47 protein-coding genes and 2 pseudogenes (1 of these 49 cut by a window edge) are annotated in these 48,420 nt (G+C 40.3%); 31 read left to right on the forward strand and 18 right to left on the reverse strand.

The window, feature by feature from the left end:
- On the reverse strand, positions 1 to 1,037 hold the 5' portion of the coding sequence (locus H4J63_RS02510) for a DUF3413 domain-containing protein (RefSeq protein ID WP_182194355.1). It extends 460 nt beyond the left edge of the window; only the first 1,037 of its 1,497 coding nucleotides appear in the window; its start codon is at positions 1,035 to 1,037; the stop codon falls past the left edge of the window.
- Between the two features lie 5 nt (positions 1,038 to 1,042).
- The gene (locus H4J63_RS02515) at positions 1,043 to 1,255 is read right to left on the reverse strand and encodes a DUF1414 domain-containing protein (RefSeq protein ID WP_007375276.1); all 213 of its coding nucleotides are present in this window, start codon (positions 1,253 to 1,255) and stop codon (positions 1,043 to 1,045) included.
- Positions 1,256 to 1,317: 62 nt separating this feature from the next.
- Here H4J63_RS02515 and yejK point away from each other — a divergent pair, with 62 nt between their 5' ends.
- On the forward strand, positions 1,318 to 2,334 hold the full coding sequence (yejK, locus tag H4J63_RS02520; RefSeq protein WP_101216185.1) for a nucleoid-associated protein YejK: 1,017 nt from the start codon (positions 1,318 to 1,320) through the stop codon (positions 2,332 to 2,334).
- Positions 2,335 to 2,663: 329 nt separating this feature from the next.
- On the opposite strand, the gene rne is transcribed toward yejK, so the two are convergent.
- Entirely contained in the window at positions 2,664 to 5,894 is a 3,231-nt protein-coding gene (gene rne / locus H4J63_RS02525; RefSeq protein ID WP_182194358.1) for a ribonuclease E, read from the reverse strand.
- Positions 5,895 to 6,666: 772 nt separating this feature from the next.
- On the opposite strand from rne, the gene rluC reads away from it, so the two are divergent.
- Positions 6,667 to 7,626: a 23S rRNA pseudouridine(955/2504/2580) synthase RluC gene (gene rluC / locus H4J63_RS02530; RefSeq protein WP_182194361.1), complete on the forward strand. Its 960-nt coding sequence runs from the start codon at positions 6,667 to 6,669 to the stop codon at positions 7,624 to 7,626.
- Positions 7,623 to 8,285, forward strand: a complete 663-nt coding sequence (locus H4J63_RS02535) for an HAD-IA family hydrolase (protein WP_182194362.1) — start codon at positions 7,623 to 7,625, stop codon at positions 8,283 to 8,285. Before rluC ends, H4J63_RS02535 begins: the two co-directional genes overlap by 4 nt.
- Before the next feature lie 9 nt (positions 8,286 to 8,294).
- Here H4J63_RS02535 and H4J63_RS02540 read toward each other — a convergent pair whose 3' ends face one another.
- Positions 8,295 to 8,894, reverse strand: a complete 600-nt coding sequence (locus H4J63_RS02540) for a nucleoside triphosphate pyrophosphatase (protein WP_182194364.1) — start codon at positions 8,892 to 8,894, stop codon at positions 8,295 to 8,297.
- A gap of 131 nt (positions 8,895 to 9,025) precedes the next feature.
- On the opposite strand from H4J63_RS02540, the gene yceD reads away from it, so the two are divergent.
- From yceD to H4J63_RS02610, 14 genes are all read left to right on the forward strand, one after another.
- Entirely contained in the window at positions 9,026 to 9,550 is a 525-nt protein-coding gene (gene yceD, locus H4J63_RS02545; RefSeq protein ID WP_007375269.1) for a 23S rRNA accumulation protein YceD, read from the forward strand.
- Positions 9,551 to 9,559: 9 nt separating this feature from the next.
- The gene (gene rpmF / locus H4J63_RS02550; protein ID WP_002962381.1) at positions 9,560 to 9,730 is read left to right on the forward strand and encodes a 50S ribosomal protein L32; all 171 of its coding nucleotides are present in this window, start codon (positions 9,560 to 9,562) and stop codon (positions 9,728 to 9,730) included.
- A gap of 12 nt (positions 9,731 to 9,742) precedes the next feature.
- On the forward strand, positions 9,743 to 10,783 hold the full coding sequence (plsX, locus tag H4J63_RS02555; RefSeq protein WP_182194365.1) for a phosphate acyltransferase PlsX: 1,041 nt from the start codon (positions 9,743 to 9,745) through the stop codon (positions 10,781 to 10,783).
- A gap of 52 nt (positions 10,784 to 10,835) precedes the next feature.
- The gene (gene fabD / locus H4J63_RS02560; RefSeq protein WP_076923840.1) at positions 10,836 to 11,762 is read left to right on the forward strand and encodes an ACP S-malonyltransferase; all 927 of its coding nucleotides are present in this window, start codon (positions 10,836 to 10,838) and stop codon (positions 11,760 to 11,762) included.
- 11 nt (positions 11,763 to 11,773) lie between these two features.
- Positions 11,774 to 12,520: a 3-oxoacyl-ACP reductase FabG gene (fabG, locus tag H4J63_RS02565; RefSeq protein WP_182194368.1), complete on the forward strand. Its 747-nt coding sequence runs from the start codon at positions 11,774 to 11,776 to the stop codon at positions 12,518 to 12,520.
- 250 nt (positions 12,521 to 12,770) lie between these two features.
- Positions 12,771 to 13,007 (forward strand): acyl carrier protein, encoded by a 237-nt coding sequence (gene acpP / locus H4J63_RS02570; protein WP_002962377.1) that lies wholly within the window; start codon positions 12,771 to 12,773, stop codon positions 13,005 to 13,007.
- Between the two features lie 216 nt (positions 13,008 to 13,223).
- Positions 13,224 to 14,462 carry a beta-ketoacyl-ACP synthase II gene (gene fabF, locus H4J63_RS02575; protein ID WP_007585731.1) on the forward strand — a complete coding sequence of 413 codons (1,239 nt, stop codon included), beginning with the start codon at positions 13,224 to 13,226 and terminating at the stop codon, positions 14,460 to 14,462.
- Between the two features lie 59 nt (positions 14,463 to 14,521).
- Positions 14,522 to 15,337 (forward strand): aminodeoxychorismate lyase, encoded by an 816-nt coding sequence (gene pabC, locus H4J63_RS02580; RefSeq protein ID WP_024604134.1) that lies wholly within the window; start codon positions 14,522 to 14,524, stop codon positions 15,335 to 15,337.
- Positions 15,331 to 16,317, forward strand: coding sequence for an endolytic transglycosylase MltG (gene mltG / locus H4J63_RS02585; RefSeq protein ID WP_182194371.1), 987 nt, complete (start codon positions 15,331 to 15,333; stop codon positions 16,315 to 16,317). The genes pabC and mltG overlap by 7 nt, the downstream gene beginning before the upstream one ends.
- 6 nt (positions 16,318 to 16,323) lie before the next feature.
- The gene (gene tmk / locus H4J63_RS02590; protein ID WP_007585737.1) at positions 16,324 to 16,950 is read left to right on the forward strand and encodes a dTMP kinase; all 627 of its coding nucleotides are present in this window, start codon (positions 16,324 to 16,326) and stop codon (positions 16,948 to 16,950) included.
- Position 16,951: 1 nt separating this feature from the next.
- Positions 16,952 to 17,866, forward strand: coding sequence for a DNA polymerase III subunit delta' (locus H4J63_RS02595; protein WP_182194374.1), 915 nt, complete (start codon positions 16,952 to 16,954; stop codon positions 17,864 to 17,866).
- An 11-nt stretch (positions 17,867 to 17,877) separates the two neighbouring features.
- A complete protein-coding gene (locus H4J63_RS02600; protein ID WP_002962367.1) occupies positions 17,878 to 18,204 on the forward strand; it encodes a PilZ domain-containing protein in 327 nt (108 codons plus the stop codon).
- 114 nt (positions 18,205 to 18,318) lie between these two features.
- Entirely contained in the window at positions 18,319 to 19,098 is a 780-nt protein-coding gene (locus H4J63_RS02605) for a TatD family hydrolase (RefSeq protein WP_024604137.1), read from the forward strand.
- Positions 19,099 to 19,102: 4 nt separating this feature from the next.
- Positions 19,103 to 20,962, forward strand: a complete 1,860-nt coding sequence (locus H4J63_RS02610; RefSeq protein ID WP_182194377.1) for an alkaline phosphatase D family protein — start codon at positions 19,103 to 19,105, stop codon at positions 20,960 to 20,962.
- A 309-nt stretch (positions 20,963 to 21,271) separates the two neighbouring features.
- Here H4J63_RS02610 and rsmF read toward each other — a convergent pair whose 3' ends face one another.
- On the reverse strand, positions 21,272 to 22,723 hold the full coding sequence (gene rsmF / locus H4J63_RS02615; RefSeq protein ID WP_182194380.1) for a 16S rRNA (cytosine(1407)-C(5))-methyltransferase RsmF: 1,452 nt from the start codon (positions 22,721 to 22,723) through the stop codon (positions 21,272 to 21,274).
- A gap of 265 nt (positions 22,724 to 22,988) precedes the next feature.
- Between rsmF and H4J63_RS02620 the strand changes: the two genes are divergently transcribed.
- The 5 genes from H4J63_RS02620 to prpF all read left to right on the forward strand — a co-directional run bounded on the left by H4J63_RS02620 (position 22,989) and on the right by prpF (position 29,730).
- Entirely contained in the window at positions 22,989 to 23,678 is a 690-nt protein-coding gene (locus H4J63_RS02620) for a GntR family transcriptional regulator (RefSeq protein ID WP_024590401.1), read from the forward strand.
- Positions 23,679 to 23,760: 82 nt separating this feature from the next.
- On the forward strand, positions 23,761 to 24,639 hold the full coding sequence (gene prpB, locus H4J63_RS02625; RefSeq protein WP_182194384.1) for a methylisocitrate lyase: 879 nt from the start codon (positions 23,761 to 23,763) through the stop codon (positions 24,637 to 24,639).
- Between the two features lie 48 nt (positions 24,640 to 24,687).
- Complete coding sequence (gene prpC, locus H4J63_RS02630) at positions 24,688 to 25,812, forward strand: 2-methylcitrate synthase (protein ID WP_182194387.1); 1,125 nt, start codon at positions 24,688 to 24,690, stop codon at positions 25,810 to 25,812.
- Positions 25,813 to 25,942: 130 nt separating this feature from the next.
- On the forward strand, positions 25,943 to 28,552 hold the full coding sequence (acnD, locus tag H4J63_RS02635) for a Fe/S-dependent 2-methylisocitrate dehydratase AcnD (RefSeq protein WP_182194389.1): 2,610 nt from the start codon (positions 25,943 to 25,945) through the stop codon (positions 28,550 to 28,552).
- A gap of 11 nt (positions 28,553 to 28,563) precedes the next feature.
- Positions 28,564 to 29,730, forward strand: coding sequence for a 2-methylaconitate cis-trans isomerase PrpF (prpF, locus tag H4J63_RS02640; RefSeq protein ID WP_182194392.1), 1,167 nt, complete (start codon positions 28,564 to 28,566; stop codon positions 29,728 to 29,730).
- A gap of 109 nt (positions 29,731 to 29,839) precedes the next feature.
- On the opposite strand, the gene H4J63_RS02645 is transcribed toward prpF, so the two are convergent.
- Both H4J63_RS02645 and H4J63_RS02650 read right to left on the reverse strand, forming a co-directional pair.
- Positions 29,840 to 30,481, reverse strand: a complete 642-nt coding sequence (locus H4J63_RS02645; protein ID WP_182194394.1) for a CPBP family intramembrane glutamic endopeptidase — start codon at positions 30,479 to 30,481, stop codon at positions 29,840 to 29,842.
- 65 nt (positions 30,482 to 30,546) lie between these two features.
- Positions 30,547 to 31,122 (reverse strand): inner membrane-spanning protein YciB, encoded by a 576-nt coding sequence (locus H4J63_RS02650; protein WP_165742907.1) that lies wholly within the window; start codon positions 31,120 to 31,122, stop codon positions 30,547 to 30,549.
- 191 nt (positions 31,123 to 31,313) lie between these two features.
- On the opposite strand from H4J63_RS02650, the gene H4J63_RS02655 reads away from it, so the two are divergent.
- Both H4J63_RS02655 and H4J63_RS02660 read left to right on the forward strand, forming a co-directional pair.
- A complete protein-coding gene (locus H4J63_RS02655) occupies positions 31,314 to 31,583 on the forward strand; it encodes an HU family DNA-binding protein (RefSeq protein WP_007582488.1) in 270 nt (89 codons plus the stop codon).
- 373 nt (positions 31,584 to 31,956) lie between these two features.
- The gene (locus H4J63_RS02660) at positions 31,957 to 32,535 is read left to right on the forward strand and encodes a type 1 glutamine amidotransferase domain-containing protein (protein WP_007582489.1); all 579 of its coding nucleotides are present in this window, start codon (positions 31,957 to 31,959) and stop codon (positions 32,533 to 32,535) included.
- A 111-nt stretch (positions 32,536 to 32,646) separates the two neighbouring features.
- Here the strand turns inward: H4J63_RS02660 and trpA are convergent, their stop codons facing one another.
- The 6 genes from trpA to H4J63_RS02690 are packed head-to-tail and all read right to left on the reverse strand — an operon-like array spanning position 32,647 to position 39,235.
- On the reverse strand, positions 32,647 to 33,468 hold the full coding sequence (gene trpA, locus H4J63_RS02665; RefSeq protein WP_182194396.1) for a tryptophan synthase subunit alpha: 822 nt from the start codon (positions 33,466 to 33,468) through the stop codon (positions 32,647 to 32,649).
- Complete coding sequence (gene trpB, locus H4J63_RS02670; protein ID WP_182194399.1) at positions 33,465 to 34,649, reverse strand: tryptophan synthase subunit beta; 1,185 nt, start codon at positions 34,647 to 34,649, stop codon at positions 33,465 to 33,467. The genes trpA and trpB overlap by 4 nt, the downstream gene beginning before the upstream one ends.
- Before the next feature lie 7 nt (positions 34,650 to 34,656).
- Positions 34,657 to 36,021, reverse strand: coding sequence for a bifunctional indole-3-glycerol-phosphate synthase TrpC/phosphoribosylanthranilate isomerase TrpF (trpCF, locus tag H4J63_RS02675; RefSeq protein ID WP_182194402.1), 1,365 nt, complete (start codon positions 36,019 to 36,021; stop codon positions 34,657 to 34,659).
- On the reverse strand, positions 36,014 to 37,051 hold the full coding sequence (gene trpD / locus H4J63_RS02680; protein ID WP_182194405.1) for an anthranilate phosphoribosyltransferase: 1,038 nt from the start codon (positions 37,049 to 37,051) through the stop codon (positions 36,014 to 36,016). Before trpD ends, trpCF begins: the two co-directional genes overlap by 8 nt.
- Positions 37,052 to 37,062: 11 nt before the next feature.
- Positions 37,063 to 37,665 carry an aminodeoxychorismate/anthranilate synthase component II gene (locus H4J63_RS02685; RefSeq protein ID WP_182194407.1) on the reverse strand — a complete coding sequence of 201 codons (603 nt, stop codon included), beginning with the start codon at positions 37,663 to 37,665 and terminating at the stop codon, positions 37,063 to 37,065.
- A 1-nt stretch (position 37,666) separates the two neighbouring features.
- Positions 37,667 to 39,235, reverse strand: coding sequence for an anthranilate synthase component 1 (locus H4J63_RS02690; protein ID WP_182194410.1), 1,569 nt, complete (start codon positions 39,233 to 39,235; stop codon positions 37,667 to 37,669).
- Between the two features lie 464 nt (positions 39,236 to 39,699).
- On the opposite strand from H4J63_RS02690, the gene rnm reads away from it, so the two are divergent.
- The 5 genes from rnm to H4J63_RS02715 all read left to right on the forward strand — a co-directional run bounded on the left by rnm (position 39,700) and on the right by H4J63_RS02715 (position 43,294).
- Complete coding sequence (gene rnm / locus H4J63_RS02695; protein ID WP_024604151.1) at positions 39,700 to 40,554, forward strand: RNase RNM; 855 nt, start codon at positions 39,700 to 39,702, stop codon at positions 40,552 to 40,554.
- Positions 40,551 to 41,171, forward strand: coding sequence for an L-threonylcarbamoyladenylate synthase (locus H4J63_RS02700; protein WP_002961576.1), 621 nt, complete (start codon positions 40,551 to 40,553; stop codon positions 41,169 to 41,171). The genes rnm and H4J63_RS02700 overlap by 4 nt, the downstream gene beginning before the upstream one ends.
- Positions 41,172 to 41,177: 6 nt before the next feature.
- Positions 41,178 to 42,014, forward strand: coding sequence for a ScpA family protein (locus tag H4J63_RS02705; RefSeq protein ID WP_182194413.1), 837 nt, complete (start codon positions 41,178 to 41,180; stop codon positions 42,012 to 42,014).
- A gap of 145 nt (positions 42,015 to 42,159) precedes the next feature.
- Positions 42,160 to 42,711 (forward strand): cytochrome b, encoded by a 552-nt coding sequence (locus tag H4J63_RS02710; RefSeq protein ID WP_024594560.1) that lies wholly within the window; start codon positions 42,160 to 42,162, stop codon positions 42,709 to 42,711.
- A gap of 1 nt (position 42,712) precedes the next feature.
- Complete coding sequence (locus H4J63_RS02715; RefSeq protein ID WP_182194416.1) at positions 42,713 to 43,294, forward strand: YceI family protein; 582 nt, start codon at positions 42,713 to 42,715, stop codon at positions 43,292 to 43,294.
- 84 nt (positions 43,295 to 43,378) lie between these two features.
- Here the strand turns inward: H4J63_RS02715 and H4J63_RS02720 are convergent, their stop codons facing one another.
- Entirely contained in the window at positions 43,379 to 44,221 is an 843-nt protein-coding gene (locus H4J63_RS02720; RefSeq protein WP_182194420.1) for a transporter substrate-binding domain-containing protein, read from the reverse strand.
- Between the two features lie 139 nt (positions 44,222 to 44,360).
- On the reverse strand, positions 44,361 to 44,528 hold the full coding sequence (locus H4J63_RS02725) for a hypothetical protein (RefSeq protein WP_002961566.1): 168 nt from the start codon (positions 44,526 to 44,528) through the stop codon (positions 44,361 to 44,363).
- Positions 44,529 to 44,898: 370 nt separating this feature from the next.
- Here H4J63_RS02725 and H4J63_RS02730 point away from each other — a divergent pair, with 370 nt between their 5' ends.
- The gene (locus H4J63_RS02730; RefSeq protein WP_024604154.1) at positions 44,899 to 45,450 is read left to right on the forward strand and encodes a hypothetical protein; all 552 of its coding nucleotides are present in this window, start codon (positions 44,899 to 44,901) and stop codon (positions 45,448 to 45,450) included.
- Here the strand turns inward: H4J63_RS02730 and H4J63_RS20505 are convergent.
- A pseudogene (locus H4J63_RS20505) lies at positions 45,447 to 46,249 on the reverse strand (hypothetical protein). The gene H4J63_RS02730 and the pseudogene H4J63_RS20505 overlap by 4 nt on opposite strands.
- Before the next feature lie 187 nt (positions 46,250 to 46,436).
- Here H4J63_RS20505 and icd point away from each other — a divergent pair.
- Positions 46,437 to 47,705, forward strand: coding sequence for an NADP-dependent isocitrate dehydrogenase (gene icd, locus H4J63_RS02740; protein WP_024604155.1), 1,269 nt, complete (start codon positions 46,437 to 46,439; stop codon positions 47,703 to 47,705).
- A 12-nt stretch (positions 47,706 to 47,717) separates the two neighbouring features.
- Here icd and H4J63_RS02745 read toward each other — a convergent pair whose 3' ends face one another.
- Positions 47,718 to 48,149 carry a hypothetical protein gene (locus tag H4J63_RS02745; protein ID WP_010554222.1) on the reverse strand — a complete coding sequence of 144 codons (432 nt, stop codon included), beginning with the start codon at positions 48,147 to 48,149 and terminating at the stop codon, positions 47,718 to 47,720.
- Between the two features lie 177 nt (positions 48,150 to 48,326).
- Positions 48,327 to 48,420, reverse strand: a pseudogene (locus tag H4J63_RS02750) (IS5/IS1182 family transposase); the annotation flags it as partial.

A 48,420-nucleotide genomic window follows, 5' to 3' on the forward strand; every position in this document is an offset into this window, starting at 1 on the left:
TCATTTATAAAACTAAGTTCTTCCACGCCCGTTACTTCAATGCTGCGGCGCTGACTTTGCCAAGCAGGAAGAGTTTGCTCTCTTAAAATTGCTGCTTTATAAAAAGCTGGCAAACCATACACTAAGCTAAATAGCATATCGTCATGATTAGTTGGCTGTAAAAACTGCTCTGTTTTGTGCAAGTTTTTATTATCGGCAACAAATTTAGCGAGTTGTTGCTGGGTTTCAAATACAAAAATATCTACATTGGCTTGTGTGTAGTCCTCACACTTATCAAGCGGGCTTGGCATTTGATAACTAATATTTTGGTTATTAATTTTTACGTTATGTGCCTGCTTATAGCTTTCTATATCAAGTAAGTCATTTTTAGCTAATAAACTTTTAGCGGTAGTAGGGTATGAAAGTGGTAATACATTATCTTGCTTCGTTACATCAAAGTTTAAATTTGCGTCAGCCCAGATATGAATGCTGTGGCTAAGTGAAAAACACACTATTAAAAATGAAATTGCGTAACGTGCAAATTTATATTGTTTTAAGCGCTCAAGGTGTTGCCATGTGTAATTACTCACAAGTAGCTGAAAGCCTAAAATAAGTAATACAATCCCACTGGCTAAAATGGTTGTTAAAGCAGGTGAACTGGTTAAACGATGCCACAGTAGAGAAATAATCTCAGGTAAGGCAGATATACTTAGGTGATAACCCAAATTAACGTAAACATAAGCATCAAGGGTAAGCAGTGACGCGCCTAGTGTGGCTATTACAGCCGCCATGCCTCGTATATGTCGTGGGTAGGGGAATATTAAACTAAGCGGAAATACCGTCAGCACAAACGCTAAAAAGGCGATAAAACTAGTGTGGCTTAACCACGTTACTAGCATATAAGTAATGCCCATAAAGCTTGTTGGTGGCGAGTCGGCAAATAAGTAGCTTAAGCTAATAAATAGCGCCAAGCCAATATTGGCAAAAGTAAACCAATGGCCCCAGCTTAATAGCTGACTCGCTTTTGATGAAAACTGATTGTGCTGCGATAAATTCATAGAGTTTATTTAACCGACTGTGATAGAGCTTTTGCAAAGTTCTCAGTTACGGCTTGTCTTTTCCCTGTTGGTACATGCTCTTTTAAGATATGCGTGATAGAATTTCCTAAACACATAAGGCTTAAATCTACTGGCGCATTGTGTTTAGTTAGCACATCAATAAGCTGATCGACGATTTGTTCTACTTCTTCATTAGAGTATTTTGATAAGATTGGCATCAGTTGGTTCAATAAAATAGTTATATTCTCGTATTTTAACACTAGAGGCGTGAAAAACAAAGATGACAACAGACGTTAAAAAATTAGTCGTTCATTATGTAGACAAAAAAGACGACGATACGCAAATTCACCTTCGAAATGATGAGATGGTAATTAACGATAAAGTAGCCGTTTTTATCGAACAATTACATCATGCATATAATGGTAAACCTGGTAAAGGTTACTGTGCTTTCAGTGGTGATAAAAACAGTGTTGTAGCCTCTGCAATGCAAAGCTACCGAAACGATGAGCTAGGCTTTTGGCATATGACCGAGCAAGCCTCAACGGTTTTAAAAGAAGAACTTGATAAGTATGCATTTAGCGAAACAGGCTATTTAGTATTTTGTCATTATCAATATGTTGCTACCGATTACATGTTAATTGCGATGATTAACATTAAAGAGCATTACTCTATGACCTCAGAGCTTGATTTAGCGGCTTCTCGCCATTTAGACATATCTCGCATGCAACTCGCTGCTCGTATCGATTTAACAGCGTGGGATACGCAAGCAGAAGATAATCGTTATATTTCATTTATTAAAGGACGTGCGGGTCGTAAAGTTGCTGACTTTTTCTTAGACTTTTTAGGCTGTGAAGAAGGTATTGATTCAAAACAGCAAAGCCAAGTAATGCTTAGCGCAGTAGAGGATTATTTATCAGAGCAACAGTTTGATAAATCAGAAAAAGACGATTTACGTAAACAAGTATTTGATTACTGTAATGATTGCGTAACCACAGGCGAAGATGCAAGTGTGAGCGATCTATCTGCAACGCTTACAAAAGGCGATGACAGCCCGTTTGATAGTTTTTGCAAAGAGCAAAGTTATGACTTGGAAGAAACTTTCCCCGTTGATAAAAAAACAGTAACCAGTATGGTTAAGTTTTCAGGCCTTGGCGGTGGAGTTAGTGTAAGCTTTGAACGTAAGCATTTAGGTGAGCGTGTTACCTATAACGAAGCAACCGATACGTTAGTTATTAAAGGTATTCCGCCAAACTTAAAAGATCAGCTTCAACGCTTTATGGAAAGTGAAAGCGAGTAAATTTCACAAGTTGAAAAGCTGATTTAAGAGCGCGGTATTTATATCGCGTTTTTTTGTATCGGTATATAAATTAGTTGCATCGGAACAAAACCACTAAATGATTTATTTCACAAAGAGAAGTGAAAGAGGAGTAAATGAGAAAACACAAGCCATGCTTTATTGGCAGGCTTAGCCTTTTTACTACCTCTAAAAGCGCAGAGCCTCTTAACCTCTTTGTACATAAATTACGTATTATGGGCGTGAAGCCATTTTTCTGATTATTCAACTCATTAAAACAAAAAAGCCCCGCTATTTATTAAATAGCGGGGCTTTTTAATAAATGTTAGTTACTAATCAACACTCATTGTTTTAGTCATAGCAGAACTTGCACGACCAGCAGGTTTGATAGAACCCGCACGTAAACCACTGTCTGGCACTAGTTCACGTTTATCGTGAGCCATTGCAACAGATGTATGCTTTACTTCGCTATCAGCTACAGGAGTAGGCTGTGCCATTGGCGCACTTGCAGACCCTTGAGTTACCGATGTTTTAACATGCGGTGCTGATTTCTCTGCTTTTGCTGGAGCTTCAGTTACTACTGGAGATTCAACTTTAGCTGGCTCTTCAGTTACTACTGGCGTTTCAACTTTAGTCGGCTCTTCAGTTACTACTGGCGTTTCAACTTTAGTCGGCTCTTCAGTTACTACCGTAGTTTCAACCTTAGCTGGTGCTTCAGTTACTACTGGCGCTTCAACTTTAGCCGGCTCTTCACTTACTACTGGCGCTTCAACTTTAGCTGGCTCTTCAGTTACTACTGGCGCTTCAACTTTAGCTGGCTCTTCAGTTACTACTGGAGTTTCAACTTTAGCAGGTTCTTCAGTTACTACTGGAGTTTCAACTTTAGCAGGCTCTTCAGTTGCTACTGGAGTTTCAACTTTAGCAGGCTCTTCAGTTGCTACTGGAGTTTCAACTTTAGCAGGCTCTTCTACAGCTTCAACTTTTGCTAAGTCTTCAACCGCGACGGCTTGTTCAATTTGCTGCGCTGCATCCACAGGTGTTTCTTCAGATTTAGCTTTAAGCTCTGCTTCATATTCTGCAGCAGCTTGATCAGCAACTGGAACAAATGCAGGGGCTTCGTCAGATTTAACTTCTGCTTCACCTTCAGGACGTCGACGACGTTGACCTGATGCACGAAGATGACGAGGAGAACGGCGTGAACGTGTACGTGTTTGCTCTTGCTCGTCTTCAGTAGTTGCTGTTTCATCGTTAGAATCAACAGTGTCAACTTTCTCTTCTTTAATGTGCGCTGTTTTTTCTGCCGGAGCTTGTGTTTGCTTTTCTGCAACAGGTGCTTGCTCTTGAACTTGTGGCGTGTCAGTCACTACCGCTTGTTCAGGTGTTTGCTCTGTTGAGTTAGCTTGCTCAGCGTTTTCATCTTGCAGACGTACTTTTTTACGTATGTTACGACGTTGACGGCGAACTTTAGGCTTTTGCTCTTTAGGCTCTGCAGCTTGAGCTGGCTTAGAATCAGTTTCTACTTCTACTGCTGCTTTTGCAGGAGCTTCAGTTTTAACTTGATCTTTTTCTTGGCTTTTATGCTCTGGGCGCTTACGAGAGTTAGGGTTTCGACGACGCTTATTACGGTTCTCGTTTCTCTCTTGAGTCTCGGTGCTTGCTGCTGGTGAGTCTGTTTTAACTTCCTCTTCAGCTGCAGGGCGCTCGTTGCGTGGTTTATTAGTGCGCGGGTTATTATTACGACGACGTTGATTGTTATTACGACGACGATTATCGTTACCACGACGAGCGTTATTACGCGCTTCTTGCTGCTCTTTTTCTACAGCTTCTTTTTTATCTTCTTCAGATTCACTTGCAAATAACGACTTAAACCAATTACCAATAGCAGCTAGTAAGCCACCTTCAGTTTTAGTTTGTACAACAGCCGCTGGTGCTACTGCTTTAGCTGGAGCTGATTGTGGAGCTGGAGTAGAAGGCATTACCACGCCTTTTAACATTGGCTCTTCACGTACTGGAGTACTTGGTGATTTTGACATCTCAAATACTTCAGGCTCTGGTGCAACAACTTGTCCGTAGCTTACTGTTTCAAGTGTTTCGTCTTTACGTAAACGCATAACTTCGTAATGTGGTGTTTCCATATGTTGATTTGGAATAATCACTACGTCACATTTGTGATGCTTTTCAATGCGGTGAACACTACGACGTTGCTCATTTAACAAATAAGCGGCAACGGCAACAGGCACTTGTGCATTTACTTGTGCTGTGTTGTCTTTAATTGCTTCTTCTTCAATTAAACGAAGAATAGAAAGCGCAATTGATTCGTTTGAACGAATAGTACCTTGGCCACTACAACGTGGACATGGACCTTGGCTTGCTTCACCTAATGAAGGACGCAAACGCTGACGCGACATTTCAAGTAAACCAAAGCGTGAAATTTTACCAATTTGAACACGAGCACGATCTGGGCGAGCAGCATCTTTTAAACGATTTTCTACTTCACGCTGATGGCGTGGAGGCGTCATATCGATAAAGTCGATTACAATTAAACCGCCTAAGTCACGCAGACGTAATTGACGTGCAATCTCATCGGCCGCTTCTAAGTTAGTATTAAGTGCAGTCTCTTCAATATCGCCGCCTTTAGTTGCTTTAGACGAGTTGATATCGATAGATGTAAGTGCTTCAGTTGGGTCAATTACAATTGAACCACCAGAAGGAAGACGTACTTCACGCTGGAACGCAGACTCAATTTGGCTTTCAATTTGGTAATGCGTGAATAAAGGAGTGTCGCCTTGATAAAGCTTAACACGGCTCATAAAGTCAGGACGAAAACGCTCAATGTGCGCTTTAGCTTCTTCAAAAACACGTGGTTTATCAATTAAAATTTCGCCAATATCACGACGTAAATAATCGCGTATTGCACGGAAAATCACGTTGCTTTCTTGGTGAATTAAAAACGGTGCTTTAGCACTGTCAGCTGCTTGTTTAATTGCATCCCAATGTACTAATAATGCTTTTAAATCGTAGTTAAGTTCTTCAAATGACTTACCAACACCCGCTGTACGAACAATTAAGCCCATACCTTTAGGAAGTTCTAAACGACCTAATGCTTCTTTAAGTTCAGTACGCTCATCACCTTCAATACGACGAGAAATACCGCCAGCACGAGGATTGTTAGGCATAAGAACTAAATAGCTACCAGCAACACTGATAAAAGTAGTTAACGCTGCGCCTTTTTGGCCGCGTTCTTCTTTATCAACTTGTACTATTACTTCTTGACCTTCTTTTATTACGTCGCGGATGTTTGGGCGACCATGAAAAGTGTAACCTGCAGGGAAGTAAGTACGTGCAATTTCTTTTAAAGGAAGGAAACCATGACGGTCAGCACCGTAATCAACAAATGCTGCTTCAAGAGATGGTTCAATGCGAGTGATTTTGCCTTTATAAATATTGGCTTTTTTCTGTTCGTGACCTGGGCTTTCGATATCTAAATCATAAAGGCGCTGGCCATCAACCAGTGCTACGCGCATTTCTTCTTGCTGCGTTGCATTGATTAGCATACGTTTCATATTGTTACTCTACTTATTTATGTCGCTGACATGACGATGTTTTTCTCGCCTGTTCAGTTGTCCCTATTTTTAGAATGTGCAGCCTCACGACTGGGTCTTTAACGGAACGGCTCTGTTTCCCGTATGCAGTATTTTAAATGCTGGCAAACAATAGCGATTATTATCGCTATTAAATTCTTAATGGTGCTAAAACTGTCGGCTTTTCAGCTACGTTTACAAGTTTTACCCAGAAGTCGGCCTGTCATATTAATCTTACTAAATATCATTCATATTAGGCGCGTAGGGCTCATTAAGTTGGTGAGCAATACATACTGATGTATCGCTAATATCCGTTTTAAGAGCAAAAATCGCTGCCGATGTTAATGAACGCTTATTTATTAGATTTTTTTAGTTCTAAATAAGCTGCTATACGGTACTACAATAATTGAGCTAGTGCTGAACGACGTTTTTTACGTCGTCACTATCAGACAAATTATCTGTTCATTGCTTTTTCTAGCACGTTAAAAATCGCTTCATGTTCAAACTTAACCAGCAATATATTACGCGCATTGCCGTTAATTGATCGCACGTGTTAACTGAGGAGGCATAAAAGCTTTGGAAAACTTAACTCGGATCTGTATGATCGGCTACCCAGAATGTGCATCACGAATGTTTTAATGTGTTAAAAAGCACCGTTGTTATTTGCAAATACTAAATATTTGCGCTGCTGATTATCCCACTATTATTACAGTGTTAGCAACTAAATTATTTTACTTAAATTAGTGATTAGGCAATGTCAGAAAAAAACGACTTACAAGTAACTTATGTCACGATCAACGAAGACCATTTAGGTCAGCGTATTGATAACTTTCTTATTACCCATTTAAAAGGGGTGCCTAAAAGCGCTATTTATAAACTTTTGCGCAAAGGTGAGGTACGCGTTAATAAAAAGCGTATTAAGCCTGTATATAAACTACAGCTTGACGATGTACTGCGTATTGCACCTATCAGAGTTGCTGAGCGTGAAGAGTTTGTACCATCAAAGTTAGACAAAGTAACTCGCCTAGAAAACGATATTTTATTTGAAGATAAATACCTTATCGTCATAAATAAACCTTCAGGTATGGCTGTTCATGGTGGCAGTGGTTTAAGTTATGGTTTAATTGAAGCACTACGCGCACTTCGCCCAGAAGAGCGCAGCCTTGAGCTAGTTCATAGGCTTGACCGTGATACATCGGGTTGTTTACTTATAGCGAAGCGCCGTTCGGTGTTAACGGCATTGCATGAACAACTTCGTGAAAAAACAATGGAAAAAAATTACTGGGCACTTGTAGAAGGGCAGTGGGACTCTAAAACTAAAAACGTAACCGAAGGGCTACGTAAAAATACACTTAAGTCGGGCGAGCGTGTAGTACGTGTAGATAACACTGAGGGAAAACCTTCACATACTCGTTTTAAAGTACTTGAACGTTTTAACGATTGCTCACTTGTACAAGCATCGCCTGTTACAGGGCGCACGCACCAAATTCGTGTACATACGCAATGTAAAGGTCACCCAATAGCATGCGATGATAAATACGGCGATCAGGGTTTTGATGAATCTATGCGTAAAGTTGGGTTAAACCGATTATTTTTACACGCACACGATTTAACTTTTTATCATCCTAAAAACGAAACAACGATGCGAGTAGAAGCACCGCTAGATAAAACGCTTAAAAATACACTACTAAAACTACGAGATGCGAAACTGTGATAAAAGTAGCCCCAATAAAAAAATATAAGCTCGTCATTTTTGATTGGGACGGCACTGTTGTGGATTCAGTAACTAAAATAGTTAACTGTATTCGTAGTAGCGCCGAGTCACTTAATTTAGTGTCGCCAAGTAATTTAGCAATTAAAAATATTATTGGTATGTCGCTTGAAAAAGCAATTGACGTTTTATTTCCTGATAATGTAGTGCAGCATCAAGCGCTAATTAAAGGATATAAACACCAATATAGTGTTGATACCACGCCAACTCCTGTATTTGCTGATGTTGTCGGCGTTTTAAATGCATTAAAAGAGCAGGGCATTGTTTTAGCGGTTGCAACAGGTAAAGGTAGAGGTGGGTTAGAGCGTTTGCTTGATCAAAGCCAACTTAGACATTTCTTTAGTGCAACGCGTACAAGCGACGAAGCGCAATCAAAGCCCTCTGCAGATATGTTGTATCAATTGCTTGAAGAACTTGGCATAAGCGCTCAAGACGCTGTAATGATTGGCGACACTCAAATAGACATGACCATGGCAAAAGCTGCTGGCATGGATAGAATCGGCGTAACAATGGGTGTACATAACGCACAGCAGCTAAATAAGCTTAGCCCTGTTGCAACAGTAGATAACTATCTGCAGCTGCAACAGGTTTTGCTTGGCTAATTTATTTAACTAAAACTTGTTTTGAGCAGTAAGTATATCAATACCAAACTCAGTCAGTAGCTGGCTGAGTTTAATTAATGGTAATCCAATTAAGCTATTAGGGTCGTCTCCGCTTAGTTTTTCAAATAAACAGATGCCTAACCCTTCACTTTTAAAGCTGCCAGCACAGTTATAAGGCTGCTCAGCATCGCAATAAGCACTAATTTGTACATCACTAAGGATTTTAAAAGTAACATCAAAGGGTTCAACACACGTTTTTTTAGTGCCAGTTACAATATCGTAAACACAAAGCCCAGTTAAAAATGTTACAGTATTACCGCTAAATAAATTTAGTTGTTTTACGGCATTTTGTTTATTATGTGGTTTACCTAAAATTTGATTATTAAACACAGCGACTTGGTCTGATCCAATAGCTAACCCTTTGTTAAAGTGTTTATTAGCCGCTGAGGCTTTTAATTCACTTAAACGCTTAACCAGTTCGGTAGGTGTTTCGCATTCAAGTGCTGATTCGTCAACGTCTGGTGAAAACGTATCAAATGGTAAATTAAATTTTTGTAATAAAGACTGCCTAAAAGGCGAGCTTGACGCTAAAATAAGTGGATGCTTCACGGACTGTTTTCCTACGATAATTCAGATTGAGTTAGGATAAATCAGATCCGAGAGTAAAACACGTTAAAAACCAAGTAAAAATGGTTTTTTACTTTGACTAACAAACTAACTATCTATATGATGCAGCCCCTATGCAAAAGGTGAAAATTCCCATCACTCTTCATCCAGGCAAAGCAGCACAGCACCGTTTAAAGTATGACGGAATTGTACCGCTTGAAAAACTTACTCGTTTAGAGAAAGTTGTGCAGGAAGAAGTAGGTGAAATAGCGGTAAAAATACATTGCAAAAACGATGATCAAGGTTTCGCTGTGATTAGAGGCAATTTGTCCACACACGTTACTGTCATTTGTCAACGTTGTAATGGTGATTTAGGGTTGGATTTGGTTCAAGACTTTGCATACTCACCAGTAGGTGAAGATACAGAGTTAGATATTTTTCCAGAAGACTACGATGAAGTAGCGCTTGATGAAAATGGTGAAGTTAACGTTTTTGATTTAATTGAAGACGAGCTAATTTTAGCAATTCCATTAGTGGCTACCCACAACGAAGCTTCATGCAGTTATTCAGCAAAGCCTGCCAGCTTTGGTGTATTAAAGGCGGAAGATGATAAACCTAATCCATTTGATATTTTGAAACAACTTAAGAAAGATTCTTAGGAGAAGACTATGGCTGTACAAAAAAGCAAAAAGTCTCGTGCAAGACGCGGCATGCGCCGTTCACACGATGCGATCAGTGGTCCAACTTTAACTGTAGATCAAACATCTGGTGAGACTCATCGTCGTCACCATGTGACTGCAGATGGTTACTACAAAGGCGTTCAAGTAATTTCTAAATAAGAGATTACTTATATGCTGAAAGATCTAACCATAGCGTTAGATATGATGGGGGGCGATTACGGCCCCCGTTCATCTATTCCTGCTGCCGTTTGTGCGGTAAATGCTCATGCCAATTTAAGTCTCATTTTATGTGGCAATGAAGACGTTATATCTAAAGAACTCGAATCCCTCGATTCTTTATCTCATCCAAGACTCATAATTCGTCATTGTAGTGAAATAGTCACTAACGCCTGCGAACCCGCAATTGCTGTACGTTCAAAAAAAGATTCATCTATGCGTGTTGCCCTTGATTTAGTTAAGTCGGGCGAAGCTCAAGCGTGTGTTAGCTCAGGTAATACCGGCGCTTTATTTTTTATGGCTCACTACGTATTAAAAATGCTGCCAGGTGTTAAACGTGCCGCACTCATTTCATCTGTTCCTACAGAAAGCCAAAACCCAGTATATTTACTCGACTTAGGTGCTAATGTGCATTGTGATGCGCAAATGCTGTATCAGTTTGGGATTATGGGCTCTGTAGTTGCTGGCCAAGCACTTGGCTGCGATAACCCTCGCGTTAGTTTATTAAACATTGGTGCTGAGGACATTAAAGGCCACGACGACATTAAACAAGCCGCACAACTAATGCAGCAAAGCCCACATATAAATTATATTGGTTACAGCGAAGGAAGTGATATTTTTTCGGGTAAGGCTGATGTCATTGTATGCGAAGGGTTTGTTGGCAACGTAGCACTTAAAACATGCGAAGGCATTGCCAAGCTTATTATGAATAAGTTTACAACCGCACTCGAAAAGCATCTTTTATATAAATGTATGGCGTTTATGTTGCGTCCAATAATAAAAAAACTCTATAAAAGGGTGAACCCCGACCAGTATAACGGTGCTTCTCTGGTAGGATTGCGCGGTATTGTCGTTAAAAGTCATGGAAATGCGTCAGCTAAAGCATTTCAAGCAGCTATTGATGAAGCGGTAAAAGAGGTTGAACGTCAACTTCCTGATAAAATAGCCGCTATTTTCGAAAACACACATTCTAAAGACACGGCGGTTAATCAATAATTGATGTGCCGTGTATTTCATTATTTATTTGTTTAATTAAAAAGAGCAAAGTATGGCACAAAAAATTGCACTTCTATTCCCAGGTCAAGGTTCGCAAAGCGTTGGTATGTTACAAGAACTACTAGAGAGTTCTGACATTGTTAAAGCAACATTTGCAGAAGCGTCAAATGCACTGGGTTACGACTTAGCAGAGCTAGTTCTTAATGGCCCAGAAGAAAAATTAAATCAAACCCACCGCACACAACCTGCATTACTAACTGCAAGTGTTGCTATTTACCGTGATTGGTTAGCAGCTAACCCAGATGCCGACGTTGTTATGGCGGGTCACAGCTTAGGTGAATACTCAGCGCTAGTATGTAGCGACGTATTAAGCTTGAGCGAAGCCGTAAAGCTTGTTGAAAACCGTGGTTTATACATGCAAGAAGCCGTGCCAGCAGGCGTAGGTTCAATGGCCGCTATTATTGGCCTAGGCGATGAAGAAATTAAAGCGGCTTGTGCTGCCTCAGCGCAAGGTGAGGTTGTATCGCCAGTTAACTACAACTCTCCTGGTCAAGTTGTTATTGCAGGGCATAAAGCGGCAGTAGATAGAGCATCGCAAGCATGTAAAGATGCCGGTGCTAAACGTGCATTACCACTTTCGGTTAGCGTACCTTCACATTGTGAGTTAATGAAGCCAGCAGCTGAAAAGCTTGCAGCAGATTTAGCCGCTTTAACATTTAATACACCTAAATGTGATGTAATTAATAATGTTGATGTAAAAGCTGAAACGTCAGCTGATGCAATTAAAGATGCATTAGTGCGCCAGCTTTACAGCCCAGTTCGCTGGACAGAAACAGTACAAGCCCTGGTTGCGCAAGATGTAACACAAAGCTACGAATTTGGTCCTGGTAAAGTATTAACAGGACTTGCTAAACGAATTGATAAAGCAATGATCTGTGGCTCAGTAAACGACGCCGCTTCAATTGATGCAGCTAAATAAGAGTATATAAAATGTCTAATTTATTTTCATTAGAGGGCAAAGTTGTCCTAATTACTGGCGCCAGCCGTGGTATTGGTAAAGCAATTGCAACAACATTAGTTGCACAAGGTGCAAAAGTTGCAGGTACTGCGACAAGTGAGTCAGGCGCTGCTAAAATCAGTGAGTACCTAGGTGACAGTGGTAAAGGTTATGCATTAAACGTAACCGATCCTGCATCTATTGAAGCAACACTTGCTGCAATAAAAGCTGATTTAGGCGATATTGACGTACTTGTAAATAACGCAGGTATTACACGTGATAACTTATTAATGCGTATGAAAGAGACTGAGTGGGACGATATTATCGACACTAATTTAAGCTCAGTTTTCCGTTTATCTAAAGCGGTACTTCGTCCAATGATGAAGAAAAAGAAAGGCCGTATTATTAACATTGGCTCAGTAGTGGGTACTATGGGTAATGCAGGTCAGGCTAATTATGCAGCGGCTAAAGCGGGTGTAATTGGTTTTTCTAAGTCACTAGCGCGCGAAGTTGCATCACGTGGTATTACCGTTAACGTAATTGCACCTGGTTTTATTCAAACAGACATGACTGATAATTTAACTGACGAGCAAAAAGCAGCAACACTTGCAAATGTTCCAGCAGGGCGTTTAGGTCAACCTGACGAAATTGCGTCTGCAGTATGTTATTTAGCATCTGACGCGGCTGCGTATGTATCAGGCGAAACTTTGCATGTAAATGGCGCGATGTACATGGTTTAATAACCATAGTACCTAAATTACTGCTTGATAAAGTTAAGTAAGTTACCTCAAAAACATTGAATTATTTGTGAACTTGCTTTAAACATACTTGAAATCGCTGCGAAAATAAGCGATAAAAGACAAAACACACACTCAGAGGTTTGACCAGACAATTATTTATGGTCAAATCATTGAATCAGAGAATTATGCGGCGTAAACTACGCCGCAATCTGAAAATAACGCATTGGCGTTTTTAATAAAGGAAAGAAGAATGAGCGATATCCAAGAACGCGTAAAGAAAATTATCATTGAACAACTAGGTGTTAAAGAAGAAGAAGTTAAAAATGAATCTTCTTTCGTAGATGACCTAGGTGCAGATTCTCTTGATACTGTTGAACTAGTAATGGCTCTTGAAGAAGAGTTTGATACTGAGATCCCAGATGAAGAAGCTGAGAAGATCACTACAGTACAAACTGCTATCGATTACGTTACAGCACACGCTGAGTAATTAATCGCACGTTAAAGGCAGCATCCGCTGCCTTTAATTTTTTATATCCAAACCACCTCAAAGTTCGTGATTCAAAACTTAAATCTCTATGCTCAATTTTAGCTAAAAATTAATTTTGATTGTGTTATGCGTTTTTAATCTATTTTGGGACTAGCACTTTGAGGTAGCTTGGGTATGATCATCCCCTTGTAAAATATCCCTTATTGGAGGCAAACCGTGGCTAAACGTCGAGTCGTCGTAACTGGCTTAGGAATGTTGACGCCGCTAGGTAATGATGTTCAATCAACCTGGCAAGGCTTATTAGATGGTAAAAGTGGCATTCAAACAATAACGCACTTTGATACATCAAAATTTGGTACTAAATTCGCTGGTTTAATAAATGATTTTGATGCAACTGCATACATGTCAGCGAAAGATACTAAAAAAATGGACTTGTTTATTCAGTACGGCATTGCAGCGGGTGTTCAAGCCTTTAAAGATTCAGGCCTTGAAATCACTGAGCAAAACGCAGCACGCATTGGTGTAGCTGTAGGTTCAGGTATTGGTGGGCTTACGTTAATTGAAGAAAACCACATTAAGCTATTAAATAGTGGTCCGCGCAAGTTATCGCCATTTTATGTGCCGTCTACCATTATTAATATGATCTCAGGTCATTTATCAATGATGCATGGACTTCGTGGTCCAAATATTTCAATTGTAACTGCCTGTACTACTGGCTTGCATAATATTGGCCATGCAGCCCGCATGATTGCCTACGGTGATGCAGATGCAATGGTTGCTGGCGGTGCAGAAAAAGCGTGTACCCCAATTGGTATGGGTGGCTTTAATGCTGCGCGTGCACTTTCAACCCGCAATGACGATCCACAAGCGGCTTCTCGCCCTTGGGATAAAGACCGCGATGGCTTTGTGCTTTCTGACGGCGCTGGTGTTGTTGTAGTTGAAGAGTACGAACATGCTAAAGCACGTGGCGCTAAAATTTATGCTGAGCTAGTAGGCTTTGGTATGAGTGGCGATGCGTACCACATGACTTCACCACCAGAAGATGGTGCGGGCGCTGCACTTGCAATGCAAAACGCACTAAACGATGCGCAAGTAAACGCTGAGCAAATTGGTTACATTAACGCACACGGAACATCTACAAATGCAGGCGATAAAGCAGAAACTGCCGCTGTTAAGTCTATTTTTGGTAATGCAGCTAAAGATGTAATGGTAGGCTCGTCTAAATCGATGATGGGTCACTTGTTAGGTGCTGCAGGTTCAGTTGAATCGATTATTTCGATTTTATCACTGACAGATCAAAAAGTGTCGCCAACTATCAACCTTGATAACCCAGACGAAGGGTGTGACTTAGATTATATTGCTCACACTGCACGTGATGCAAAGTTAGACTTTGCACTGTGTAACTCGTTCGGTTTTGGTGGTACTAATGGCTCGTTGCTATTTAAAAAGGTATAATCTTTTTTAACAACGAATCAAATTATAAGAGCTCAGTTGTTTAACTGGGCTTTTTTTATATGCCAAACAAAATGCAAACAATAATAGCAGTAGATCAAAACAGCACTTTAAGCACGCGTGACAGGGGCTTAAATTACGGTGATGGCTTTTTTACAACCGCTAAGGTTGTTGATGGGCAAGTACAGTATTGGGCTCATCATAAAGCGCGTTTGATTGAATGCGCACAGCGCTTGGGTTTTCCTGAGTTAGACTTTAATAGCCTTGAAAATCGAATTGCTTTGCATATAAACGCTGCACCACTAAACGTGCTTAAAATACTTGTAACGCGAGGCGAAGGCGGGCGTGGTTATGGGCTGCCAAGTGAGTGTAATGTTACTATTTTATTGAGCGTGTTGGACTACCCTAGTAATTACGAAGCGCTTACTAAAAAGGGTGTAACTCTCGAAATAAGCCCGATTAAATTAGCGGCACAGCCTTATTTAGCGGGCCTTAAAACATTAAATCGACTTGAACAAGTGCTAATTAAAAAAGCGATGCAAACGCAAAACTGCGATGATGTGTTAGTGCTTGATTACAATAACAATGTAATTGAAGCTTCAGCAGCTAATATTTTTGCGATTAAAAATAAGTGTGTGTTTACGCCATTGCTTGATGAGTGCGGAATAAAGGGCGTTTATCTACAATCGTTATGTGATAAATTGCCTGTTGAATTTAAACGCGTGAAAGTAGAAGATTTAACCCAAGCAGACGCCGTATTTGTGTGTAATAGCTTAATGGGAGCAGTACCTGTTAAAAGTATTGAGCAACAGGTATTTAATACAGATGACAGCCACGCATTATTAACTAAATTATTAGCCAAGGAGGCTGAGTGTTAAAAGTTATTTTATCGGTACTTTTTTTAGCTGTTATAACCACTGCTATTGGTTACCAGCAATTACAAGCAACAATAAATAGCCCGTTAAAGGTAGCGCAAAACACACAATTTGAAGTTAAGCATGGCACTGGCTTTAATAAGTTATGTCAGCAGTGGCAAGCTAATAACTGGGTGGAAGGCTGCTGGCGTTATCAAGTCATTGCAAAATTAGATCCCACACTTACCGACTTAAAAGCGGGGCTTTACGAGCTAACGGCCGATAGCGTTATTAATAACGTAAAAAAAATTAACCAAGGCCAGCAAATCAATTTTAGTTTTACAATAATTGAAGGGCAAAACTTACGTGAAGTACTAAGTGCTATTAATAAAGCCGATAAGTTACAAAACGATTTAAAAACTGATGAACTAAGTACACAAATACTGGGTAATAATACGCACCTAGAGGGCTGGTTATTCCCCGACACTTACCATTACCATAATAACGATACTGCGAGCAGTTTATTAAAACGTGCAGCGCAAAAAATGCAGCAAACGTTAGACTACGCTTGGCAGCAGCGCGCTGTTAATTTGCCCTACAAAACAGCATACGAAGCACTTATAATGGCTTCAATCATTGAAAAAGAAACAGGCCTTGCCAGCGAGCGTCCGTTAATCGCATCAGCATTTGTTAATCGATTAAACACCAATATGCGCCTACAGACCGATCCAACCGTAATATACGGATTAGGCGCCGATTTTGATGGCGATATTAAATACAAAGATTTACGCGATTATACGCCTTACAATACGTATCGTATTAATGGCTTACCGCCAACACCGATTGCTATGCCATCTAAAGCCGCTATTTTAGCTGCAGTTAATCCGCCGCAAAGTGAATACGTTTACTTTGTATCAAAAGGCGATGGTAGCCACCAATTTTCAACCACGTTAAAGCAGCATAACGCGGCAGTTAAAACGTATATATTAAATAAAAAGAATTAAGTTTTTATGAAATCAAAATTTATAGTAATAGAAGGGCTAGAAGGCGCAGGTAAATCAACCGCTATTTCGTTATGCCAAGACTTTTTAAACAAACAAAAAATAGACTTCATTAATGTCCGCGAACCTGGCGGCACGCCACTGGCTGAATCGCTTCGTACGCTTGTAAAAGCAGAGCACGAAGAAGAAATTGCCTTTGAAACCGAGTTGCTTATTATGTACGCAGCTCGCTCGCAGCTAATGCACAATGTTATTACCCCAGCGCTTGATAAAGGCCAATGGGTACTTGCCGATCGTCATGATTTATCGTCTCAGGCGTATCAAGGTGGCGGGCGTGGTATTAGCTCAAATACATTAGCTTCACTTTCGTCAATGGTGTTAAAAGGCTTAAAGCCAGATTTAACTATTTACCTTGATATTGACCCAGTGATAGGCCTTGAACGTGCAAAAGGACGTGGCGAGCTTGACCGTATTGAACAAGAAGCCATTGAGTTTTTTCAGCGTACACGTATGCGTTATGTTGAACTTGCTAATGACGACAACACAATTAAAACAGTTGATGCAAACCAAAGTATTGATAAAGTACATCGCGATATTACCAATGTACTGCATTCATTTTTTGAAGGCCTAAAATAATATGCCACTGCCTTGGCTACATGATACTCAAGCACGTTTAGCGAAAAGTTATCGCGCAGAGCGTTTTCATCATGCGCAATTATTTTGTGGGCCTGTTGGCGTAGGTAAGTTTGAGTTAAGTGATGAGCTTGGGAATGCTTTGTTATGCCAAAATATAGCTACGCAGGTAGCTGCGCAAAACAGTATGCTAAAACCTTGCGGACAGTGTAAAAGCTGTTTACTTAACCTTGCTGGCACTCACCCTGACAAACGTTTAACGCAAGTTGATGGGCAAAGTATTGGTGTAGATGATATTCGTGGCATTAGTGATTTTATGAATCACTCAGCAGCGCAAAATGGCAATAAAGTCGCGATAATCGAAAATTGCGAAAAAATGACCACAGCAGCAGCTAACGCATTATTAAAAACACTAGAGGAGCCAACTAATAGCCGCTTTTTAATATTAACCACAAGCCAACCAGAGCAGCTCCCTGCAACTATTTTAAGTCGATGCGCTAAAAGTGATGTAAAAATAACTAATACAGCACTTGCTCAGCAATGGCTAGAGACATTAGACATTCCTAACTATAGTTGGTTAGCACTTTTTTATAACCAACCGCTGCAAGTAAAGCATTGGCAACAGCAAGACCAGCTAAAAAATATTGATACACTGTATAAGTTTGCAACTGAGTTTAAACAAAGCCATAATTTCAAAGCGTTAGTCGATATAATAAATAAACAGCCTGAACTTGTTCGTATATTTACTTTGTTTTTAAGCGTGCAACTAAAGCAGCAATTACTGCAAGGCATGAGTTTTGACGCTTATCAAAGTGCGCAAAATGCATTAGGCGAGTTTTTACAAAATAACACACAAATACTTGGCCTTAATTTACCGCTTGCTGTATCACGGTTAGCATACACATTGCGAAATTCTTAAAAGGATTAATCATGCAAGAACTACTAGTAGACATAGACGATTTAGACGAGTTATACCGTTGTTATATGCCTTACTTAAAAAAAGGTGGCTTATTTGTACGTACTAATATGCGTTACGAAGCAGGGCATTCATTAGCGCTTAGAGTTACCTTGCCCGATGCCTTAGAAGATGATGTAGTAACAGGTAAAGTGTCGTGGATCACGCCACAAGGAGCACAAAGCTCTAACCCTCCAGGTATTGGTATTAGCTTTTTAGACGATAAAACAAACCTAAACGCTAAAATCGAAAAGCTCCTTGGGACTATGTTAAACTCAGGCGATCAAACATATACCATGTAGTTATAGGGTCGGTTTTTCATTGAGATTAACGCGCCCTATATTGGGTTCTTTTAATTGCTAACATAATAAATTAAAAGGACAAATTTAAACCCTGAACATAATACAGGCCTTATAGTGATTGTAGATTCTCATTGCCATTTAGACCGTCTTGATTTTGATAAATTAGACTTAAACCTTGACCAAGTTCTTGATAAAGCGCGTGCAAAGCAAATAGAGCATTTTTTATGTGTAAGTGTAACGCTTGATCAGTTTCCAAGCATGCTTGATAAAATTAAGCATTACGACGATGTATCAGCCTCATGCGGTGTACATCCACTTGATCAAAAAGACGCCCTTAATAAACAGCAACTAACCGACTTAGCCTCACACGAAAAAGTTGTTGCCATTGGCGAAACGGGTCTTGATTACTACTATTCAAAAGATACTCATGCAGTGCAGCAAGCAAGCTTTGTTGGGCATATTGAAGTGGCTAACGAATTACAAAAGCCGTTAATTATTCATACTCGTGATGCCCGCGCCGACACGATTAACTTAATGCGTGAGCACAAAGCCGAAAACTGCGGTGGCGTACTGCATTGCTTTACTGAAGACTGGGATATGGCAAAAAAAGCCATAGACATGGGCTTTTATATTTCTATATCGGGTATTGTTACCTTTAAAAATGCTATTGAATTAAAAGAAGTAGTAAAACAAATACCGCTAGATAGATTATTAATAGAAACCGACTCGCCTTATTTAGCGCCGGTACCGCATCGTGGGCAAACAAATCAGCCAGCGTACGTAGAAGATGTTGCTTATTACATTAGCGAACTTAAAGGCATTAGCTTTAATGAACTTGCTAAAGCGACTACCGAGAACTTTTATTCTTTATTTAAATTAGCAGCTAAAGGCTAAATACATGATTACTCACACGGCAAACCTTCCTATTTTACTAATGGGGCCAATGGTGCGCCGTGCAGAGCAAACTGGAGTCTGCATTCAGTTTGCTACCTCCAAGCCTGCAAACTGCCAAATAACACTTATAAATTACGAATGTTATAGCGATCAACACACTGTTTCTTTAGGGGAACATTTGTACCTGCATTTCGTGATTATAAAGCCAGTAGATAATAAACTTCCTGTAGATAGCTTATTAAGCTATGAACTCATAATTGACGATACAGCAATCGATTTATCGCCGTGGTGCTATAGCAATCAAACAACGCCTGCATTTGTAATTCCCAATAAACTCAGTGATATTTTGCATGGCTCGTGCCGTAATGCACATCATCCAGCAAAAGACAGCTTAGTGTCTGCAAGCCATTGGCAAAATACTCAGCGTGATAATAATAATCAAGGCGCGCAATTGCTATTACTCAGTGGTGATCAGGTTTATGCCGACGACGTAGCTGGTCCCATGTTATTAGCAGTTCATCAGTTAATCAAAGCCTTAGGTATTTATAAAGAGCAACCACTTGCCATTGAGCTACCCGACGATATAAATGAGCAACTTTATAATCGCCATTTGTTCTTACCAAAAACGCCGTGGCAAAAACGCTCAAAGTTAGGTGTTGGTTACTGGCTAAAAAAAGACGAACCTCACTTTTCAAGTGTAAAAGCGTATAACCACCTTATCCACTTTGAAGAATATATAGCACTTTATTTATTAAATTTTAGTGCTGCTGCTTGGCAATGCGTCGATATACAAAACACAACGTATTTAGGTCAAAGCGAGCAAAACAAAACTATTTTTAACGCTGAAAAAATAGCATTGATTGATTATGCAAAAGGCTTGAGTGAAGTAGAGCGGTTGTTTGCCAATGTATCTACATTAATGATGTTTGACGATCACGATGTAACCGATGATTGGAACCTCACCGCTGGGTGGGAGCAAGCTATAAATGAAAACCCAAGTAGTAAACGAATCATTAATAACGGTTTAATTAGTTATTGGCTATTCCAAGGAATGGGGAACGATGCACTAAATAAAACAGGCGAGTTGCTAACACCTTTTAAGCAAAGCCGTACTGCTAATAATTTATGGCAGTTTAAAGTATTTGATAAACCACTAAACGATTTTAGCTTTTGGCATTACGAACTTACTACAATACCCAAAGTAGTGGTGCTAGATACGCGCACGCACCGCTGGCGAAATGAGCAAAACTTTAATGAGCCTTCAGGGCTACTTGATTGGGAACGCCTCACAGAGCTTGAGGAAAGCCTATTAAGCCACGACCAGGTTATTATTTTATCGCCAGCCCCTGTATTTGGTGTTAAATCGATAGAAGCCATTCAAGCCATGTTTAATATATGTGGCCAACCACTCATGGTTGACGTAGAAAACTGGATGGCACACGAAGGCTCAGCCAAAAAGCTACTCGATACTTTTAGACGAACCGACACCCCAAACGAAACGCTTATTTTATCGGGAGACGTGCATTACTCATTTTGCTTTTCGGTGCAAAAGCGTTTTGGCGATCATCCCAATCGAATTTGGCAACTTACCGCCAGTGGTATTAAAAACGAGTTCCCGCGTAAGTTAATAAACATACTCGATAAGCTCGACTCAATTTTATACGGCCCAAAAAGCCCCTTAAACTTTTTTACCAAACGTTGGCATATGGAAGTAGATAAGCACCAAACCATAGGTGAAGGGCAAAAATACTTAGTAAGTGACTCAGCTATTAGTTTAATAACACTAGAGCAAGGAAATTTAGCCCGCTATCAACTTATACATGGTGATGGTCATTTAACTGAGTTTGATTTAGAAGAACAGTAAGTCGCTCATCTACGAGTTAACCGTAAATTTGCACGCTTGGTAAAGCGTTTGAGAAAGTAAGAAGTCGTATTGTTTATTATAAAAGAGGCTGTAAATAAAAATGCCCAAAAACTTATAAAAATCTTTGGGCTAAAAAGTGACTCTAAATTGAGTCTAGCGTTAACTAAAACACTTTCTTGGTTCTTTAGGGAGAAGAAGAAAGTATTTAAAAGTGTAGTAAAACCACCTAAAAAAGCATAACTAATTTTGCCACTTAGTTACATTTGGCAATAAAGGATTAGATTAATTATGCATATTCTATACTTTAGTTTAACCCCAACTTATTAACTGCGTATTTTGTACTAAATCACGTGGTAGAGAATTTTTAATCTTATTTTTTTGCCATTTTCCGAGCCCAATAGGACAACCACACAATGTTAATACCACTTCACCGATTGTTTGGGTTACTTCACTTAAGCGTATATCTTTACCTTGGAAATAATCATTTGCTTGATCGTTATTTAACGCGTAAATATTCGTTTTACACTCATTGCCAAATACGGTTGCAAACTCGTGCGTTAGCCTCACGCCGTTTTTATGAATAATGCCAATTTGAATACCTAAACGTGCATATTTAATTTTGTTTTGTACGGCTTCAAACCCTTCAGGAAATAACCACAGCTCTTTGTCGCGTTGCATTAAATTGCCTGGCAAGGTAGTTATCCCAAAGTGTTTCTTAAGCGATTGCATAAATGCGGTACTTTGCTTTTTATCAAACTCGTTAAACGGGAATGCGCCTTTTTTAACAGTTTGATTTGGGTTATCGCAACTAGCGTGCTTTTTAAATTTAGCAATAAAAAAGCCTTCGCTATCGAATGTTTGCGGCCATACATGTAAATAGCCTTCGCTTGTGGTGGCTTTATTTGCACCTTCAAATAAGTCATTTAGGGATTGCGGTGCTATGTAGTCACCAAACTCACTGAGTAAATAATCGCATACTTGTTGGTTTTCGAGCGGGGTAAGTGTGCAGGTTGAATACACTAACGTGCCACCTGGCTTTAATGCGTAAAATGCGCTTTTAATTAAGTCTTTTTGTACTTGAGCAATTTGTATGTTTGATTCTATTGACCAATTTTTAAGAGCGTCGGCGTCTTTACGTACTGTGCCTTCGCCAGAACAGGGCGCGTCTAGTAATATGCTATCAAAGCATTCAAACATATAGTTGCCAAATATAACGCCATCAAAGTGAGAGAGCGCACAGTTACCAACACCCATGCGTTTAAGCGTGGCGCTAAGTACTTTTAAACGTGAAGACGAAAGCTCGTTAGCAACTAATACACCTTGGTTATTCATAAGTGCAGCAAGTTGCGATGTTTTAGAACCTGGCGCAGATGCCATATCAAGCACGGTGTTATTTTGAGAGTCTGCGAGTTTAATACTTTGCTTTAAGGCGATAGGCGGCAGCATTGAACTTGCTTCTTGTACGTACATAGCCCCGCTTAGATGTAAGTCGGTATTACCAAGGGCTAGGTTTTGCTCTTCATCGCTTGGGCGCTCTAACCAAAAGCCTTCACTGCACCATGGGATTGGGGTTAGTAGCCAATTTTTTTTAGTTGCACGTTCTACAAATTCTTCAATGGTAATTTTTAATGTATTAACGCGGATAGATTTTCTGAGTGGCCTGCGACACGCATTTAAAAAGTCATCTAAGTTTAGATGCGCTGGTAAATAGGTTTTTACGTCATCAATAAAGTGCTCAGGAATAAAAGTGTTGGCGTTCACGCGTTAGCTCATACTATAAAAATAAAGCGCGATAATAGCATTTATGCGAGGTGTTTTCAGCGCTAAAAAGCGTAACATCTGATTTATTACGCTGTCGACACTTCACTGCTTTAGTCTATTTTAAAACCATTTTTATGCGACTTTAGGTTAATAGTGTCGACAATGAGCGTGTTTTTTAGCCATTTTGATAGGTTTAAGGGTTGACATGATTTTTTAATAAGGCCATAGTAACCACATTAATTGTCGACAATCTAAAAAATAACTTATGACACACACATTTTTAAACGAAGCGCCTATAACTACCGCATCAGATCAAGTATTTGTAGATATGCGCCGTGAGATTGTTGAGGGCAGCATAGTTCAAGGCAGTAAAATATCAGAGCCTGAGCTTGCCAAACGTTATGGTGTAAGCCGTGCAACGCTTAGAGAGGCGTTAAATCGCCTAGAAAGTTGCTACCTTGTTGAGCGTAAAGCGAACGTAGGTTGCCGAGTAGTTGCCCTTACCGCTGAACGCTTGATTGAAGTTTATCAAGTTCGCAGCTCACTTGAAGGTTTGGCATGTAGGCTTGCTGCCGACAATATGGAACCCGAGGAAGTAAAAGGCTTAAAGCAATTACTTAATCAGCACCTACAAACACAACGTGTTAAAGAGGGCGAGTCTTATTATCAAGAAGCCGGCGATTTAGATTTTCATTATCGTATTATTCAAGGCAGTAAAAACGCGCATTTAATTCATTTACTGTGTAATGAGCTCTATCAATTAATACGCATGTACCGTGTACAAATGGGCATGGTGGGGCCGCGTGTATCAAAAGCGTTTGATGAGCATTTAGCTATTATTAACGCGATTGAAAACCACGATGGCGAACTGGCCGAAATGCTCATGAAGCGCCATATAAGTGCATCGCAAGCAAATATTCAAACCAAATTTGATTTATTAACGGCTAAAAGTTAAGTAGAGCAGTTAAACAGTCATAATTACAGATTAAAACTATAAGTTACTCCACGTAGCAACCGTTCAAAGTGAGGAGAAAGTAATGTCAGCAGGATTAAAATTTAAACACGCTATTACCAATAACCGCCCGTTACAAGTAGTAGGTACTATTAACGCCTACACAGCGATGATGGCTGAAAAAATGGGTCACCAAGCTATTTACCTCTCAGGTGCCGGTGTTGCAAACGCCTCGTTTGGTATGCCTGATTTGGGTATGACAAGCCTTGATAACGTGCTTGAAGATATTCGTCGTATTACGGGTGCGAGCGATTTACCACTACTTGTTGATGCCGATACCGGTTGGGGTGGGGCGTTTAACATTGCACGCACAGTAAAAGAAATGACTAAAGCCGGTGCGGCGGGTTTTCATATAGAAGACCAAGTAGCGCAAAAGCGCTGTGGTCATCGCCCTAATAAAGAAATTGTAAGCCAAGGTGAAATGGTTGACCGCATTAAAGCGGCGGTTGATGCAAAAACCGATAGCGATTTTTATATTATGGCGCGTACCGATGCATTTCAAAAAGAAGGTTTAAACGCCGCGATAGACCGTGCAGCTGCCTGTGTTGAAGCCGGTGCTGACGCTATTTTTGCAGAAGCCGTGCACGACCTTGCTGATTACCAAGCATTTGCAAAAGCGATTAACGTTCCAATTTTGGCAAACATTACTGAGTTTGGCCAAACACCTATTTACACTAAAGAGCAGTTAAGCGATGTAGGCGTTGAAATGGTGCTTTACCCACTAAGTGCATTTAGAGCCATGAACAAAGCAGCATTAAACGTGTATTCAGCAATTTTAAATGAAGGCTCGCAACAAAGCCAAATCGAAAATATGCAAACGCGTTCTGAGCTTTACGACTTTTTAGATTACCACACGTACGAGAACACACTCGACACCCTTTTTTCATCAAAATCTGACAAATAATAATTATTAAAATAGATATCACACACAAATTTAAGATAGGAGAAGATCATGGTAGATAAAGCATTAGGCGGCGCGGGTTTACGCGGACAAGTGGCTGGTCAAACAGCATTGTGTACTGTTGGACAAAGTGGTTCTGGTTTAACGTATTGTGGTTACGATATTAGCGAACTTGCCGAAAAAGCGCAGTTTGAAGAAGTGTCTTTTTTACTTTCACGCGGTGAGTTACCAACAACTAGCGAATTGGCTGATTATAAAGCTAAACTTAAAAGCTTACGCGGCTTACCAGATGCGCTTAAAACTGTGCTTGAAAATATTCCTAAAGATGCGCATCCAATGGATGTAATGCGCACGGGTTGCTCAATGTTGGGTAACCTTGAAATGGAGCTTGATTTTAGCCAAGCCAATGATGCAATCGACCGTATGGTTGCTGTGTTCCCAAGTATTATTTGTTACTGGTACCGCTTTACACACGATGGCGTTCGCATTGAAACACAAACAGATGACGACTCAGTTGGCGCACATTTTTTAACGCTGTTACACGACAAAGCACCTAGCGAGTTATTTGCACAAGTGATGAACGTATCACTAATTTTATACGCAGAGCATGAGTTTAATGCTTCTACATTTGCGGGTCGTGTGTGTGCATCAACGCTTTCTGATATTCATTCTTGCGTAACTGGTGCGATTGGTACGCTACGTGGTCCATTACATGGTGGTGCTAACGAAGCGGCAATGGATATGATTCAAGGCTTTACAAGCGCTGAACATGCTGAGAAAGAAATTATGGGCATGCTTGAACGTAAAGACAAAATTATGGGCTTTGGTCACGCGATTTATCGCGAGTCTGATCCGCGTAATGTAATTATTAAAAAGTGGTCTGAAAAACTAGCGGCAGAGGTGGGCGATACCGTACTTTACCCTGTGTCTGTTCGTTGTGAAGAAATTATGTGGCGCGAGAAAAAACTGTTTTGTAATGCCGATTTTTTCCATGCGTCTGCTTATCACTTTATGGATATTCCAACTAAATTATTTACGCCAATATTTGTAATGAGCCGTGTTACGGGCTGGACAGCACATGTAAAAGAGCAGCGCGCTAACAACCGTATTATTCGCCCAAGTGCCGATTACACAGGGCCTGACGCACGCAGTTACACACCAATAGAGTCACGTTAAAAAAATGGGTGAGCACGCATGTGCTCACTTTTTTATTGCACATAGCCATTAGCGAGTAGTTTTTCTCAAACTTTTTATTAAACACGCTAGCTGTGAGCAAACACCGTCACCAAATTAGCGAACCCTTACCATGACCATAATTAATAACACCCAATACCGTAAACCTTTACCTGGCTCAAACGTCGACTATTACGATACGCAAAAAGCCGTAGATGCAATTAAGCCAGGTGCATACGCCACACTACCTTATACATCGCGTGTATTTGCCGAAAACCTAGTACGCCGATGCGACCCTGCCATGTTAACCGATGCACTGAATCAGCTAATTGAGCGCAAGCAAGATTTAGATTTTCCGTGGTATCCGGCGCGGGTAGTGTGCCACGATATTTTAGGGCAAACAGCGCTTGTTGATTTAGCAGGTTTGCGTGATGCAATTGCAGCAAAAGGCGGCGATCCGGCTAAAGTGAATCCGGTAGTACCTACGCAGTTAATAGTGGATCATTCACTAGCGGTAGAGCATGCCGGTTTTGATCCTGACGCATTTGAAAAAAACCGCGCCATCGAAGACAGACGAAATGATGACCGTTTTCATTTTATAAACTGGACAAAAACTGCGTTTAAAAATATTGACGTTATCCCACCGGGTAACGGCATTATGCATCAAATTAATCTTGAAAAAATGTCGCCGGTTATTCAAAACCGAGATGGCATTGCATTTCCAGATACACTAGTTGGCACCGACAGCCACACGCCTCATGTTGATGCGCTGGGTGTTATTGCCGTGGGTGTAGGTGGGCTTGAAGCTGAAAGCGTTATGCTTGGCCGTGCTTCTTATATTCGCTTGCCTGATATTGTTGGTGTTGAGCTAACAGGCAAGCGCCAACCAGGTATTACCGCAACCGATATTGTACTAGCCATTACTGAATTTTTACGTGAGCAACGTGTTGTATCTACTTATTTAGAGTTTTACGGTGAAGGTGCAGACGCGCTTACACTTGGCGACAGAGCAACCATTTCAAACATGACACCTGAATTTGGCGCAACTGCAGCCATGTTTTATATCGACGATAAAACAATAGATTATTTGCGTTTAACAGGGCGTGAAGAAGAACAAATTGCCCTTGTTGAAAACTACGCAAAAACAGCAGGCCTTTGGAGCGATAGCTTAAAAACCGCAAAATACGAACGTGTACTTAAGTTTGATTTATCAAGCGTGGGGCGCAATATTGCCGGTCCATCTAATCCGCACCGCCGTGTATCGACAAGCGATTTAGCTAAAGAAGGTATTTCGGGCGTTGTTGAAAATGAAGAAGGCTTAATGCCAGACGGCGCATGTATTATTGCCGCTATTACTAGTTGTACTAATACTAGTAATCCACGCAATGTAATTGCTGCAGCACTCCTTGCCCGTAACGCAAATGCTAAGGGTTTAATGCGCAAACCTTGGGTTAAAACCTCATTAGCACCGGGCTCAAAAGCAGTGCAATCATACCTTGAAGATGCAAACCTACTAACAGAGCTTGAGCAACTTGGCTTTGGTATTGTTGGTTTTGCGTGTACAACGTGTAACGGTATGAGCGGTGCCCTTGACCCTGTTATTCAAAAAGAAGTGATCGATCGCGATTTATACACTACCGCGGTGCTTTCGGGTAATCGTAACTTTGATGGGCGTATTCATCCTTATGCTAAACAAGCATTTTTAGCGTCACCTCCTTTAGTTGTTGCGTACGCTATTGCAGGTACTATTCGCTTTGATATTGAAAAAGGGATACTAGGGCAAGATCAACAAGGCAACGATATTACGCTTAAAGATTTATGGCCGTCAGATGAAGAGATTGATGCAGTAATTAAGCAAAGCGTTAAGCCAGAGCAGTTTAGAAAAGTATACGAGCCGATGTTTAATTTAACCGTAGATTACGGTGAAGATAACGATCCACTTTACGACTGGCGCCCAGAAAGTACGTACATTCGTCGCCCTCCTTATTGGGAAGGTGCACTTGCGGGTGAGCGCACAATGACCGGTATGCGTGCGCTTGCAGTTCTTGGCGATAACATTACAACCGATCATTTATCGCCATCAAACGCAATTATGGCAAGTAGTGCTGCTGGTGAATACCTGACCAAAATGAACGTCCCAGAGGAAGACTACAACTCGTACGCAACGCACCGGGGCGATCATTTAACAGCGCAGCGCGCAACATTTGCTAATCCAAAACTACTTAATGAAATGGTGCTTGATGAAAACGGCGAGGTTAAGCAAGGCTCGTACGCACGCCTAGAGCCACAAGGCACTAATACCCGTATGTGGGAAGCAATCGAAGCCTACATGGAGCGTAAACAACCACTTATTATTGTAGCTGGTGCCGATTACGGGCAAGGTTCGTCGCGCGATTGGGCAGCAAAAGGTGTAAGGCTTGCTGGCGTTGAAGTAATAGCTGCAGAAGGCTTTGAGCGTATTCATCGTACTAACCTAATTGGTATGGGTGTTTTACCGCTTGAGTTTAAAGCGGGCACAACCCGTAACACGTTAAAGCTGGATGGCAGTGAAACGTACGATGTAGCAGGCGATTTAAAACCAGGTGCCACCGTTAATTTAAGTATTACTCGTAAAGATGGTGAAGTACTCACTGTGCCTATGAAGTGCCGTATCGATACCCAAGAAGAACTTTCTATTTACGCAGCTGGTGGTGTGTTACAGCGCTTTGCACAAGACTTTTTAGAAGCAACACAATCTGCATAAGGGCAAGCATTATGTTTAAACCGCAAATTAAAGTGCCTGCAACCTATATGCGTGGCGGCACCAGTAAAGGTGTATTTTTTAATTTAACTGACTTGCCAAAGCCTGCTCAAGTAGCAGGCGAGGCGCGGGATAATTTATTACTGCGTGTTATTGGCAGCCCCGATCCGTATGCTAAGCAAACGGATGGCATGGGCGGTGCTACATCAAGTACCAGTAAAACAGTGATTTTAAGTAAAAGTGAGCAAACTGATCACGATGTGGATTACTTGTTTGGTCAAGTTGCGATAGATAAACCGTTTGTGGATTGGAGCGGTAACTGCGGTAATTTAACGTCAGCAGTGGGTGCTTTTGCCATTAGTAATGGTTTGGTCGATAAAAGCAGATTACCTAATAACGGTGTTGCTATTGTGCGTGTGTGGCAGGCTAATATTAAAAAAAGCATATTAGTGCATGTCCCTATGACCAATGGCGAAGTGCAAGAAACCGGCGACTTTAAGCTCGATGGCGTTACCTTTGCAGCAGCTGAAGTAAAACTTGAATTTATAGACCCCGCTGATGGCGATGGCGCGTTATTTCCAACCGGTAACATAGTTGATGACTTAAAAGTACCGGGTGTTGGTACTTTAAAAGCAACAATGATAAACGCAGGTATTCCTACTGTATTTATTAACGCCGCTGATATTGGCTATACCGGCATAGAGCTGCAAGACGATATAAATAATGATGTTGATGCACTTGAAAAGCTCGAAACCATTCGTGCTCACGGCGCTGTTAAAATGGGCTTAATTACTAACATTAGTGAAGCGCAAGCTCGCCAACATACGCCAAAGGTTGCGTTTGTTGCCGCTCCTTTAGATTACAAAGCATCTAGCGGTAAAATTATTGAAGCTGCAAATATCAACTTATTAGTACGCGCTATGTCGATGGGTAAATTGCACCATGCCATGATGGGCACAGCTGCGGTTGCTATTGGCACTGCTGCAGCAATTGAAGGCACACTCGTAAATATAGCTGCTGGTGGCGGCGCATTGAGTGAAGTTAACTTTGGTCACCCATCAGGTACGCTAAAAGTAGGTGCTGAGGCTAAAAATATAAATGGTGATTGGCAAGTTACCAAAGCGAGTATGAGCCGCAGTGCGCGCGTATTAATGGAGGGGGTTGTAAGAGTTCCTCAGTAGTTCTTAATTAATAACTATCGTACAGCAATCGCATAAGTATTATGATTAATTTGCAGCATCAAAATGCTTATGCGCTTTCTTTATTGTCAAAACCGATAAGAAAACAGCACTAACTCATAGCGCCTGAATCGAGGTAGTTGCCAATTCCAAGGGTAAACATCCAAAGCCCCCATAAGCTATGCTCAATAACACACACGACGGTTGAGCGGCTTTGTGCATAGGTATAAGCAAACAGTAGTCCGCCTAAAAATGCCAAACCTACTGCAATCCAATTTGCATACACAATATGCGCCAACGCAAATACACTCGCACTAACTAGAATACGGACTGCTTTTTTGGGCATGATGCGCTTATAACGATGAAAAAAATATGTTCTGAATATTAACTCTTGAGGAATAACCGACAGTATTGGGTAGAGTAGCAACAGTAAAAGCCAATCATTAAACGAGTTGCGGGGAAGGGTAAACCAGTTTCCCTGATGAATAATCCCGTAAAACATACCTGAGAACAGTGCACCTAAAAAAAAGAAGCTAAACACACGTTTTTTAACAGCAGAAAATTGCCCAAGGCTTGTAAGCCTAAAACGTTTAAAATGCGGATCGCCCAGTAGCAACATACAACACACGCTCATTAAAATAATAAGCGCAGGAATAAGCCAGTTAGCTAAATACTCGCGTAATACAAAACCCAACAAGGGTAGTAACACAAAAATGAGGGTAAATTCAAACCAGCGATATTGATTGGCGTTCAAGGTCGTCTCAACTTGTTTTTTTAATAAGCTATCAAGCTAAGACGACATTTTTATGACGAGGGGGCTTACTTTGCTGGTTCTTCTTCACTAGGGAGGTATTTGTACAAGGCAATAATAGTGGCAAAAATACTCACAAAGGTAATACCCATTAAACCAAACACTTTAAAGTTAACCCAAAAGTCGAGCGAAAAATTATATGCAATATAAATGTTTAGTGCTGCGATGCCAGCAGTAATTACAACCCACATTAAATTAAGCTTATCCCATAACGGCTCTGGAACAACAATAGCTTGCTTTGTATCATTAGCATTTTCGAGGATTGAGCTAAGCGCTTTTTTAACGAGATTTTTCTTAAGTACATAACGGCTAACAAGTAACGTTAAGCTTAAACCTGCGTATATGAGTGTTGCTTTCCATTTTATGTATTGCTCATCATGAAGTACCAGCGTTAACGTACCAAACACAGCAGCAATGCCAAAAAATATCCACTGACGAGTTGGCACAGTTCCATGTTTAAAGTAGCTATAAGCAACTTGAATGAGCGTAGTGGCCATTAATAAACCGGTAGCCCAGTAAATATCGACTAGCTTGAAAACTGCAAAAAACAGTATGAGTGGAATGTATTCAATTAATGCGTGCATATACTACCTAAATTATACAAAAAAGAGTCAAAGGCTTTTTACCACATAAAGCTTAGCAACTACAAGGTTGACTTGTTGCCCTGTAACCCTTAGCCTGCGTGGCTTTATTGCCAATTTGGTTTGGTATTTTTTATATCATCATATTCCCACGCTTAACCAACACTGATTTGGCGTGTATTTAGGAGCCTAAAATGAATAAAGCAGAACTCGTTGCTGCCATTGCACACAAAAGTGAATTAACAAAAAAAGATTCTCAAGCGGCGCTTTCAAGCTTGCAAAAAGTAATTACTAAATCGCTTTCTGAGGGCGATCAGGTTCAAATTAATGGCTTTGGTACGTTTGCACTAAGTTATTACCCAGCGCGCGCTGGGCGTAACCCGCAAACAGGCGCAGCAATTGAAATAGAAGGCGCTAATAAAGCGGTTTTTAAACCGGCTAAGGCGTTAAAAGATCTGCTTTAAATTTATTTAAGGTTTTAAACCCCGTATTGATAGATAAGTTACATGAGCGCGAAGTAAATTCGCACCTACGGGTATATGTTGTAGGTGAGGTTTTATACCTCGCGTTTGGTGGCTTTAAATTATATGAGCTGGAAATAAATTCGCACCTATGTAGATTATTCATAATCTCTAAATGATTTACATGGCATTATAAATCCCACTTACATTAAATCCTTTATTTTCAATTGCTTGTTATCGGCATGCATTATGCTGTTTAACTGTGTGTTTCGAACATATTTTTAAACAATACCAGTCTGCTGATATATGGGGTCTATTGAACGACGTTAAATTGCTCAAATATTTATGCAGGTTGGTATCAAATAAGGAGATCTCAATGAGTACATTACAAACAAGCACGCGTTTACAAGGCAAAAAAATTGCAATTTTAGCCACTGATGGGTTTGAGCAAAGTGAGCTTTTATCTCCACGCAGCGCATTACTTGATGCCGGTGCAAACATCGAAATAGTATCAATTAAAGAAGGCCAAATTACGGGCTGGGATGAAGACAAGTGGGGCGATAAAGTAACAGTAGATAAACTAGTCACAAACGCAGACCCCGCTGATTACGACGCGCTTATGCTACCTGGTGGTTTATTTAACCCAGACAGTTTACGCCAAGATAAAGATGCTAAAGCCTTTATTGATGGCTTTTTTGGCGCAGAAAAAAATAAACCCGTTGCAGCAATTTGCCATGCTCCGTGGTTGTTAGCTGAAATTAATAAACTGCGTGACCGTACCATTACCTCTTTTCCAAGTATTAAAAGCGATTTAATTAATGCAGGTGCCAATTGGGTTGACCAAGAAGTATGTGTAGATAAAGGCTTAGTAACGAGCCGAAGCCCAGCTGATTTAGAAGCATTTAATGCTAAATTTATTGAAGAGATTTTAGAGGGTAAACACCAAGCTCACTAATTTTCTTTTTTAAAACGTTTGGTTATTGATACAGCGTTTGATTTTAAAAAACAAAAAAGGGCATTTTAAATGCCCTTTTTTTTAATGCGTATAAAACACGCCCTAGTTAGATTATAGCGATGTAGCTGCTTTCATATCGGCTACAAAAGCTTTTAGATGCGCGGTCATTACAGGTAAATCATTAAGGTTAGCTTCAATAATTTTAACCACGGCAGAACCTGAAATAGCACCGGCTGCTCCTGCATTAAGAGCCGCTTTTACATCATCTGGCGTTGAAATACCAAACCCTAAAAGAGCAGGGGCTGCATGGTATTCTTTTAATTTAGTAACAATATTACCAGCAGGCATTTGTGCTTTAGTATCGGTACCGGTAACACCTGCGCGCGATAGTAAATACGTATAACCACGACCGTAAGAGGCACACTGGCGAAGTGTGTCGTCATCTGCATTTGGTGTTGCAATAAAAATTGGGTCTACACCGTTATCCATTGCTGACTTTCTAAACATTTTAGATTCATGTAAAGGCACATCAGCCACTAAAATTGAGTCTACGCCTACTGCTTTTGCATCTTTATAAAATGCTTCAATACCACGTTTAAACACAAGGTTTGAATACAATAATAAGCCAATTGGAATATCGGCGTTATACTCACGTATTTCTTTAATAATATCAAAGCAATCTTGTGTGTTAATGTGAACATCGAGGGCGCGAATATTAGCTTTTTGAATTACTGGACCATCTGCAATTGGGTCAGAAAACGGAATACCAAGCTCAAGCGCATCAGCGCCGCCGTCAATTAGACTTTTAATAATCGCAATACTTTGCTCTTTACCTGGGTCGCCAATCGTTACAAATGGTACAAACGCACCTTGTTTTTTCTCGTTAAGCGCTGCAAACATTTTGCCGTAACGATCCGTTTTTACTTGGCTCATAGCTGACCTCTTTCAGATAGTACATTGTGAACGTGTGCTAAATCTTTATCGCCACGACCACTTAAATTAATAACTAAAACGCTTTCCTCGGTTTGCTCTTCTGCATACTTAAGTGCATAAGCAAGCGCATGGCTTGATTCAAGCGCCGGAATGATCCCTTCGTTTTTAGCAAGTGATTGAAACGCATCAAGCGCTTCTGTATCTGTGATACCCACGTATTGCGCTCGACCGGTTTCGTGTAAAAATGCGTGCTGAGGACCAACCGCAGGGTAATCAAGACCCGCTGATACAGAGTAAGACTCTTCAATTTGGCCATCGTCGTTTTGCATAATGTACGTGTAAGTACCGTGTAATATACCTTTAGTGCCTTTACAAATTGTTGCACCGTGCTCATTTGTATCAAGCCCTTTCCCAGCAGGCTCAACACCAATTAATTTAACGCCTGGCTCGTCAATAAAGTCGGTGAACATACCAATTGCGTTTGAACCACCACCAACACAGGCAATTACAGCGTCAGGTAAACGACCTTCGGCTTTAAGTACTTGTTGTTTAGCTTCTTCACCAATAACTTTTTGATACTCACGTACAATTGTTGGGAATGGGTGAGGACCAGCAGCTGTGCCTAGTAGGTAGTGCGCGTCTTGATAATTAGCTGACCAGTCACGCAGGGCTTCATTTACTGCATCTTTTAATGTGCCAGAACCCGCTGTTACCGGAATAACCTCTGCGCCCATTAACTTCATTCTAAATACGTTTGGTTGCTGACGTTCAACGTCTTTTGCGCCCATATAAATTCGACATTTTAAACCCAGTAATGCACATGCAAGCGCGGTTGCAACGCCGTGTTGGCCTGCGCCTGTTTCAGCAATTACTTGTTTTTTACCCATGCGCTTAGTAAGTAACGCTTGGCCAAGTACTTGGTTGGTTTTATGTGCGCCGCCGTGTAATAAGTCTTCACGCTTTAGATACAGTTTTACTTTTGGGTTTTTAACTAAATTGCGCGTTAAAGTAAGTGGGGTAGGACGACCCGCATACTCGTTTAATAATTTACCTAGCTCAGCCTGAAACTCAGGATCTTTTTGTGCTTTGTTAAATTCGTTTTCTAACTGCTTAAGCGCAGGGACAAGTAACTCGGGTACAAACATACCGCCAAACTCGCCAAAATAAGCTGGATTTTGCATTTTAACCTCAATAATTTCTGATGCTTGTAAAAGCATTATGTAATTTGTTAGGGCACTTTTTACCCGCAGATTCTTCAACGCCTGAGTTTAAATCAAGGCCTAAGGCACCTTTAAAAAGCGCATCTTTAATATTGTCTGGATTTAAGCCTCCAGCGAGCATAAACGGAGTGGTTGCATCATGAAGCACCGACCAATCAAATGCTTTACCTGTACCGCCAGCTTGTGTATCGCTGTGTGTATCGTAAAGGTGTCGGTCAACGCCATTTACAGGCGTTGGCAATGCATCTTTTATTGCTTGGGCTTTCCAAATCTCGCAGCCGGTAGGTAACTGTGTACGCAACTGAGCGATGTAATCGTCACTTTCTTGACCATGTAATTGAACTGCCGCCAATTTTAGCACACTTGCGTATTGAGCAACTTGATCAATTGGGGCATCTACAAACACACCCACAAAATTAAGCGGGGCACTTTTACTAAGCTCTTTTGCGCAATCTAAATCAACATAGCGTGGCGATTTAGGATGAAAAATTAAACCCCCGTAAACAGCACCGTTTTGATATGCCGCTTGTGTATCTTTGGTACGTGTTAAACCACATACTTTATTGTCACCTAAAATAACACGGCGACATGCTTGCTCTAAATCACGCTCGCCCATAAGTGAGCTGCCAATTAAAAAACCATCGCATAATGGAGCTAAACGTTTTACGTCTTGATGGGTGTAAATACCCGATTCCGAAATAACCACTTTATCAGCCGGAATAAGTTTGCGTAGCTTTTCGGTAGTGGCTAAATCGGTGCTTAAATCGCGTAAATCACGGTTATTAATACCAATAATTTGTGCATCAAGTGCAAGTGCACGGTGTACTTCTTCTTCATTACTTACTTCGGTTAATACCGACATATTCAGAGAATCGGCAACTGCGTGCAGTGCTTTATAGCTTTCGTCATCGAGTACTGAAAGCATCAGTAATATAGCGTCACCGCCATAAATACGCGCCATATATACTTGGTACTCATCTATAAAAAAGTCTTTACAGATAAGCGGTTGTTCTACTTGGCTGCGCACAAATTCGAGGTAATCAAAACTGCCTTGAAAATATTTAGCATCAGTTAACACGCTCATGCAGGTAGCGTATTTTTTATAAACCGATGTGATTTCGGTTAAATCAAATGGCTCTCTAATTAGCCCTTTTGAAGGCGATGCTTTTTTACATTCTAAAATAAACTGTGTGCCTGGGGCGGCTAATGCTTTGTAAAAGCTACGGCTTGTAGGCACTGCAAGGTGCTTAAAGCTTTCAAGCGGGCGTGCGGCTTTACGCTCAATTAGTTCTAATTTTTTATCAGCAACAATTTTGTCTAATACATTAGCCATTACTTACCTCAATAATTGCATTTAGTGTGTTCATGGCTTGCCCTGAACTTAATAATGTTTGTACTTGCTTTGTCCCTTCTTTTAACGTTTCTGCTTTACCTGTTAGGTATAAGAGGGCAGCTACGTTAACCACAATGGCAGCATTATGTGCATCTGTGCCTTTGCCTTGTAAGATGGCAAGGCTAGCATTTGCGTTGTATTGTGGGCCTTCACCAGCGAGTTGTTCAAGTGAATAGTTTGCAAGGTCAAAGTCGCTTGGGTTTAGTGTGTACTGTGTAAGCTCGCCATTATTCAGCTCAACTACCGTTGTTGGACCGTGTAGAGCTATTTCGTCAGTGCCCGAGCCGTGAACAATCATAGCGCGCTTTGTGCCAAGGGTTTTAAGTGTTTGTGCCATTGGCATACATAACGCTTCGTTGTACACACCTAACAATTGCACATCAGGTGCTGCTGGGTTAGCAAGCGGGCCTAAAATATTAAAAATAGTGCGTGTTTTAAGCGCTGTACGCACCCCCATCGCATGGCGAACGCCACTGTGATAGTGCGGTGCAAACAAAAAGGTAAAATTGGTTTGCTCAAGGCATTTTGCTGCCTGCTCTGGGCTCATATCTATATTAATGCCCAGTGCTTTTAGTAAGTCGGCAGAGCCTGAATTACTCGATACACTGCGATTACCATGTTTTACCATGTTAATGCCGGCAGCAGCGGCAACTATGGCTGCTGTAGTGCTTATATTAATTGTGTTTGAACCATCGCCGCCAGTGCCACAGCTATCGGCAAGTTGTGTACTGCTGGTAGTAAAAGCAACAGCGTTTTCGCGCATTGAGGCTGCAGCACCTGCTATTTCATCGCTTACTTCGCCTTTAATTTTAAGGCTTATTAGTAGGGCGGTTAGCTCAATCTCGCTCATGTTACCTTGCATTATTTCATCAAACAGTGCTTTGGCGTCTGTGTAGCTTAATGATTGCCCTGTAATTAGTTGTTCAATAGCGTGTTGAACATTTATGGGTTGTTCTGGTTGTGTACTCATAATGTCCTCTATTATTTGGCACGTGTTAAGTAAGCGACACTTTGCTGAAGTAGCATTGCGCCGTTTGGCGTCAGTATTGATTCTGGATGAAATTGATAACCCAATGCATTGTCATCATGATGATAAATAGCCATAGGGATATCTTCGTACTGGGCAATAACCTTTATATTACCAGGCACTTTTGTTGCCATTAATGAATGGTAACGTGCTACAGGCATTGTATTGCCCATACCATCAAATACAGGATGTTCGCCTAAATTAATAATTGAAGACTTACCATGTACGGTTTCACCCGCGTGACCGATTACTCCGCCATAGCTTTGTGTTAACGCTTGTTGGCCTAAACAAATGCCTAGCATTGGGAAGTGGCCTTTAGAGAGCTCAATAAGCTCCATTAAACAGCCTGCATCGCTTGGTGTTCCAGGGCCAGGCGAAAGTACTAAGAGTACTTGGCCTTGCTCTTGGCGCATTTTATTAAAAATAACCTCAGCGCTAATGTTGTTTCTGTAAACAACAAGTTCGCAGCCAAGCATCGTAAGCTCATCAACTAAGTTATATGTAAATGAGTCAAAGTTATCTAAAAAATAGATTTTAATAGGATTCGCTTTACTCATTTTATACCGCCTTATACGTAGATTTTATGGCGGTGATAACCGCTTGTGCTTTAGCGCGAGTTTCGTTTGCTTCTGAAATAGGATCTGAGTCAAACACTACACCTGCACCTGCTTGCACGTAGGCTATGTTATTTTTAACAAAAGCAGAGCGAATAACAATACAGCTATCCATTGCGCCATCACCGGTTAAGTAACCTACAGCGCCGCCATAACTGCCACGGCGCTTACCTTCAGTTTGACGAACAAGCTCAGCAGCACGTACTTTTGGTGCACCAACAAGGGTGCCCATGTTCATACACGCTTGGTAAGCATGCAGTGCATCAAGTTCTGGTTTTAGTGTGCCAACAACGCGTGAAACTAAATGCATTACCTGTGAATAGCGGTCTACTTTTAATAACTCTTTGGCAAAACGAGTACCTGCAACACTAATGCGGGCTACGTCGTTACGGGCTAAATCGACAAGCATTAAATGCTCGGCGCGCTCTTTTTGATCGTTTCTTAGTTCCAGCTCAATGCGGCTGTCTAGGTCTGGGTTTATTTGCCCATTAGCAAATTTGCCACGTGGGCGAGTGCCAGCAATTGGGTATACTTCAACTTGCTGAGATTGCACTGTGTATTTAAGTGCTGATTCAGGCGATGCGCCAAATAAAGCAAAGTCTTCATCGCGCATATAAAACATATACGGACTTGGGTTTTGCTTTTTAAGCTGGCTATAAGCGTGCAGAGGATCAGGACAAGGTAGTGAAAATGTACGCGATGGCACTACCTGAAAAATATCACCGTCTACAATATTCTTTTTAAGCTTAATTACTTGCTCGCAGTATGTGTCATCGTCTATATCAACGCTTACCTCACATTGTCCACTTTGCATATCCGCACTAAATTCTGAAGCGTTATCGCACAGCGTATTTAAGCGCTCTAGCTCTTTACCTACTTCAAAGCAGTTAGCGTGTACGTCTGGGCCGTTAAATACATTACCAATGAGTTCGGTTGTTTGTTTTTGATGATCAATAACAACTAAGGTTTCGGCTAAATAAAATACGTAATCTGGGCAGGTGTTTTCGCCATCAGGTACATCACTTAACTGCTCAAAGTTTGCTACCATATCGTAGGCAAATACACCGCCTAAAAATAACGAAAATGGATTGTTAGTTGTGCTTTTAATACTGTTAATACAAGTTCTCAGAGCGCTAAATGCGTTATCTGCAATTAGTTTACTCGCTTCGTCAGTATCGCCGCTAGTGTCTAAATAACACAGGGTAAGTGTTGCGCCGTCTAAAGTGGCATCACAGCTTTTAACATTTGCTTGTAAGTAGCTTAATAATTGCTTGCCGTTATTAGATTGTGCGCTAACAGTTACCGTTTTACCCTTACATACAATGCGCAGGGCGCTATCAACTAAAATTAAGCTTTTTACACTGTCTTTAGAATCAATCTCAGCCGATTCAAGCAGTAGTGAGTTAGGCTTATCAAGTGCCGCGTATAATGCAAGAGGGCTACTAATATAGTCGCGTACTTGCGTAATGCTTGTTACTTCGCCTGGTGTGGTAGTTATATGACTAAAAATCAAACCTCATTCCCTCAAAAAATTAAACCCCGCAGTGCTTTTGCAATGCGGGGTTTGAATAACGATATCTAAATTACAAACAGATCATTACCGTCCCGCTATATCAGGCGCCACCACCAACGATGTGTAAGAGTAAGACCGTTATTCATGTTTTTCTGCCTCAAAATTTATTAAATATTGTTAACGTATATGTTTCGTAAAATTTAGTTATAAAAAAACCCGCATAGTTGCGGGTTTTGAATTTTTGCTAGACACGACAATTCACCACCCGAAAATTACGAGTGCCACCACCAAATAGTGTTTAAGTTTGAATTGATCATTATTGTTAATTCTTAATGTGTCTGAAAGTGGCTACAGTAAAACGTATCTTATGCTTTTGTGTCAAGTGTTTATTTAAAACAATTTAGTCAAAAAAGTTGTTATACTTACATAAACACCAGTAACCCTTAATTTTAAGCAGTTTTCTTTTGATAAAATATGATTTACATAGCCATACCACACATTCAGACGGGCGTTTAACGGTTGAAGAATTATTGCATCGCGCTGTTGATAAAAATATTGATGTGTTTGCTATTACCGATCATGACACTGTGGCGGCTATTAAGCCTGCGCAGCAATTTATTAAAACCGAAAACTTACCGCTTTCATTAATAACGGGTACCGAAGTGTCTACTAAATGGGAAAGCTTCGAAATTCATATTGTAGGTTTAAATATTGATATTAATAATATTGACCTTACCTCTTTATTATCAGCTCAGCAGCAAAAGCGAGAAGAGCGTGCACTAGAGATTGGTGTTCGCCTTACAAAAAATGGCTTTGATGGCATTTACGAGCAAGCTAAAGAGCTGGCAAAAGACGCGCAAATAACGCGTGCACATTTTGCACGCGCCCTTATTGAGCGCGGTGTTGCTAAAAATTTCCCGGGTGTTTTTAAAAAGTACTTAGGGCGTGGCAAAACAGGCTACGTACCAAGTTGCTGGTGCACCATGCAAACCGCTATTGAGGCCATACATGCCGCTGGTGGTGTTGCTGTACTAGCGCATCCAAGTAGCTATCAAATGTCAAACAAGTGGCTACGCAAATTATTAGTAGAATTTAAAAGTGTAGGAGGGGACGCAATGGAAGTTGCACAACCTCAACAGGCGCCAAGCGAACGTCAATTTTTAGGTGAACTCAGCCGTGAGTACGAACTACTTTGCTCGCAAGGGTCTGATTTTCATTTTCCGACAAGCTATTTAGAGCTTGGCAAAAATTTATACCTACCAAAAGATTGCCAAGGTGTTTGGCAAGCTTGGGAAGGAGAAGAAGGGGCACTAACATGAGTCAATTATTTCATATTCATCCTGATAACCCGCAACCGAGACTAATTAGTCAAGCCGTTGATATTATTAAACAAGGCGGGGTTGTTGTTTACCCAACAGATTCGGGCTACGCCATCGGTTGTAACATTGGTAATAAGCAAGCCAAAGAGCGCATAGAGCGTATTCGTGGTATTGAAAAAAACGATAATTTTACGCTAGTTTGTCGTGATTTATCGGAGTTATCTACTTATGCACGCGTAGATAACCAGCTATTTAGACTCATTAAAAATAATACGCCAGGGCCTTATACCTTTATTTTTAAAGGCACAAAAGAAGTCCCTAAACGTTTATTAAACGACAAGAAAAAAACCATTGGCATGCGTGTAATTGAGCACCCAATAGCCTGTGCGTTACTTGCCGAACTTGGTGAGCCGTTAATGTCGTGTTCTTTAATTTTACCAGGTCAGCAGTTTACAGAATCAGATCCTGATGAAATATTAGAGCGATTAGATAAACACGTCGATTTAATTATTCACGGTGGCCACTTAGCCGAGCAAGCAACCACGGTAATCGATTTGTCGGAAGATGAAGTCAAGATTTTGCGTGTTGGCTGTGGTGATACAAGCCCATTTGAATAATAAGTAATGAGCGAAAGCACTGCAAATACAAAAAAAATTGAAAAGCCAGTGCAGCAAAAGCTGCCACTGGCTTTTTTGCATGGTAAAGCGGTTGTAGACAAACCAGAAGATTTATACATTCCACCTGACGCGCTCGAAATAATATTAGAAACCTTTGAAGGCCCGCTCGATTTACTGCTCTATTTAATTAAAAAGCATAAGCTTGATGTACTCGAGCTTTCTATTTTTAGTATTACAGAGCAGTACGTAAGTTATGTAGAAATGATGACCGAGTTTCAACTCGAGCTTGCTGGCGAATATTTAGTAATGGCTGCGTTACTTGCACAAATTAAGTCGCGCTTATTACTCCCTGTTCACGAAGAGCTTGAAGAGGAAGAAGACCCTCGCGCTGAGCTTATTAAACGCCTGCAAGAATATGAGTTATTTAAAAAAGCCGCCGAAAACCTCGATGATATCCCCCGTGTTGGGCGTGATATTTTTATAGCGCATGCCGCTATGCCAATAAATGAAGACACAAGTCAAAACCTCCCTGATATTGAACTTAAAGACTTAATGCTGGCGTTGAGTGATGTTATGGCGCGAGCAAAAACGTTTGAACATCATCAAATTACTGCCGAAGTACTCTCAACCCGAGAGAGAATGAGCCAAATATTACAACAGCTATCGAAAGCAAATTCAGCAGTGGTTTTTAATGCGCTTTTTACGCCTGATGAAGAGCGTAGTGGTGTGGTGGTTAGTTTTATAGCCATGCTTGAGCTCATTAAAGAAGGACTTGTTACTTGTTTGCAAGTAAGCCCAGAGAGCTTAATTTATGTCAGCTTGAGCGAGCAATCCACCCTATAAACTTATCTGTTTAATCCTCAACTTCTAAAACTGACTTTAATTATCAAAGTTCTGTGCTTATACGCACGTAAAGTGTTTGTAAATGTTATTTTCATTTACGGCTATGCACTATATTGTAACGTCATAGCATTATAGGACGTTACACATGTTTAAAAATACACCTTCATCTTACGGACTTGTCGCCATTATTTTACATTGGCTCATGGCGTTGACTATTTTTGGCCTGTTTGGTTTAGGTTTATATATGGTTGAGCTTACTTATTACGATAGCTGGTATAAAGGCTCGCTCGATTTACATAAAAGCATTGGTATTACGCTTGTGGCCGTATTTTTATTTAGAATTTTATGGCGTGCTTTATCTACACAACCTAAACCCTTAGGTGAAAGTAAAGGTATGAACCAATTAGCACACACCGCGCATATTGTTATGTATATTATTTTGGCCGTTATTGTTGTTGCTGGGTATTTAATATCAACCGCAGACGGACGTCCAATAGAAGTGTTTACCTTATTTAACGTATCAGCGCTTGATTTTGCTTTTGATGACCAAGCCGATATTGCAGGAAAAGTACATTATTACGGCGCGTGCACATTAATAGGGTTTGCAGTATTGCATGCACTAGGGGCGTTAAAACATCACTTTATCGATAAAGATAAAACCTTAATCAGAATGATCAAACCATTAAAGGATGATTAAAATGAAAAAATTATTAGTAAGCACAGCCGTTTCGGCTGCAATGATGTTATCGGCAACAGCCGCTAATGCAGCTGATTATGTAATTGATACAAAAGGCGGGCACGCATCTGTTAACTTTAAAATTAAACACTTAGGTTACAGCTGGTTATATGGTCGTTTTAATACTTTTGACGGCACATTTAGTTATGATGCTAAAAACCCTGATGCATCAAAAATTATGGTAAATATTGACACCACAAGCCTTGATTCTAACCATGCAGAGCGCGATAAGCACTTACACGGTAAAGATTTTTTAAATGTGGATAAATACCCAAAAGCGACATTTAAAAGCACCAGCATTAAATTTGATGAAAATGGTGAAGAGGCCGACGTAACCGGCGAATTTACGCTGCATGGCGTAACTAAAACTATTACCTTTGAAATAGATAAAGTGGGCGAAGGGAAAGATCCGTGGGGTGGATACCGCGTAGGTTTTGAAGGCGAAACCAGCCTTAAACTTACCGACTACGGTATTGATTACAACTTAGGACCTGCATCTACTCATGTTGATATTATTTTATCAATAGAAGGCGTTCGTAAGTAATACCATTATTAAATATAAAAACGCCACTTACTGTGGCGTTTTTTTTGCTTAACAGAAACTCAAATTAAGCGACTTCGAATTTGCTTATTTTGCGCTATTAATACGTGACTGTAATAGCGGCCTTAAATGCTCGGGCAACCAGCGCATGAGTAAATCATTATAAGCCTGCGTTTTTTTAATAACTTTAAGCTGCTCATTAAGAATAGCAATGTCTTCTGCGCCTTGCTCGTTTTTAGTACAGCCAATAAAACCATAACTTAACGCTGGAGATTCGGTTAATGGACGCTGCGTTAAGTTTTCTTCAAAGTGCATTGATTTTGCTAAATAGTAATGCTCGCTTGGGTAACCCAGCAAAATATCAATTCGTTTTAGGTTAAGCATGTATGTGAGGCTCGCTAGGCTATCGCGAGTGGGTCTAATTACTAAATCTATATTAGGCGTACTGTTTATCAATGTATCTATCTCTTGGCCATAAGAGCGGCTCATAGAGATCCCAAGAGTTAGTTTTTTATCTTGTATTAAATTGAGTAGTGATACTTCTTTTGATTCCGCTATATTTAGCGCTTTGGCGAGTCTTTTGTGCATTGCTATTGAAGGCGAGAGGCCCGTTGTTGAGCTCTCCTCTGTAAAATAAATATGCTCTTTTCTGTAATCATTTTTATAAAGCGATAACGCACAAACATTATTTGAAGTATTAGATAGCTCTTGAATTACTTTACCTGAGGGGATAAGCATGCGGTTAAAGGTAATATTAGGAAGTTGTTTTTCAAGTAAATAAATTATGCTTTCGTCACGGCCTTGGTGTTGATATTGACCATTTAAAATATAATAGGGTGCAAAATCGTGCGCTAGCCAGTTTATGGTTCTAGCATTGCTTATTGAGCTCAGACAGAAAAAAAGTAAGAAAGTTAAAAATATACGGAGCATTACAACAGCTGCCAGTAATTATTATTGTAAAACTATTGTAACCAATAAAGAGCTAAAAAGTAAAATGCCAGCAACAAGGCTGGCATAATATCTTATCAATAATTGCAATAATAAAAGGGCAATTAAAGTTATGTGTTGCTTAGTTAGCTTTTAGCCACTTAACAAACTGGCGTGCATCACTCGCTTTTTGAAACAATGCATTTTTTAAACCTTGTGTATCACTAAAGATTACACGATGTTTGTTTACTGAAATTGATTGCACTGGATGTGCGATTTGGATCATAGACCCATTATATTTATAAGACATAATAAAACTCACTTTATTCTTGTTATTTATTCTGCGCTATATTTTTATAGCAAATTGCAGTTAATAAATTAACGATGTTGTGTTTAGCTTCATTACAGTGTTGACGATCTTTATGACACTTTTGCGATGATAGTAAAAAATCATCTCGGTATTATTCAAGGGGTTCTCGCCGTACAATAACTTAGCTTTCAAATATACGTTTTGCGGGGCTTACTGGATCAGGGTAAATGGTTAACCGCGGCGGTTTCTTTAAACCAGAGAGGGAAGGTAACTTATATATAAATTGTGTGCAAGCTATTTTTGTAAAAATATTTATAATAAATCTTATCAACTGCTTACAAAGCCCATTTTTAGTTACCAAAGGATAAGTATGAATTACCTAATAGTGAGTGATATTTATGGTTTAACCCCTGCTTTAAGGAGGTTATCACACGCAATTAGTTCAAATTTAGTGATTGTTGACCCATACAATAACAAGTATCAAGCTATTGAAAGTGAACAAGATAGTTACAACAATTTTATACAGCAGTGTGGCCATGATAAATACACCGACAAACTTCAAAAATGCTTTGAGAGTTTAAAATTGCCAACGACGTGTATTGCTTTTAGTGCAGGGGCAAGTGCAGCATGGCGGGCACAGTTATTAACAGGCAATACACACCTTAAAAAGTTAATTGGCTTTTATCCGTCGCAAATTAGACATAATTTAAATTTAAGCGCAAAAGTACCCTGTGAGTTTATATTTCCAGCAAGTGAGAGTCACTTTAATGTTGATGAAGTTATTAAAGCTTTAAGCACCAAAGCGAATGTTAAGTGCTATAAAACCAATTTTTTGCATGGTTTTATGAACGAGTACTCAACCAATTTTAACGCGCAAGGGCTTGTTGAATATAGTAACTATATAAAACAGAGCAGCCGTTAAAGCGTGTTTAGCTGCTCTTTACTAATATCAGGAAAATCGGTGCGGGTATTATATTTTGCATACAGCGTTGTAAAAACGCTACTACCGGATAGCTTATCTAACTCTTTTATAAAGGTTTTAGCACTAGAGCGAGCGGGTCTACAGCATACTTGATACTGTTTTATTATAACCGCGACAGATAAACCTTGTTTTTGTAGCTTCAAATCGGCCTGTGCAAAAAAAGCCGCACCCGTCCAATAAACACGTTGCTGGGCGCGTTGTTTCCACATATCGGCAGAGAGCTTATTAAGTGGCTGTGTTTTAGTTTTAGTTTGCAGGCGGGCACGATCAAATCCTGCATTTAAACGTTGTACAAATTGCGGCTGGGTAATTATACCGCTGTCACGCATTATTACGTTTTGCATATAACTGGCAAAACCCTCGCTAAGCCAAAAACCGGAGTAGGGAAGTAGTGCAAATATAAATGCGAAAGTTCATGGTATAGCGTCCAATCTTTAGTGAATGCATTTAAACTGGCATAGCGATCTATATGTAGTTCAAGCCCATCAGGGTTATTGCGCTTAACTGTAGCCCAAGGTACAGGCTCAAAAGCAAAGTATTGCGGTTTTAAATAAATAGGCAATGTGGTTTGTTTTAAAGGTCCCAGTGTATTTTGTGTTTTTTCAAAACTTTGATTAACCCATATAGACACAGTATTTTGAGCATTACTTGAGAGCGAGCTAAGGTTATGTATGACTACTTCAACGGCTAATGCGTTAAAAGAGCTGATTAATAGTAGCAGTACAAAAAAGAATTTCATTAAAATGCTCCACTGTAATTTAATAATTGGTACGAAAATTCTAATATACAAGACCAACTAAATGGATAAATAATCACGCCTAATTCTTTATTTTTTAAAATGATAGTAACTATAAAAGTACAAATACAGACACTCCTAGCTAAGCATGGTTTAATCAATTAATCGTTATTTTAAGTTAGGTTTAGCCATGACGTATCAGCATATTCAAGTTCCTGAGCACGGCCAAAATATCACTATTGATGCACAAGGACACTGGCAAATACCGTTAGAACCTATCATTGCTTTTATTGATGGCGATGGCGTGGGTCTAGATGTTATGCCGGTAATGCGCCATGTTGTTGATAGTGCAATTGAGCATTGTTATAAAAGCGCACGGAAAATTCATTGGATGCAGGCTTATAATGGCGAGCAGGCCGCAAAGCTGTATGACGGTGATTGGTTTCCACAAGAAACAATTAACGCGGTACGTGCCTGTAAAATTGCCATAAAAGGGCCGTTAACCACACCACTAGGTGGTGGTTTTCGATCTCTTAATGTCGCACTCAGGCAAGAAATGGATTTGTTTGTAAATATGCGCACTATAAAAGGTTTTAGTGCACTCCCTTCTCCTTTAAAAAACCCTTTTTTAACAAACATAACAGTGCTTCGTGATAGTAGCGAAGACGTGTACTCAGGTATTGAGTGGCAAGCAGGCAGTGTAGAGAGCGAAAAAATGCTCGATTTTTTATGTGAGGAAATGGGCGTAACCCGCCTAAGGTTTTCACAAGAGTGCGGAATTGGTATTAAAAATATATCTAAAGAAGGCTCTGAGCGACTAATGCGCTTTGCAATTAACTATGCACTTAAAAACGATAGTGAATCATTAACGCTAGTACACAAAGGTAATGTACTTAAATTTACCGATGGTGCATTTAAGCGTTGGGGGTTTGCACTTGCACAAAACGAGTTTAATGCCACCGCACATGAAAATGGGCGTTGGTTGCAAATAGAGCGAGCACACCAAGCACCCTTAATTATTAAAGAAGTCATAGCCGACAACATGCTGCAGCAATGTTTAATGCATCCAGAGCAATTTGATGTAGTGGTGACTACTAACCAAAATGGTGACTTTTTAGCGGATATGCTCAGTGCACAAGTTGGTGGTGTTGGTATAATGCCCGCTGCAAATTTAAATAACGATGTCGCATTTTTTGAGCCTACACATGGCACGTTTGAACGTATAGCAGGGCAAAATAAAGCAAACCCCAGTAGTAGTATTTTAAGTGCGGTATTAATGCTTAAATTTATGGGGTGGGACGAGGCCGCATTACTCATAGAAAATGCGTTAGAGCAAACATTTAAAAGCGGTGAAGTAACCTTTGATTTAGCGCAAGAGCAGAGCGATAACTCAAGTATTCATAACTCGACAACCTTAACTTGTACTGGCTTTGCAAAGAAGGTCATCGAGCACTTTTAAATACATCCATTATTAAGCTGCTGAGGCAGTTTTTACTCTGTGCATACAAGGGCGGTTGGTTAACTGCGCTGCACGATGGTAAATCTCATGTGCTTGGGGTTCATCGCACTGTGTACCACTAAGCGTATCCATTAACGCAACAACAATAATTGCAGGAACCTGGCAGCAATATTCGTCTAAAACGGCTTCCGTAGTTTGTGCATCTACATGGCAAAGTGGATGATTTTTAAGTTGGTATGCATTTAATAATGTATCAACTTCTAATACATCATCTGGTTGATGCTTTGTTTTACGGCATTTGCAACCAAACTCATCAACTAAAGTAGCTAACGCTTGGTAAGTTTCAGTAGTGTTAGCTTTAGTGCATAACTGCTCTTCAATGAACTGATGTAAGTTAGCATCGATGAATAATCCGTCTTGGCGTGTGAAAGAAGCTGTTGTCATAATAATTACTCTTAGTTTGTTGGCTTAACTTCACTCTAGCGCTAAGTGTATTATTAATAAAATTGTTGTTTTCAATAACTGATATTGATTTTATCAATAGTAAGTTTTAAAACTAAATAAAAAATAGAAAACATATCTAAATAATACTAGGGGCTGTTGATCTTTGTAGTACATATATCAATCAGCCCACATTGGTAGCCACATCATAGTAAATGCTAAAGCGAGCATTGAATGATAATTTCGTTCAAGCTTTTCATACCGCGTGGCTATC

The sequence above is a fragment of the Pseudoalteromonas sp. 5Ae-yellow genome (genome assembly GCF_014077565.1).
Lineage (GTDB): Bacteria > Pseudomonadota > Gammaproteobacteria > Enterobacterales > Alteromonadaceae > Pseudoalteromonas.

Coding starts and splice junctions, on each gene's coding strand:
- H4J63_RS02515 (WP_007375276.1), bottom strand. CDS start 1,255: ATGCCAATCTTATCAAAATACTCTAATGAAGAAGTAGAACAAATCGTC.
- yejK (WP_101216185.1), top strand. CDS start 1,318: ATGACAACAGACGTTAAAAAATTAGTCGTTCATTATGTAGACAAAAAA.
- rne (WP_182194358.1), bottom strand. CDS start 5,894: ATGAAACGTATGCTAATCAATGCAACGCAGCAAGAAGAAATGCGCGTA.
- rluC (WP_182194361.1), top strand. CDS start 6,667: ATGTCAGAAAAAAACGACTTACAAGTAACTTATGTCACGATCAACGAA.
- yceD (WP_007375269.1), top strand. CDS start 9,026: ATGCAAAAGGTGAAAATTCCCATCACTCTTCATCCAGGCAAAGCAGCA.
- rpmF (WP_002962381.1), top strand. CDS start 9,560: ATGGCTGTACAAAAAAGCAAAAAGTCTCGTGCAAGACGCGGCATGCGC.
- plsX (WP_182194365.1), top strand. CDS start 9,743: ATGCTGAAAGATCTAACCATAGCGTTAGATATGATGGGGGGCGATTAC.
- fabD (WP_076923840.1), top strand. CDS start 10,836: ATGGCACAAAAAATTGCACTTCTATTCCCAGGTCAAGGTTCGCAAAGC.
- fabG (WP_182194368.1), top strand. CDS start 11,774: ATGTCTAATTTATTTTCATTAGAGGGCAAAGTTGTCCTAATTACTGGC.
- acpP (WP_002962377.1), top strand. CDS start 12,771: ATGAGCGATATCCAAGAACGCGTAAAGAAAATTATCATTGAACAACTA.
- pabC (WP_024604134.1), top strand. CDS start 14,522: ATGCCAAACAAAATGCAAACAATAATAGCAGTAGATCAAAACAGCACT.
- tmk (WP_007585737.1), top strand. CDS start 16,324: ATGAAATCAAAATTTATAGTAATAGAAGGGCTAGAAGGCGCAGGTAAA.
- H4J63_RS02595 (WP_182194374.1), top strand. CDS start 16,952: ATGCCACTGCCTTGGCTACATGATACTCAAGCACGTTTAGCGAAAAGT.
- H4J63_RS02600 (WP_002962367.1), top strand. CDS start 17,878: ATGCAAGAACTACTAGTAGACATAGACGATTTAGACGAGTTATACCGT.
- H4J63_RS02610 (WP_182194377.1), top strand. CDS start 19,103: ATGATTACTCACACGGCAAACCTTCCTATTTTACTAATGGGGCCAATG.
- H4J63_RS02620 (WP_024590401.1), top strand. CDS start 22,989: ATGACACACACATTTTTAAACGAAGCGCCTATAACTACCGCATCAGAT.
- prpB (WP_182194384.1), top strand. CDS start 23,761: ATGTCAGCAGGATTAAAATTTAAACACGCTATTACCAATAACCGCCCG.
- prpC (WP_182194387.1), top strand. CDS start 24,688: ATGGTAGATAAAGCATTAGGCGGCGCGGGTTTACGCGGACAAGTGGCT.
- acnD (WP_182194389.1), top strand. CDS start 25,943: ATGACCATAATTAATAACACCCAATACCGTAAACCTTTACCTGGCTCA.
- prpF (WP_182194392.1), top strand. CDS start 28,564: ATGTTTAAACCGCAAATTAAAGTGCCTGCAACCTATATGCGTGGCGGC.
- H4J63_RS02650 (WP_165742907.1), bottom strand. CDS start 31,122: ATGCACGCATTAATTGAATACATTCCACTCATACTGTTTTTTGCAGTT.
- H4J63_RS02655 (WP_007582488.1), top strand. CDS start 31,314: ATGAATAAAGCAGAACTCGTTGCTGCCATTGCACACAAAAGTGAATTA.
- H4J63_RS02660 (WP_007582489.1), top strand. CDS start 31,957: ATGAGTACATTACAAACAAGCACGCGTTTACAAGGCAAAAAAATTGCA.
- trpA (WP_182194396.1), bottom strand. CDS start 33,468: ATGAGCCAAGTAAAAACGGATCGTTACGGCAAAATGTTTGCAGCGCTT.
- trpB (WP_182194399.1), bottom strand. CDS start 34,649: ATGCAAAATCCAGCTTATTTTGGCGAGTTTGGCGGTATGTTTGTACCC.
- trpCF (WP_182194402.1), bottom strand. CDS start 36,021: ATGGCTAATGTATTAGACAAAATTGTTGCTGATAAAAAATTAGAACTA.
- trpD (WP_182194405.1), bottom strand. CDS start 37,051: ATGAGTACACAACCAGAACAACCCATAAATGTTCAACACGCTATTGAA.
- H4J63_RS02685 (WP_182194407.1), bottom strand. CDS start 37,665: ATGAGTAAAGCGAATCCTATTAAAATCTATTTTTTAGATAACTTTGAC.
- H4J63_RS02700 (WP_002961576.1), top strand. CDS start 40,551: ATGAGTCAATTATTTCATATTCATCCTGATAACCCGCAACCGAGACTA.
- H4J63_RS02705 (WP_182194413.1), top strand. CDS start 41,178: ATGAGCGAAAGCACTGCAAATACAAAAAAAATTGAAAAGCCAGTGCAG.
- H4J63_RS02710 (WP_024594560.1), top strand. CDS start 42,160: ATGTTTAAAAATACACCTTCATCTTACGGACTTGTCGCCATTATTTTA.
- H4J63_RS02715 (WP_182194416.1), top strand. CDS start 42,713: ATGAAAAAATTATTAGTAAGCACAGCCGTTTCGGCTGCAATGATGTTA.
- H4J63_RS02720 (WP_182194420.1), bottom strand. CDS start 44,221: ATGCTCCGTATATTTTTAACTTTCTTACTTTTTTTCTGTCTGAGCTCA.
- H4J63_RS02725 (WP_002961566.1), bottom strand. CDS start 44,528: ATGTCTTATAAATATAATGGGTCTATGATCCAAATCGCACATCCAGTG.
- H4J63_RS02730 (WP_024604154.1), top strand. CDS start 44,899: ATGAATTACCTAATAGTGAGTGATATTTATGGTTTAACCCCTGCTTTA.
- icd (WP_024604155.1), top strand. CDS start 46,437: ATGACGTATCAGCATATTCAAGTTCCTGAGCACGGCCAAAATATCACT.
- H4J63_RS02745 (WP_010554222.1), bottom strand. CDS start 48,149: ATGACAACAGCTTCTTTCACACGCCAAGACGGATTATTCATCGATGCT.